The organism is Streptomyces sp. NPDC001156 (assembly GCF_053598275.1).
Genome location: NZ_JBSFJX010000069.1, coordinates 1 through 43,822 on the forward strand (window position 1 = coordinate 1; position 43,822 = coordinate 43,822).

Here is a 43,822-nt window from a genome sequence, read left to right on the forward strand (position 1 = left end):
CCTGGGGGCGAAACCCCGTTTCCTGCCCTGCTCCGCAGGGGTCCGATTCCTCCCCGGCCTGAAGGCCGGGGCGTCCTCGGAGGCATTTGGTGAACTACCCCTCCTCGACGAGGGCACCGCCGAAGCCCGGCTCCGCACCGCGCAGCGCGGCTGAAGCGCTGCCTGATCCACCGCCGAGGATCACGAGGTCGATCGTGGTCTCGGTCGTGGTGCGCGCTCGGCGCCTTCGAGTTTGCCGGCCCTCACAGCAGGATCCGGAGCGGGTGCTGGAGAACGTCCACGAACGCCTTCATCCACTCGGCCGCAGTGGCACCGTCCACCGACCGGTGGTCTACGGCGAGGGTCATTCGCAGAACGGACGCGATGTTGATCGCACCCTCGTCGACGACTGCCTCTTGCCGCACCGCACCGACGGCCAGGATCGCGGCTTGTGGCGGGTTGATGATCGCTGCGAAGTCCTCGGTGCCGTACATGCCGAGGTTGGTGATCGTGATCGTGCCTCCTTCCAGTTCGTCCTGCTGGAGCCGGCGTTCCTTCGCACGGGCGATCAGGTCCTTCGTCGCCTTGGCGACGCCGCTCATCGAGAGGGAGTCCACGCCGCGGACCACCGGGGTCACCAAACCGCCGTCGGTGGCGACGGCCACAGCGATGTCGACGTCCGAGAAGTGTCGGATCGAGGTGTCGTTCCACTGTGCGTTCATCGCGGGAACGCTCATGTGCGCGCACGCGATCGCCTTGACGAGCAGGTCGTTGATCGACACCTTCACGCCCTGGCCGGCGTTGATCTGTTTCCGCAGCTCAAGCAATGCGTCGACGCGTGTACTGGCGCGCAGATAGAAGTGCGGCGTGTTCTGCTTGCTCTCCGTCAGCCGGCGGGCGATTGCCGTCCTCATCCGCGTGTTGGGCACGTCCACGAATCGCGGCCCGACCGCCGAAGTCCCGTTTCTCGGGATGTCTGTCCTGGTGGCAACCGGCACCGTTTGCTCCGGCTCCACCGAGGTGACGACGGCTGCTTCGATGTCGGCGCGCCGGATTCGTCCGTGCGGGCCGCTCCCCACCACAGCGTTCAGATCGACTCCGAGTTCGCGCGCGAGACGTCGTGCCAGCGGGCTGGCGAAGATGCGCTCGCTGTTGTCCCGCGCCGCCACGGCGGGCGCCGGAGCGACCGTGCCTGCCGGTGTCGCGGGTTCTTCCGGCGCCGTTGGCGAGGTGGTGGACGCCGTCGTCGGCGCTTCTCCGGTACCCAGCGAAGCCACCAGGGCGTCCACCGCGGAGGTCGACTCGTCCTTTGCCCCCCAGACTGCGATTGGTGTACCCACCGCCACTGTCGTGCCCGCTTCCACCAGGAGGCGCAGGAGTACGCCGTCGCTCTCGGCTTCCACGTCGACCGCGGCCTTCTCGGTCTCCACCGTGACGATCGGGTCGCCGGCTGCATAAGGGGTGTTCAAGTCGACGTTCCAGGCTTGCAGGATCGCCTCTGGGGTGTTGGCGGCGACCTCGGGCATGCGCATGATCTCAGCCATTGTTCTGCCCCTGCGTGATCTCGCGGAGCTTGGCGACGACTTCCTCCGTGGAGGCGAACGCGGCACGCTCCAGTACCTTGCTGATGCTCGGCGACGCCTCGCCACCCGTCACGCGCTCGATCGGGGCGTCGAGCCAGTCGAACAGCCGGCGTTGGATCTCGTCCGACAGCCAGCCGCCGTAGGAGGTGCCGATGGCGCCCTGCTCGGCGATGAGCACGTTGTTGGTCTTCATCACCGATTGGGTGATCGTCTCCCAGTCCAGGCTGGCCCGGTCCAGCCAGCGCAGGTCGATGACCTCGGCGTCCACTCCCGTCTGTTCGACGGCGGCCAGAACGGCGGGCGTCATCGCCAGGTAGGTGAGGATGGTCAGGGCCGCTCCCTCGCGGCGTACGGCTGCCTTGCCGACGGGAAGGTAGTGGTCGTAGTTCTCCGGCAGTCCGGGCCCGGTGGAGTTGTACAGATCCACGTGCTCGAGGACCACGACCGGGTCATCACAGGCCAGGGCCGTGTTCATCAGGCCGACGTAGTCGAACGGCGTCGACGGGGCGACTATGCGCCAGCCCGGTGCCGTCGCGAAGATGCCGGCCGGGTCCATCGAGTGCTGCGATCCGTAGCCGGTACCGGTGGCGACCTTGCTGCGCAGGACGAACGGCACCTTGCCCTCACCGCCGAACATGTGGCGGGCCTTTCCGATCTGGTTGAACAGCTGGTCTGCCGCCACCCACATGAAGTCGGCGTACATGAACTCGACGATCGGGCGGAACCGGCCGTCCAGAGCCAGACCACCGCCGAGGCCGGCGAACGCGTTCTCCGAGATCGGGGTCCCGAGTACGCGGTCGGGGAATGCCTCGCTCAGGCCCCGGGTGGCACCGTTGGTGCCGCCGTTGAGCTTGTGTACGTCCTCTCCCATCACCACGACGCGGGGGTCGGTCTCCAGGCGGCGTCCCATCACTTCGGCGACGGCGCCGATGAACTTGACATCGGTCAAGCCGTCGGCAAAGTCCTCGGCGTCGGTGAACTCGATGCCGGCCAGCTCCGACAGGTCGCCCCGGATGCCCTCGTCGACGAACGCTGGGTCAGGCCATTCCGAGGGCCGGATGCGTCGCTCACCGGGCTTGCCGTCCGGCCGCGGTTCCAGCAGGACGTCGCCGAGTTCCGACATCAGAGCCTTGGCGTGCTTGATCGTCTCCGCAACCACCTTCTTGGTGAGGATTCTGCGTCGCACCAGGTGTCCCACCATGGTGTCGATCGGGTCCCGACCGCGCCACTGCGCTTCCTCTTCCTTGGTGCGATACCGGAACGCCGAGCCGGGGAAGGGGCCGTTCTGGTGGAAGTACCGGTACACATCGGCTTCGATCATCGTCGGACCGTTGCCGCTGCGCATGTGGGCGAGGGCCTGCTGCGTCGCGAGGTACACAGCCAGCGGATCCATGCCGTCGACCTTCCAGCTCCGGATGCCGAAGCCCGGGCCGCGGCCGGACAGCCGTGGCTCGGCGGTGACTTCGGACACGTGGGTGGAGACGGCGTACAGGTTGTTCTCGACGAAGAAGCACAGGGGCAGCGACCACGCCGCCGCAAGATTGAAGGTCTCCAGCGTGGATCCGATGTTGATCGCCCCGTCGCCGAAGAACGTGAAGGTCACCGCGTCGGTGCCGGCCTTCTTGTGGGCCCAGGCGGATCCGGCCGCGAGTGGTACCCCGCCGCCGACGATCGCATTGGTCCCGATGGCGCCGGCTTCGTGCCACTGGAGGTGCATGCTGCCGCCTCGACCGTGGCTGAAGCCTTGGTCCAGTCCGCAGATTTCGCGCAGGCTGCGCAGGAGTAGGGCTCGTACTTCCTCAGGGAAGGGTTTTGTCGGGTCTATACCCTTTGGGTATAGATGGGCGAGCGCCTTGGCGAGGAACTGGTGATGGCCACGATGCGACCCGTTCACGGTGTCCTCTGAGGTAAGGGCGAAGCACGCGCCGACCGCGCCGCCCTCCTGGCCGATGCTGGAGTGCGCGGGGCCGTGGATGAGCCCGTCCGCGGCAAGCTCCAGGACGTACTCCTCGAAGGTCCGGATCAGCACCAGTTGGCTGAACATGCCCGTCAAGAGTTCTGGAGCCGCGGCATCCCAGTCGTCCTGGGTGACGACGAACTCCGACCATGCGGCGTTCGCTTCGAGTGGGTGTTCCGCAGGCATCGGGAGCCTCCTTCAATCGGCCACAGTGCAGTCGACCCTGCCACATGGTTGGATCCAATCGCAAGGGATTGCTCGACTTCTACGGGCAAAGGCGCCATCATGAGAACGCGTTTGTATCCAAAGGAGGAAGATCATGGCTCTACCCGGCCTCGTGCGCCTGGATCACATCGGATTCACCGTGCCGGACCTGGACCAAGCGCACACGTGGCTCGTGGACGTCCTGGGGTGTGAGTACCTGTACTCGCTCGGCCCGTTCAGCGGGGCAGACGACTGGATGTCGGAGCATCTGAACGTGGACGCGCGCACAGTCATGCGCCAACTGCGCTTCTACCGGTGCGGCGAGCAGGCCGTGTTCGAGGTCTTCGAGTACCAAGCGGACGTGCAGCAGAAGGTCGTCCCGCGCAACAGTGACGTCGGCGGTCACCATGTCGCGCTGTACGTCGAAGACCTGGACGAAGCCGTGTCGTTCCTCAGAGCGAGGGACGTTCCCGTGCTGGGAGAACCGACCGTCAGCGCCGGACCGTCAGAGGGGCAGCGGTGGGTCTACTTCCTCTCACCATGGGGAATGCAGTTCGAGCTGGTGTCCTATCCTGGCGGCAAGGCCTTCGACCACGACCCGTCAAAGTTCAGAGGTGACCGCACTTGACTCCTGAGCACGCTCGCGATCCGCGCGGGTCGGACAGTGTCAGGAGTCAGCGCATCGCCGGCATCCTCCGCGAGGAGATCCTCGCCGGCGAGCTGACTCCCGGCACGTGGCTGCGCCAGGATGAACTCGCGGAGCGCCTCGGCGCGAGCCGGATCCCGGTCCGCGAAGCGCTGCGGATCCTGGAGTCCGAGGGGCTCACCGAGTCGTTCCCGAACCGGGGGTCGCGGGTTCCTGTGCTCAGCCTCGAGGACGTGAACACGTACTACCGGATGCGCGAGCGACTCGAGCCGTTGACTCTGGCCGAGAGTCTTCCCCATCTCACGGATCGCCACCTCGCCCACCTGGAGCACATCCAGGACGAGATCGAGAACCAGAGCGACGTCAATCGGTTCCTTCTTCTGGACCGCGACTTTCACATGGCGACCTACGCGGGTTGCCCCAGCGACCACCTGCTGGCCATGACAGAACGGCTCTGGAACTCCACCCAGCACTATCGCCGTGCGTTCATGGTGCTCACGGACCCTGACCGGGCCACGATCGTCAACGCCGAACACCGGCTGATCCTCGACGCCGTGCGGCGCCGTGATCCTGAAGACGGTGAGCGGTACCTCACGGGGCACATCCGCCGCACGAGGGTCGAACTCACGGCTCACCCCGAACTCTTCGTCGAAAAGCAGTGACGCGGGGCGGTCTCCTGCAGCAGTTGGCCGAGCGGGTGCTGGAGTCCGCTTTGGAAGGCCAGATCACCAACCGCTTCGGCCAAAGGAAGTGCGACCCGGCCGGCGTCGGCAGCGGGACTGCCGCAACGGCGTCCGCACCAAGACGATGCCGACCGACGGCGCCCTTCTCACACTCCCTCCTCATCTTTCGGGCTACCGACTGAGCGATCTCCGGGGCGGGGCTGAACGCTCATGTCGGGGGTGGGATGCCGGCGCGCGTGCCGGACTCAGCGCGTACGGACCGCCCCGTGGTGCGCGGCGTGCGGAGGAGCGTCCGCTTCGGCCGCCGTCCCTGAGAGCCACGGGTTGCAGAGCTGGTGATGCCCCGCAGCCGCGCGGCCGGACACGGCGGTGGCCGTCCCTGCCCTGCGCATTCGACGCACGCGGTCGGCCCTCTCAACGCATCGCGAACTGTTCTCAGGTGGGCACGCACGTCAGGAATGTATCCAACTAGATGCGAGTGGGTAGCACCTGTGCCGCATCCCCCCTGGCGCACTATTTCTGCGGACTCTACAATGGATCCAATCGAGCCTCATTGGATGCCCGAACCACGAGGAGAGCACCGTGCCCATCGCTACTGTCAACCCCGCTACCGGTGAGCTCATCGAAGAGTTCGCTTCACTCACGAAGGAACAGGTCAATCAGCGGCTGACGCAAGCAGAGGCCGCGGCCACGACGCTGCGGGCAACCGACTTCGACACTCGCGCCCAGTGGATGCGGGCAGCCGCAGACCTGGTCGAGGCCGAGGCAGCCCACACGGCGCGAAGGCTCACGATCGAGATGGGCAAGCCGATCGCCCAGGCACGCGCAGAGGTCCTCAAGTGCGCGCTGGCGATGCGGTTCTACGCCGACAACGCCGAAAGCCTGCTGGCCGACCAGCCACTCGCCGACCCGAGCACGGTCAAAGCTTCGGCTGCCTACACCTCCTACGAGCCTCTGGGCGTCGTTCTTGCCGTGATGCCGTGGAACTATCCGATGTGGCAGGTGATCCGCTTCGCCGCGCCTGCGCTGATGGCCGGCAACGTCGGCCTCCTCAAGCACGCCTCGAACGTGCCGCAGTCCGCGATGTACCTCGACACGCTCTTCGAACGAGCGGGCTTCCCCGCCGGGTCGTTCCAGACACTCCTCATCGGCTCAGCCGACGTCGAAGCAGTCGTCCGCGACCGGCGCGTCGCCGCCGTGACGCTGACCGGTTCCGAGCCGGCCGGGCGGTCGATCGCCGCTGTCGCGGGCTCAGAGGTGAAGAAGGCCGTCCTGGAGCTGGGTGGGTCCGACCCGTTCATCGTGCTGCCCTCCGCCGATGTCCGCGCGGCCGCCCGAACGGCCGTGACCGCTCGCACGATGAACAACGGCCAGTCCTGCATCGCGGCCAAGCGGTTCATCGTCCACACGGACGTGTACGAGGAGTTCGTCGAGGCCTTTGTCGCGGGCACAAAGGCACTGACGGTCGGCGACCCGCTCGACGAGGAAACCGAGATCGGGCCGATCGCCACGGAGTCCGGTCGGCGCGAACTCGTCGAACTGGTCGACGACGCCGTCGAGAAGGGGGCCGTCCTGCGGTGTGGAGGGTCGGCGGTCGGTACTGCGGGGTGGTTCTTCGAGCCGGCGGTGCTGGAAGAGGTCACCGCCGAGATGCGGGTGTACCAGGAGGAGGCTTTCGGCCCGCTGGCCGTGGTTCACCGGGTCGACGACATCGAGCAGGCCGCGGCGCTCGCCAACGACACGACCTTCGGCCTCAGCTCGTCCGTGTGGACCACTGAGCCGGACGAGGAGCGGTTCCTGATCACCCGCCTCGAGGCCGGTGCCGTCTTCGTCAACGGCATGAGCGTCTCCTACCCCGAGCTGCCTTTCGGCGGCGTGAAGGACTCCGGTATCGGCCGCGAACTCGCCGCGGAAGGCATCCGCGAGTTCTGCAACCTCAAGACGATCTGGAAGAGCTGACGGGAAACGTCGGTCTCCTCGGACCGAGCGCGAGGGGCTCGACCATCGCCCGTCGGCTCCTCGCGCACGGTCACGACGTCGTGGCCTGGACGCCGATGGCTGGCTCGGCGAGATCGAGGGCATCGACCTCACCCTGACCTTCCTGCGCGACAAGCGTGCCGAGGCGCACCGGGTTGAGCAGCGAGAGCCGAACCACCTCGGCCCACCAGCCGTCGGCTCCTGGAACGGATCACGACACCGACACCAGCGGGACCGTCACCGACGTCAACCCGGAGACGCGCCGCCCCGACCGGCCGGTACCGCCGATGGCCGGTACCGCCGCGATCGGGGCGGTTCTGTATCTGCTGGCCACCGCCATCGAGGGAGAAGGCCGGGACCTGTCCTCCTCGATGAGCGGCATCCTGGCCGACTCCGCCTACCGTCTGCTGCCGACCTGACGGCCCGGGCTCACTTCAGGTGCCGGGCGAAGAACCGGGCCCCGTCGTCCACCTCGAACCACGGGGTACTGGCGTGCCCGCCCAGATTGGCATGCAGCGTCTTCTCCCTGGTGCCGAAGGTGTCGAACAGGTCCAGGGCCAGCCGCCGGTCGTTCCCTTCGTCGTCCCACTGCAACAGGAACTGCAGCGGAATGGTGACCTGCCGGGCCTCCTCGCGCAGGGCCCTGGGCACGAATCCCCCGGCGAAGAAACCGGCGGCCGAGATGCGCGGCTCGACCACCGCCAGCCGAATGCCGATGGCGGTCATCCCCGAGTACCCGACCGAGCCGCCGATCTCGGGCAGCGAAAGGAGGGCATCCAGAGTGGTCCGCCATTCCGGGACCGCCTTTTCGACCAGCGGGACGATGAAGGACTCGAAGATCTCGTCGACCGGCTCGCCGGCCGCCATCGCCCGGCGGAGGTCGACGCGAGCTTGCTCATCGACGGCGGAACGGGGCCGGTCACCGTGCCCGGGGGCGTCGATGGCAGCCACCGCGAAGCCGTACTCCGCCGCTTTGTGCCGGGCCCGCGCCACCAGCCGGGATTCCCGCTTGTGCAGGCCGCCGTTGTGGCCCATCAGGATCAGCGGGGCCGGTGCGGATCTAGGCGTCCAAAGGACACCGGGGATCCCGCCGAGGGTGAATTCGCGTTCGAGGACGCCGTCGTCGAGGCGCTGTTCAGAAGTGAATTGCATGGTCGTGCCTTTCGGGAGTGCTCAGAACGGCGCTCCCGGACGACCTATCGTCCGACCGTGACCCCGGAGGGGAGCACCCATGCCGATACTGTGTTCACGGGTACCACCTCCTCGTTCTCTGGCACGGCTTCCGGGAAGCTAGCAGTGGTCGCCGTGGTCCGCCAACGGGTTTTGCGGAGGCTCCGTGGCCGGACGCCACGGAGCCACTCGCCTAAAGGCAGGCTTTAGGCTCCGGGGCCCGCCGCGAAGGCGGTCACGCTCAGCCAGCAAGATCCAACGGATTCACGTGGGCGCCGCCAACGCGGTTGGTCCAAGACCAGGTGGGTGAGGCCGTCGGCGGCCTGGCACTCCATCAGCAGATCAAATGCAGATTGGGGACTTGCCCTGCGAGAACGTCAGTGAAGTCTTCTCAGCAACGTGACGGTTGCGGAGCGCGATGTCGTGGCGGACGGCAGGACGGTGACCTGGCGTCAGGCAGAGGTGAAGCCCCTGATAGGAACGGGTCTGCCAAGATCACGTTCGGTACAGCCAGAGGCTTAACGTGTCGTCCGGTATCACCTACACCGCCGTGCTCGATGTCCGCAGGGCGACCGCCGAGCACCTCGCAAAGCTGCTGCGCGGACACCGCGAGCGACTCGGGACCCGCAAGGGCACCCGCGCATTGGGCGTCTTCAGGCAGGCGGTGCTGGTGTTGCGCTGGTTCGTCGACGGCACGCGTCTGGTCCAACTCGCCCGGGGCAACGGCATCTCGGCCCCGACCGCCTACCGCTACCTGCACGAGGGCCTGACCGTGCTGGCCGACCACGCACCCGATTTGTCCACCGCGCTGGAGCGCGCGACAGCGGCCGGGTACACCCACCTCAACCTGGACGGCACCGTGATCCGCACCGACCGCGTGGCCGCCGCCGGCCCCAACGGCGCGGACCTGTGGTGGTCCGGCAAACATAAGCACCACGGCGGGAACGTGCAGGTCAGCACCCGCAGGTTGAGCGGGAACCTCGCCTGGGGGGCAGGCGCACCAGCCCACGCTGCCAGGGCCTCATCTTCGTCCGTCCTCCGCCCGGCTGAGCAGGTCGCGTGCCTGGGACATTGCCTGTTGGGGATCGCGCAGGCCTGTGTAAACACAGACGGTGTACTGCACGTCCTCCAGTCGCCGCCGGGCATCTGGTTCCCTGCTGAGCAGCGGTGTGAGCGTATCGAACTCGTCGAGCAAGTCACGAAGTACGGAATAGTTGATGAGAGGCATCTCGGCTTCCTTTCCCGCAGCGCACGGGAGCGTGATCCCGTCTTCCTGTCGTTCGGCTTGGGCCGCTCCGGTGGTCGAGGCTCAGGTGGCCGAACCCACGACGAGGGGGGCTCAGCTCTCCGCGAGCAGGTGCAACAGCTCGGTTTCCTGGTCGTAGTGGAGGCGCTCAGTGTCGGGCGGCACCGCTGCGTGGGTCTGTTTCAGGAACGACTCCACGGCGTGCGCCGGGGCCTCGAGCAGGGCTCGTCCTTCGGGGGTGCTGAGGGCAATGCATAGCACTCCCCGTCCGCGGTGCCGTGTCGGCCAGACGTGGATGTCGCCGGTGCCGGCGGGGCAGTGTAGGCCCTCGGCCAGCAGGTCGCGGGCGAAAACCCACTCGACCGGCTGTTCGGTGCCGATGTGGAAGGTGGCGTGCACAGCGTAGGGGTCGGCCGTGTGGTACCGGAGGACCGTGGTCACCGGGCAAGACAGGTCACTCATGTACACGAGCCGCAGCTGCAGCTCACAACGAACCGTGGTGTTCATGGCGCTCAAAGCCTTTCGCTCAGCCCGCACTCACCTGGCGACGGTCTGTTCAGCTTGGGAGAAGGGGGGAACGGTTCGAACCGAACCGCAGAGGTGCTGTGCGGTGTGACGGCTATCGGTGTCCCAGCGCCGACGACAAGGCGGCCTCGGGCGCAGGACGTTCACGTCGCTAAGACATGCCTTCGCAGGGCAATGGGCCTGTCGCATCCGTGGAACAAGGCTGACTCCCTCCCCGAACAGCGAGGCCGGTACGGAATCCGTGAGAGTCCCGACCGGACCGTTGAACGCCCCGCACACCGCAAGGCGGCGCGGGGGCAGGGATAGCTGAGCAGCTCGTAGGCCAGGCGGCGGTGCGTGGGTCGGGTCTCGATCCAGCACCTCGCGGCGTGACGGCGCTCACACTAGTTCAGGTGAGGGCGGTGGAAAAGACTTTGGGACGCCACCTCCTCACGTATTGCACCTGATCTCACACGCTATGCTACGTCCCGAGGTCGGCGGCCCCGCACTCGGCTATAGGACGCCGGTCGCACTCAGGGCCCCGGCGTTCTCGCGAAATGTCCGGTCTGCGTCTCGCTGTCATGCGCGGGGAGCCTGCTGCCGACAGTACCGGGGTGGTCAGTGCCTTCGCGGAGGTAACGGTAGCCGGTGGCCTGGGAGACCCGGCGTTGCGGGCCAGGCAGTGCACACGTCTGCACATGTGGCGTAGGCCCTGGCGGAGGGTCCGTTCGAGATGTTCATCATCACCGGGTTCCTCCGAGGATGCCCCGGCCTCCAGGCCGGGGAGGAATCGGACTCTTGCGAAGCAGGGCAGGGATGGCCGGATCGCTGTCGGGGCGATCCGGTGTCGACCCCGCGCGGGGGTGATGTCGCCCACGATGATCGAGAACTCTCGACTGTCAGTGCTCCCGGGTAGGTTCGGATGCGTGACGACGGAAGCGACCATGAAGGAGACCGGGTATGCTCGGTACACCTTCCGTGTGCGCCTGTCGAACACGGCCAGGCGCGGGCTCGAAGCCGAGTGGGATCGCTGCCGCTGGGTCTGGAACGAATGCGTGGCCAAGTCCAAGCAGGTCCACGTGCAGGGCAAAGCGGGTGGCGAGAAGCTGACGTGCGGTCAAGCTCAGCTCGACAAGATGCAGACCGCGGCCCGCAGGGGGATGCCGTGGCTGGCTGAGGGCGCGAGCGTGCCTCAGCAGCAGGTGATACGCGACTTCGCCAAGGCCCGCGCCAAGGCCCTCAAAGACATCAAGGACCGGGTTGCGACGCACCGTCGGGCGGGGATGCCCCGGTGGAAGAAGAAGCGGCAGGCGCGGCCGAGCCTGAACTACACCCGGCGCGGCTTCCGGGTTGATGACGGTCGTCTGCACCTTGCGGGCGGGATCGTCCTGACGGTGGTGTGGTCGCGGGAGCTGCCGGCCGACCCGTCCAGTGTGCGCGTGTACCAGGACAGCCTCGGCCACTGGTACGCGTCCTTCGTCGTCCCGGCTCAGGTTGAGCCGCTCGCTGAGACCGGCCGCGTCCTGGGCGTGGACTGGGGTGTGAAGGAGACCGCTACCACCACGGACGACGCCTACGACCTTCCGCATGGCGAGTACGGCAAGCGGGCCGCGCAGCGGCTGGCGAGGTACCAGCGGATGATGGCCCGGCGGCGCCGTCCGAAGGGGCAGCCCGCATCCGCCGGCTACCGGCAGGCGCAAGCCCAGGCAGCGAAGCTGCACAAGAAGGTGGCGAGGCAGCGGGAGGACACCGCCCGGAAGTGGGCCAAGGGTGTGGTGCGCGGTCATGACGGGGTTGCGGTGGAGGACTTCCGGCCGAGGTTCCTGGCGAAGACCACCATGGCCCGCAAGGCGGCCGATGCCGCCATCGCCGCGACCAAGCGTGCCCTGGTCGAGATGGGCGCCAAGCACGCGCGAGAGGTCCGTCTGGTGCACCCGGCGCACACCACGATGGACTGTGCGCGGTGCGGAGCGAGAACCAAGCACGCACTCCCTCTCTCGATGAGAACGTATGCCTGCACCGTGTGCGCAGCCGTGTCCCCCAGGGACAAGAACTCCGCCCGCGTGATGCTGGTCCGGGCAGGTTGGAACCCGGACGGTGCTGAGGGCGTAAGACCGCCGGGGCCGCTGGCCCAGGCGGCAGCCTGAGCCGTAAATCCCCGCTCAGCCCTGGAGGGTGGACAATCCCCTCCCTCAGGGAGGGGAGCCTTCAATGAAAGCGGCGTTGGCCAGCGGGCCGCGCCGTAACAGTGACGGGACACTCCACAACGCATACAGGTCCGCGTGTATGAGGGCAGTTGGATGAGGAGTTCAGTGGTCGAAGAGCTCGATGAAACGTGGAAGCGACGCGTCGAACGCGTCGTCGTATGACATCGATGCGAACTCATAGAGGGAGCGACGGCCAGGGGCACCTGCGCTGGCCGCCCTCAGTGCTTTATCAAGCCATTCCTGGGCGACCGCAGTTGCTCGGCCGGCCTCCACCACGGTCTGTACGAGGCCGACCTCGCGGGCCCTCTGGGCGGTGAACGGCTCGCCGGAACCTATGTTCTCCATTGCCAGGCGCGGCCCGAGCCGGTGAATGATGGGCACTTGCGCGATCATCGGCCACATCCCGGCGCTGGCCTCCACCGTGCCGATGCGCGCATTGTCCACTGCGACGGCGAAGTCGCAGGCTGCGACGAACGAGGCGCCCCCGGCGAGCGCGTCGCCGTTGACGGCAGCAGCGACAGGCAGACCCAGACGGGGGAAAATCCGGAGGGTCTCTATCAATGCCTTGCCGAACAGAGCTGGGTCTGCACCCGCTTTGATGGGTGCGATATCGAGACCGCCGCAGAAGGTCTCACCTGCGCCGGTGAGTAGGACGGCGCGGATGTCCGGGTTGTCGTCACACTGCTGCAGTCGGGCGCGGATGTCGGTGAGGATGCCGGGGTTCAGCAGGTTCCGCTCGCCATTGTGAATGGTCAAGACGCTGACGGCACCGGTCACTTCTTGCTCTACGCCGCCGCTCCAGACGCCGTCCACGCTGTTCATCATCTGAGTCCTCTCACTTCGTTGGCTGTCTGTCGAAAACGGTGCGTCCGATTCCTGGCATGTCGGGCTTGTTGCGCCGTGATGCGTCACTACTGCGTCCTCGCCCAGGCATCCCTGCGTCTTCGCCCAGGCGTCAGAGGACTCGGAGGATGTCTTCGACGCGGTCTTTGGCGTCGCCGAAGAGCATGGAGGAGTTTTCGCGGTAGAAGAGCGGGTTTTGGACGCCGGCGTACCCGGAGGCCATGGAGCGCTTGAAGACGATGACGTTCTCGGCCTTCCAGACCTGGAGCACGGGCATGCCGGCGATGGGTGAGCTGGGGTCCTCGGCGGCGGCGGGATTGACGGTGTCGTTGGCGCCGATGACGAGGACGACGGTGGTGTCGTCGAAGTCGTCGTTGATCTCGTCCATTTCCAGCACGATGTCGTAGGGGACCTTGGCCTCGGCGAGCAGGACGTTCATGTGGCCCGGCAGCCGGCCCGCGACCGGGTGGATGCCGAAGCGCACGTTGACGTCTCGGTCCCTGAGTTTGCGGGTCAACTCGGCGACGCCGTACTGGGCCTGGGCCACGGCCATTCCGTAGCCGGGGGTGATGATGACCGAGTTGGCCGACCCGAGGAGGTCGGCGACCCCTTCGGCAGTGATCTCGCGGTGCTCGCCGTAGTCCTTGTCGTCGGCCGGGCCGGCCTCGATGCCGAACCCGCCGGCGATCACGGAGACGAAGGACCGGTTCATCGCCTTGCACATGACGGAGGACAGGTAGGCACCCGAGGAGCCGACCAGGGCGCCTGTGATGATCAGCAGGTCGTTCTCCAGCAGGAATCCCGACGCCGCGGCAGCCCAGCCGGAGTAGGAGTTCAGCATCGAGACCACGACTGGCATGTCACCGCCGCCGATCGAGGCGACCAGGTGCCACCCCAGGGCCAGCGCGACGATCGTGACGGCGATCAGCAGCCACAGCGTCGGGTCGATCACGAACCACGTCGTCAGCACCGCGAACGCGGCCAGGGCACCGAGGTTGAGGTAGTTCTTGCCGGGCAGCATCAGCGGGGCCGACTTGATCCGTGCCGAGAGCTTGAGGAACGCCACGATCGAGCCGGTGAAGGTGACCGCGCCGATGAAGACGCCGATGAACACCTCGGCGGAATGGATCCCGAGCAGCTGCTGAGCCTCCAGCCCCTTGGCCTCGGCACTGACCGTGCCGCCCAGGGTGGACTCGACGCGCAGGTAGCCGTTCCAGCCCACCAGCACCGCGGCCAGACCCACGAAGGAGTGCAGCAAGGCGATCAGCTCGGGCATCCCGGTCATCTCCACGACCCGGGCCCGCCACAGCCCTATCGCGGCACCGGCCGCCATGGCGCCGATCATCAACGCCAGGCCGACTCCGGAGATGTCACGGTGGACCGCCAGCGCAACCGTCGCGGCCAGGGCCACCGCCATGCCGCCGATGCCATAGGTCTTGCCGGCCTTGGCGGTCTCGTGATGGGACAGTCCGGCCAGCGCCAGGATGAAAAGCAGGGCCGCGACGATGTAGGCAGCCGCCGCGGCGGTCTCGACAGTCATCAGATCAGACATGGAGGGGGCCCTTCAGCTTCTCGAGAACATGGAGAGCATTCGGCGGGTCACCGCGAAGCCACCGAAGATGTTGATCGAGGCCAGCAGGATCGCGATGGTCGACAGCACCGTGACCGCCCCGCCGTTCGGGGTCTCACCGTGCCCGATCTGCAGGAGGGCGCCGACCACGATGATTCCCGAGATCGCGTTGGTGACGCTCATCAGAGGCGTGTGCAGGGCGTGATGCACGTGCCCGATCACGTAGTAGCCGATCACGATCGCCAGCGCGAACACCGTCAGGTGTCCCTGCAGCGCCGACGGGGACATGGCCGCGAGCAGGAACAACACCGCGGCGCCGACCCCAACCGCCGTGTAGCGCCGCCGAGTCGAAACCGGTGGCTTGGTCTGGGGGCCGGCCGCCTTCACCTCAACGGCTGCGGAGGCGGGAGCGGCTGCCGGAGCGGCGGACACCTGGACCGGCGGAGGCGGCCAGGTCGACTCGCCGTCGCGCACCACGGTCATCGACCGCTGCACCGCGTCGTCGAAGTCCAGCACCAGCCGGCCGTCCTTGTCCGGGGTCATCAGCTTGATCAGGTTGACCAGGTTGGTGCCGTACAGCTGGGACGCCTGCGCGGGCAACCGGCCGGGCAGGTCGGTGTAGCCGATGATCGTCACACCGTTGGCCGTGACCACCGCCTGGTCCTTGACCATGCCCTCGACGTTGCCGCCGCCGGCGGCGGCCATATCCACGATCACGCTGCCCGACTTCATCGACGCCACCATGTCCGCGGTGATCAGTGTCGGCGCGGGCCGGCCCGGGATCTGTGCCGTCGTGATCACGATGTCCATCTCGGTGATCCGGTCGCTGTACAGCTGGGCCGCGCGTGTGTTGTAGTCCTGCGACATCTCCTTGGCATAGCCCGTCGCCGACACCTCCAGCTCGCCGGCATCCTCGGGCTCGACCGAGAGGTATTCACCGCCCAGCGACCTGACCTGGTCGGCGACCTCCGGCCGCGGGTCGGTGGCGTAGACGATGGCACCCAGGCTTCCCGCCGCACCGATCGCGGCCAGACCCGCCACCCCCGCACCACAGACCAGTACCTTGGCCGGCGGCACCTTGCCCGCAGCCGTCACCTGACCGGTGAAGAACCGGCCGAAGACATGAGCGGCCTCCACCACTGCCCGGTAGCCCGCGATGTTCGCCATCGACGACAACACGTCCAACGACTGCGCCCGCGAGATACGCGGCACCGCATCCATCGCCAGCGCCGTGATCGGCCGTGTCGCCAGGTCCTCCACCAGCGCAGGGTTCAACGCCGGGCTCATGATGCCCATGACCGTCGCACCCGGCTTCAACCCGTCCAACTGCTCGGACGAGAGCGCGTTCACGCCGAGCACGACCTCCGCTGCCAGCGGGTCACCTATCCTCGCGCCGGCCTCGGTATATGCCTCGTCCGGGAAGCTGGACAACGCACCAGCACCCGGCTCCACCACGACGTCGTACCCCAGCTTCACCAGCTGGACCACCGTGGCAGGAGTCGCGGCAACGCGCGTCTCGCCGCGGCGGGCTTCGCTCACGATTCCGATCAGCATTCCCAAAACTCCAGGGTGTCGATGTTGCAGAGCACTCGGCGGATCCTCACGGTACGTAAATCAGGAGCGCCATCCAAGGCAAGTGCGGACCTTGGATGGCGCTTGCCCGGGGGCCTGAGATCAGGCGACGGGCTTCGACAGCCCGCCGTCGACGCGCAGCACCTGACCGGTCACGTAGGAGGCGTCGTCGGACGCCAGGAACGCCGCCGCGGCGCCGATTTCGGCGGGCTCGGCCCAGCGGTCGAGGCGAATGCCGAGCCCCTTGGCCATGCCGGCCCGAACCTCTTCGGCGCTCTTGCCCTGCTGCTTGCCCATGGCCTCGGTCTTGGTGAGCCAGCCCTCGGTCTTCGTCATTCCGGGGGAGATGGCGTTGACCCGGATGTTGCTGGCAGCCGCCTCGGTCGCCAGGTAGCTCGTGAGCGCGACCACACCCGCATTCACGATCGCCGTAGGACCGGTGTTGGGAATCACCGCGTGTGCAGTGGCGCCGACAACATTGACGATGTTGCCGCTGCCAGTCCGGCTCAAGAACGGGAGAGCGGCCTGCGAGACGCGAAGGAACCCGATCAGCTTCGTGTCGAAGGCCGACGCGATGACTTTCTCGTCGACCCCCTCCAGGGCGGACGGCGCAAGCTGCGGCCCTGCGTTGTTCACGAGGATGTCAAGGCTGCCCTGCCACGCGTGCACCTCTGCCAGCGCGCTGTTGACGGAATCCGCGTCGGTGACGTCCGCGACGACGGGGAGCACGTCCTCGGCGCCGGCTCCAGCGGTGAGACGACCGGCCGCAGCCTTGACGGCAGCCTCGTCCCTGGCTGCGATCGCCACCTTGGCGCCACGCTCGAGCAGCGCCTGTGCGATGGCGAAGCCCAGGCCTCGACTACCACCGGTCACGAAAGCCGTGCGGCCCTCCAAGTTCCAACCTGCAGCCATGTTCGGCTCCTCCAGTCAGCGGTTCGTTGCTTACTGCCGAGAGTGGATCCGAAGCGATGCGGCCACGGCAAGCGCGGTTAACGCAGGGTTCACACGCGGTCTGTCGGAGCATCTTGCACCTTCCGATCGGGTAACGGCGCGAGGCGCACACTGGCCTGCGCCCAGTCTGCTCTGCGGTCGAAGGAGGGAAGGGTGATGGAGGTCCTCAGCGTCGAGGTACCCCACGGGAAACGGCGCGCCGATGGTCGCCGCACCGGCGGAGCGCGCTCGGGCGCCAAAGTCGCGATCGGGACTTTCGACGGCGTTCACCTCGGTCACCGTCAGGTCCTGAACGGGTGCGACACAGTGCTCACGTTTGACCCTCACCCGCTGCAGGTGCTCGAGCCAGGCCAGGTACCGAGCCTGCTGAGCGATCGCCGACAGAAGCTCCACAAGCTTTGCAGCTTGGGGATCCGGCGCGTGGCGATCGTCCCGTTCGACCAAGCCTGGTCGCGAGTCTCTGCCGAAGACTTCGTCGAAGGTGTCGTTGTCGACCAGCTCGGTGCGGAGTTTGTCAGTGTCGGCCAGGGCTTTCGATTCGGCGCCCGGGGAGCCGGGACGACAACCACTTTCGAGCAGCACCCCGAGCTGAGTACCCGGGTTGTCCCGCTCGTCACGTGGGGTCCTGCCCGTGAGCCGATCTCATCGACGCGCATCCGCCGGCTGGTCTTCCACGGCGACGTCGAATCGGCCGCCGAGCTGCTGGGAGTCTCCCTCGCCCTTCCGGCAGTCGTCGGCGATGAGGGACAGTTACTGATCTCGTACGAGTTCGCGCTCCCCGCACCCGGGTTCTATCTCGGGTACGTCGACAGTCACCCTTGCGCGCTTCGCGTGTGTCAGGACCGCACGGTCGAGGCCATGAGCACAGCGCGGACCGGCACCCATGTCGAGGTGACGTTCGTGAAGCGAGGCTCATAGGCCAAGCCGACGTTTCACTGCTCCCCGAGGTGTTCGGATCCCACTCCACCTTCAGGCACCTCACGCCCTGCTGGCTCGTTTAGTATTACTGCACACCAGTCCCGGGCAACGTCCGACGCCGATCAATGACTGCCCGTAGACCGCATGCCGGAACCGAGGAGGGAACGGACCCGTGGAACCCGAAGCACGCGCTCGCTTGCGCACCGCTCGCACTGCGGCCAAGCTCAGCGTTCGTGAGTTGAGTCGCCGCGTCGGCATCTCACCGAGCATGTTGTCCCAGATCGAGAATGGGCACTCCGAACCCTCGGTGGCCACCCTCTACTCCCTGGTGTCGGAACTCTCGATCTCGTTCGACCAGCTCCTCGCCGGACCGGGGGTGGAGCACAGTCCCGGCCCATCGACGACCCTCACATCGTCGCCTCTTGTGGCACCCGACGAACGAGCTGTGCTCGTGATGGACAGCGGCGTCACCTGGGAGCGGCTTACGCCCGGCCCTGACCCGCTTGTCAGTGCACTGCTCGTGACCTACCCACCTGGCAGCAGCTCCTCCATGAACGGAGGGTTGATGCGTCACGATGGACGGGAGTACGGCTTTCTGATGTCGGGGCGCCTGACCGTCCGCCTCGGGTTCGAGACCTACAGCCTCGAACCCGGCTCGTCCATCAGCTTCGACTCTGCAGTTCCCCACTTGTACGTGAACGAGAGCGACGAGCCGGCGAGCGGCCTGTGGCATGTGGTCGCCGGGCGCGGTGCGTCGGGAACCGAGGGCCCGATCCCCACCTGTCACCCCACGGACACGCGGCAGGGAGGCCGCTCGTAACGAGCCAGCTGGTCAGCGGGAGTTGACGGCGCTTGCTCTCCAGGTGTTAAGTCATACTGAACATGCGTGCATCAAGCCGCATGCAGGCGGTGCGCGTGCGTTTCCACTACCCGCGACTGTGCGCTTGGCAAAGGACTTGTGATGGCGATTCCGACGTTTGGACCGAACACGGTCGACTGGGAAACCCGCGTCGACATGAACAGGCTCCGCGACGAGCGGCTGGCCCGTCTCCGTGAGTCGTTGGAGCGATCCGACCTCGGTGCGGTCCTGGCCTTCGACTTCTCCAACATCCGCTACATGACCTCAACCCACATCGGCACCTGGGCAATCGACAAGATGATCCGGTTCTCCCTGCTGGTCAGGGGAGGTGAGCCGATCGTCTGGGACTTCGGTTCAGCCGCCAAGCACCACCAGCTGTACAACCCGTGGTTGGACTACTCCAAGGCCCACGCGGACGGTGATCCGCACGGAGCCCATCACGGGGCCGATGCCCGCAACCCGAGCGGCGCTCGCGCCGGCATCTCGACGTTGCGCGGCGCCATCAACCCTCTGGTCGGGATGGGCGACTCCGTGGCCCAGAAGATCAAGCGTGAGCTCGAGCTCTATGGGCTCCTGGACGAGCCGCTCGGCGTCGACGTCATCGAGCTCCCGGTCCTGATGGCCCTGCAGAACGCGGGCATCACGGTGGTCGACGGCCAGCAGGTGTTCCTGGAGGCCCGACGCATCAAGACACGTGACGAGATCCATCTGCTCACCCATGCTTGCTCGATGGTCGACGCCGCCTACGACAACCTCTATGAGTTTCTCCGGCCGGGTGTGCGCGAGAACGAGTGCGTGGGTGTGGTGGCCAAGACGCTCTACGACCTCGGCTCGGAGTTCGTCGAAGGCGTCAATGCGATCTCTGGGGAGCGGTGTGCACCACACCCCCACGTCTTCTCGGACCGCATCGTGCGGCCCGGGGATCCGGCGTTCTTCGACATTCTGCACAGCTACAACGGCTATCGCACGTGCTACTACCGCACGTTTGCTGTCGGCAGTGCCTCTTCCGCCCAACGCGACGCCTACACGCGCTGCCGTGAGTACATGGACGAGGCGATCAGCCTCGTCCGGCCCGGGGCCACGACGGCCGACATCGTGTCGGTGTGGCCGACGGCGCAGGAGTTCGGGTTCCCTGACGAGGAAGCGGCCTTCGCGCTTCAGTACGGCCATGGTGTCGGGCTGTCGATCTGGGAGAAGCCGGTGTTCTCCCGCCTGGTGTCCCTCGAGCACCCCGAGGTGCTCGAAGAGGGCATGGTGTTCGCGCTGGAGACCTACTGGCCGTCAAAGGACGGCTGGGGCGCGGCCCGGATCGAGGAGGAGCTCGTGGTGACCGCGGACGGGTGCGAGGTGATCACCAAGTTCCCCGCAGAGGAGCTTCTCGTCGCCGGCCAGCGTTACTTCGCTGTCTCGGGCCCGTTGTCGACCGAGCGCGACTCCCAGTCGCATCTCAACACGGTTGCCGGGAGCCGGTCCAGCCACCGAAACGACACTGCTGACCTCTGACCGACAGGCTGTCCCAAGCCCGTTGGTCCACGTGGCCGCGGTCCGCGTGGGCGCGGGCCGCCGATTGCTCCCATGAGTCAGATCCGGACGACCCCCTCACGGAACTCCGCCTCGAACTTCCGCTTCTTGTCAGCCGTGACCCTCGACTGGCCCGCTGGTCGCGGCCTTTGCGTTACGAGGGGATCCTCACACAGTCGGCCGGCGCATTCCTCCCCGTACTGCGCGGTGGAAAGTGCCGGCCGACGGAGCTCGGTCTTGAGTCCCATCAAGATTATTTCTTGGTGGGGCTCGCCGCTCTCCGGACAGCGAGGCGGCCTCTGCTTGATCGTGTGATTCCACCAGGAGACACGTTGATCAACCAAAGGCCGTAATGGAGTTCGCCGGACCATTCCCGGCCGGCCCTACGTCGCCGCGGCCGTGAGCGGAGGCCTTCCTCGTGGACCGGCTCGGCCGGCCGCCATGAGCGCTTCGGCGCTGTCACCGTCCGCTGCCGGGTGGGGGCCTGCCTCCCAAGCCGGAAGGTCGCCAAGGCGGATGACGAGCACGGCAGCGTACTGACCGTCCTCGATGGCACATCGGTCCACCTTGCCGTCGAGCGTCACCACGCCGAGCCGGGTCCGTCGTGGCTGTCCTCGCATCCGCAGGGCGGTGGGTACTCCAGCCAGTACGCCGAAGGCCACCCACCCTGGGCCCCGCCGCCCCAAGGGCCGCACACCTCCATACCCGCATCTCGCCACCCAGTGGGCCAGAAACGCACCAAAAAGGGCACGCTCAAGCGTGACGGAGCACAGCAGCAGCCTTTTAGGGATCAAGCCAATCGAAGCAGGACCGGAGACGACCGCTGAGCCCGGACACCGGCGTTTGATCATCCCGAACGTCAGAGATGGGCACCGAGGGATCTGCGTTGAGGTCCACGGCCGGATTGCTGCGGAGACCCGGGAATTGCCCCGCCGGTACGGGGCAAGGGGTGGAGCGACAGGCAGGGCCGCTGGTGTGTCGCTCAGCCGGTGTGTGGTCAGTCGGTGGTCTCAGGGGCGATGTTCTTGTTGAAGCGGAGCAGGTTGTGAGGGTCCCAGGCAGCCTTGATCGAACGCAGCCGCTGGTGCTTGGCCTCGCTGCCATGTACTCCGCGCCGCCACTCTTCGCCCAGGTCGTCGGTGAGGTTGGCGTAACCGTTCGTCAGTGCGTGCGGCCGCATCGCCTCGGTGAGGGTCGTGGCCCACTCGTCGTATTGCGCGTCGTACTCGGGTGTGTCCCACTTGCAGATGGCTTCCCACAGCCAGGCGGCTCCCTCACGGGAGAAGGCCGTGGCGTCCTCGTCGACGTCCTCGGAGATCGCGCCGCCCATGAACGAGATGTTGATCGAATAGATGACGCCGGGGTTCGACGGCAGGGCGACAACGTTCTCCAGCAGCACGTCGACGGCGTCGGCGGACAGTGCCGGCAGGTACCCACCACGCAGGTTCATGCGCATTCCGTAGGGGGCGACAGCGTCGAGCATGCTGTTCGCCTGGACCCACGTGGTCTTCGTGACCAGGTTGGCAAGCGGTTGGCCGAGCGCGGCGAGCGGCTCGACGACCTCGTTGGACGTGGCGGGCTCTGCGGTGTACACCACGACGAGAATCAGCGCCGGCTTCCCGTGCACCTCCTCGGGCAGCATCGGCAGAGGGGGAGCATCGGCGATCGCGACCAGCAGGCCCAGCTCCCGTGGGGCTGTGGCCAGGTGCGCCGAAAGCTTGCCGAGGACGGCCGCGGCCTGGTCGAACGGGAAGATCAGCTGTCCTGCGACGACGTCGGGGCCAACCGGGTGCGCGCGATACTCGAACGAGGTGACGACCCCGAAGTTGCCGCCCCCGCCGCGCAGCGCCCAGAACAGCTCGGGGTTCTCGGTCTCGTCGGCGCGGACCTTGCGGCCGTCCACGGTGATCATGTCGCAGGCCAGCAGATTGTCGACGGTGGCGCCGTAGCGCCGCATCAGGAAGCCGATGCCACCGCCCAGAGTCAGCCCGGCGACGCCGGTGCTGCTGACCGTCCCGGCGGGTACGGCCAGGCTGTGCTGCTGTGCGGCGGCGTCCATCTCGCCGAGCTTGACGCCCGGTTGGGCCCGTACCACCCGGGTCTCCGGGTCGACCGTGATCGCCCGCATCTCGGAGAGGTCGATGACCAGTGCTCCACCGGGCATCGCATAGCCGTCCGAGCCATGCCCCCCGCCGCGCACGGCCACCGGTACGGCGTGTGCGGAGGCGTAGCGCAGGACGGTCGCGACGTCACTTTCGTCGGCACACTGCGCGATCAGAGCGGGGCCCTCGTCGGCGGCACGGCCCTGGTACAGGGCACGCGCCGCGTCGTACTGGTCGTCGCCGGGCCGCAGTACCGCGCCGCGAAAGTCGGTGGGGAAGTCGGAGTAGGTGTCGCGTTCTGTTGACACGCTCATGGGCGGCCTCCTGTGTCAGGGACGCGCAAGGCTGACCGGAAATTCAGCTTCCGATTGCGTCGGCGAGAACCTAACACCCGTGGTGAAAAAGGCCCGTTAATGCTCGCGGACGATCGTCACGCTGCGTTGCCGATGCCCGCGGGAGCGTTCCGTCTGATCAGCCCGCTGAGTGGCGGGTGGGCTGCCGTCCGCTCACACCGGGGATTCACGCTGTGCTCCCCGGCCAGCGGCTTCGCGACCAGCAGCCTCGCGAACCCGGGAGCCGAGCCCTTGCGTACGCTGCTTCACCTGGAGGGGACCAGTCGAGGTGCAGCGAGGCCTTCTCAACGTTGATCACTCCAGATCCCGTGGAGGTGGCGGTAGCCGATGGCCTGGGAGGCCTCGGCGTCGCGAGCCAGGCAGTGCACACATCCGTGTGTGCGAACCAGCTCAGCACCAGCACGGCCTGTCGAACGGCCCCATGACATCCATCTGGACACGGTCGAAGTCGGTGCCGGCAGTACCGCCCGGCCGGTCAGACGCAGTGCAGGCGCAGCTCCGGACGGCGGGCTCGAGCCGCCGGTGCCGCGTCAGCCGAGGTTCGCCCCGTCGCGACGCCCGGCACGCTCTTCCGCTGCCTTGAGGGCGTGGGAGGCGCTCCCACTCGCCGCTCCTGGATGGGCGGATCTTGGCTGACGCGGCACTGGGTCGCCGCCGGCCAGGGCGTCATCTGGATCCATTCTGCCTCGCCGATGCCAAGGTTTCCCGAGCGAATGATTGAAAATGGATCCATTTTCTGCCACGGTGGACGAGCGACACCATCAACGGCTCGCAGCGAGGACACCGTCAGTTCCTCGCCCGGGCGTTGAGGTATCTCCGCCCGATGGCCTGGATGCGACCGTGGCGTCTCGGACGAGGTTCGCGCGCCTTGCTGCGCACCCTCGGTGAGATCTGCGGCCTCGACCGAGGCAAGGTCAATGCGCCGTGGCACGCACGATGCGTTTCACCCTGTCCGTTGACCATCGACCTGTCGACTGTGCGGTGGCGGCTCAGTGGATGCAGGAGTTCATCGGCCTCCTTGAGAACCCGTGCGGTCGTGACGTGACGTCCAGAGCGTTGAAGGACACCAATGAGCCTGTCCGAGCACAACCTTCAAGCGAAGACTCCCCCTGTCGCCTGGAGCGTGGCGCTGCGCGGTGCCGTACGAGGCAGGTCCATGGCGCAGACGACCACGGCCGCGTTGCTGGTCGGGTCAACTCTGTTCATGGTCAACCTGTACTCGCAGGTCCGGGACGGCCCGTTCACCTGGGTACTCACGATTCGCATCGTCCTGACCTTCCTCGTGCCGTGGTTCAACGCGACGCTGGGGATCGCGATCGGCTCGCGGAAACCTGGGGCTTCACCGCGTTGCCAGAACGATCCAGCGGATATGGCCAGGCCCCAGGAGTCTGCTCCACCGTCACCCCGATCCAGCCGCTTCCCGGCAGGACCCGTCGAAAGGTAATTCTCATGTCGCTGGTGCCGCTCCTCACATCCGATCAGTTCTCGTCGGTCGACCAACCCGCTCTCGCCCAAGGGGTGAATACCTACGGCGACGTGCTGAACACCTGGGCGGCCATCGGTAACAGCCCCGGTCTGCTCGCCAAATACCTGCCGTTCCTCGGGCAACTCAACGGCCCGGGCGCGTTGGAGCCGCGTTTGAAGGATCTGGTCGCCGTACGCGTCGCCGTGCTCAACCACTGTCGCTATACAGCGAGTCACCGATGCACGTCCGCGCTGTCCAAAGGGGTGGGGGTCGACGAGCTCGCGGCCGTTGCGAACGGCAAGCTCGAAGGCTTCACCGAGCAGGAGCGGCTGGCTCTCCAGCTGGCTGAGGAGATGACGGTCGCCATTCCGACGGTCTCCGTAGAAAGTGACCCCACCGGCGTCTCGGCGAGTGTCCGCGACGACGTGCAGCGGGTGTTCGACGCAGCGGCGTTGGTAGAGCTCGTCATGTGCATCAGCATGTGGAATGCGTTGTCACGCTTCCACCGTGTCATGGACTTCGAGCTGGACATGCCGGAGGCGCCGGCACCTGTGGCAGCCCAGCTCTGAAACCGCGTAGGGGCGTGAGGCCGGCCAGGCAGGAGCCTGGCCGGCCTCACGCCGTAGCCGGATGAGCTACGCGCGCGGCGAGCAGCTTGCGAACGTCCTGCCGCTCAAGGCGGCCATCCCGCTTGCAGGCGAGGCGAGGCGAGGCGAGGCGAGGCGAGGCGAGGCGCGGCGGGGAGGCATCGCGAGCCGGCGTGCTCGCCGTGAGCCGGTGCTCCGTAGACCCTGGAATCCGTAGTGCACAGACAACATGTTGTGGTCAGGAAACTACACAATGAGACATGAACGGGAGCCGTCGGAACTCTGCTCCGCCGCGCCGATGCCGGCCCCGCCGCGCAAAGAGCGCGCGGATGCGGCGCGCAACCGCGCGGCGATACTCCAGGCTGCCGCGAGACTGTTCGACGAGCGTGGCGCGGACGGCGCCTCCATGGACCAGGTGGCGGCTGCCGCAGGTGTTGGCAAGGGCACCTTGTTCCGTCGCTTCGGCGACAAATCCGGACTGGCCACCGCGCTGCTGGCCGACCGTGAGCAGGCACTACAGGAAGCCATCCTGAACGGCCCGCCCCCACTGGGTCCCGGGGCCCCGGCGTGCGAGCGCCTCGTGGCATTCATCGATGCCTACGTCGACCACCTGATCCAGCACCTGGATCTGGTCCGCACCTCGGAGACCTCGACCACGGGCGCGCGCTACCGGGCCCAGGCCTACCATTTCTGGCACCGCCATGTGACGACCTTGCTCAACGCTGTACCCGACCCGCAGGCCGCCGCTCACACGCTCCTCGCCACGTTGTCCGCCGAACACGTCACCGCGCTCCTCCCCGAACTCGGCGAACACAGACTCCGCGCCTGTCTGATCCACCAGGCCCGCATCACACTGCATGAGCCCGGGAAGCGCACTTCGCCGGGGGTCTCCGATCAGCGGCCTGGGTAACCTCCCAGGAACCTGATCGAGTACGGCAACCAACTCCGTTTCAGCGCTGCTTGCCTCGGCGGTCTTCCCGGCCCTGCACCCACGGTGCGCGTCGGGAGCGCCACCTCGACGGCGGCGCATCGGCGGACATGCCCGTGCTCCAGGCCGTAGCGCTCGGCGGGACCAGCATCTACGTGCTGCTTGCCGCGGTAATGATTCAGGCCGGCCTTCAGACGCGCGCGGCCCTGCTCGCCGCCTACCGGGCAGTGGATCAGATCCTGGGTGACGATGGGCGGCGGACTTGGCGACGGTCCGCGAGTCGGTTCTTCGGCTGCCCGCAGTCGCCACTCTCGCGGGTGGCCTCAGCGATTTCCGCGACACCCCGCGGCCGGTCCAGGCCGGCTACCGGCTCACCAAGGACCCGCTCCGCCGGCAGCCCGTGGCCACCGTGGCGAGAATCCTGGTGTCCGGGCTTGCCTCCTTGCGCGCCGTTTGCTTTCGCGCCATTGTCTATATTTCGACGATGGAGCCGTGTGGGTCGGCGCACCTGTTCGCTGGTCGAACGCGCAATTCTCCGCGGGCACCATATCGCTGTGCGATGTGCATGCGAACATCCGTGTGAGCACGGGTTGCCGGCACTCTCGCTCCCCGTGAGTGCCGGCCAGGCCCCCCGTACAAACCCTGGTGCTGCGCAGCAGGGTTGTCGCTCCGTTCGCTGCGCTTTCGGAGCGGCGCAGCATCGTTAACAGCGTCTAGGCGCGATTAACGCCCCACTAACACCTCCTGGTTAGCCTCAAGGGAATCAACGGCCGAGCGAGTGTCCACTTCACGGTGAGATGTTATTTCGCCGATTCGAACTGCACAGTTCGAAGCGTCAGCCGATTGAGGCGCTGATTTCTCATCTTCTAACGCGTCGAGGGGTAGATTCATAAACGGGTTCGCGGCAATTCCCAGTGACGTTCTGGCGAGTGGAATTTGAATGGCGACCCGACAAGAAAAGTCCATGCACGATGGTACTTGGTGAAGTGGAGAAGGTGGCATTTGATGCGAACTGGCGACCAGTACTTGGAGTCTCTCAGGGACGGGCGGGTTGTCTGGGTCGGAGGTGATCGGATCGATGACGTCACGACGCACCCGAAGACTAGGGCAGCGGCCAAGACGTTCGCGAAGTTCTACGACCTGCATCACGAGCCCGAGCTGCAGGACATCATGACCTTCGTCGACGACGACGGAGTGCGTCGTTCGATGATGTGGTTCAAGCACGGGGACGCCGAGGGGCTGCGGCGCAAGCGTGTGTATCTGGAGACCGTGGTCCGGGAGCTCGATGGCGGATCGATCGGGCGGACCCCGTGCGCGAACAACTACGGTCTGGTCACCTACGAAGAGGACCCGCAGCCGTGGAGCGACCAGTCCGTGGGCACTGGCGGGCGTGACCTGACCGTGGGCATCCGGAAGTTCCTGGATCTGGTGAAGGAGGGCGACCTCAACTGCGCCTTCGCCTTCATCGACCCTCAGGTCGACCGGTCCAAGCAGCAAGCGGCCCAGACCGCGCTGCGTGTCGTGGAGACTCGCGACGACGGCATCGTGGTCAACGGTGTCAAGGCCGTGGCCACCGGTGTGCCGTTCGCCGACTACATTCACATTGGCGTCTTCTACCGCCCGGCAATCGAGAGCGAACAGGTCATCTACGGCGCGTGTCCGGCGAACGCGCCGGGCGTCACGATAGTCTCCCGCGAGGCTACGGTGCGTGACGACTCCGATAACCACCCGATTTCTTCGGCCGGCGACGAGCTCGAGTGCACCGTCATCTTCGACAACGTGTTCATTCCGTGGGAGTTTGTATTCCACATCGGAAGCCCCGAGCACGCTTCGCTGTACCCGCAGCGCATCTTCGACTGGACGCACTACGAGTCGCTCATCCGGCAGATGGTCCGGGCCGAACTCATGGTCGGACTCGCGATGCTGATGACCGAGCACCTCGGCACCTTCCAGATTCCGCCGGTCCAGGCGCGCGTGGCGCGTCTCGTCGAGTTCTACCAGACGATGCGAGCCCACGTGATCGCGTCCGAGACGGAAGGGTTCATCTCGCCGTCGGGGCTCTACAAGCCGAACGTCCTGCTCTTCGACTTCGGCCGGTCGTACTACCTGGAGAGGTACGCGGAAATGCGGAATGAGGTGGTCGACCTTGCCGGCCGTGCCTCGCTCCTGTTCCCCACCGAGGAGCAGTGGAACAACCCCGAGCTTCACAGCTGGCTGGAACCGCTGCAGGCAGGTGCGGTCGGCGAGCCCTACGACCGCGTGCGCATCTCGCGCGTCATCCGTGACCTGTTCCTCACCGACTTCGGCGACAGGGTGAGCACCTTCGAGCAGTTCAACGGGACCCCGATGCTCCCCACTCGGATGCACACGATGAAGCGCTCGGAGCTCTCACCCTCCGGGCCGCTCACCCAGCTTGCTCGGAAGGTCTGTGGCCTTCAGGAGCCCGACGCCCCCGAGGTGACGGCTTACACCGAGCAGGCCGAATATGCCCGACGCCTTGACGGCGCCAGGCTTGAGGGCTCACGGGCCCGCTGAGCCGACGACGGTGCGGGAGGGCGGTTCGTGGCCGCCGGCGGCCACGAAGCGCCCGCCCTCACCGTTGCCCTGGGCACAGGCCCGATGAGGATCAGCAGTAACTGGGCGGGGGATGCCAGCCCTGGCGTCCCTCGCGTGTGGACGGAGAGAATGACATGGCTTATTACATTGCACGTGCGGCGGACCGGAAGTTCTTCGATGTCGAGGGCGTGCCGGGTCTTCGGCAGGCGCTCCTGGTCGGACACGAGCAGGGTGCTGCTCACCTGGAAGTGAGCTTGTACGAGCTGGCTCCCGGGGCGACAACGGGCTGGGCTCGCTGCCCGTTTGAGGAGTCGTGGTTCATCACCGGCGGATCGGGCGAAGCTGCCTTTGCCGGGCTGCGCTACGAACTTGGTTCCGGCGACTACGGTGTGGCGCCTGTCGGCATCGCCCACTCGCTGTCCGCCGGTGATGAGGGGCTGACCTGGCTCGGGGTACGCGCACCGAAGCCGCCGACGTTCGACGGAGCCCGTAGCAGCATTGCCGCCAAGCCCTCTCCGGGTGAGAATCTCGGGCGCCCGTCCGAGACGGACCCCCGGCATCGCTTCGTCGGGCACTTCGAGGACTCGGACATGGCCCCGTACGCGCAGCTGTCGATGCCTGGCTACCACGGTCCCAACGTCAAGAACATCAGCCTCAGGATGATGGTGGACCAGCTCCTGGGAGCGCAGCATCACACTGTCTTCGTGTGCGAGATCGCGCCGAAGTCCGGCCCGGGCAAGGCGGCCAAGGTCCACTACCACCCGTTCGAGGAGATCTACTACTTCACCTCCGGCGGGATGCGAGGGACCCTCGACGGCAACGACGAGGTCATCCAGACGGGTGATCTGGTGTGGGCAGGCACCAACGGCACACATGGTTTCGTCAACGAACGGAATGAGCCGGCCCGCTGGATCGAAGTGCAGTCGCCGATTCCTCCGACTTCGGACGGGTTCTTCTTCCCGGACGACTGGCGTAAAGTCCCGGATGATCACTGAGGATCGCCGAGGATCTCGGACGAGCACTGAGGATCACTGACGAGCACTGAGGAGCACGGAGGCCGGACGATCGATGGGTGACTCCGATTCCGATCGACCAAGTGGCTCAAAGGCGCCGGGTCGCCAGCATCGCGCGATCATCAGACGGAAACTGGCAATGCCGGAGCCGGCGAAAGGCGTCGTCGTCCGCGACAGGCTCAGTCAACGGTTGAGAGGGCTTCTCGACCGCCACACTGTGGTGAATGTGTTCGCGACAGCAGGGGCCGGCAAGACCACGGCAGTGGCCCTGGCTGTCGGTGACCTCGACAGGCCCGTCGCCTGGCTGTCACTCGACGGTACGGAGCAGGCGGCGGGCCGCCTGCTCGTCTACCTCGAGGCGGCTGTCGAGGGCGTTGTCCCCGGCGCAGCCGATGTGGCGACTGATGCCCTGAGCAGCAGTCTTCACATCGGTGAGGCAGCCGGTCTGCTGGCTGAAAGCCTCCAGGGGAGTCGGCTCATCCTGGTGTGCGACAACGTGGAACGAATCGCCCCCGACGAGTCCTGCATCGCCGTGCTGTCGTCCTTCGCCCGCTACCTGCCATCTGGCGTGAACCTCGTACTGATTTCGCGCGTCGATGTCCGCCTCGACCCGGGCTCGACGAGCGAGCGTGACCGGGTGGGTGAGCTGGTCGAGAGCGATCTCGCCTTCGACGTTCAGGAAGCGGGCGCAGCACTTCGAACTGTCGGCCATGTCGACGTGAATCCGGTTCAGGCGGTGGCAGCGACAGGAGGCTGGGTCACTGGCGTCCTGTTCGAGGGCTGGCGTCATGCACGCTCTCGCGAACTGGATCCCGACTCGCTGCGGTCCTATGTCGCAGCGCACGTCTTCAACTCGCTTTCCGTGGTTCAGAGGACGTTCCTCCTTCATACGAGTCTGTTGGGGGAGGTATCGGTCGAGGGTGCCCGTGCCCTGGGACAGGAGAACGCAGCGCAGGTCATGGCAGATCTCCGCGCCCGGCATCTTCCTGTGACGTGGTCCTCGGACGGTTCGCGCATGACGCCGCACCCGGTGTTTCGCGACTTTCTGCACGAGGCACTGGGACGCGAGGATGCCAAGGCGCTCGGTGTGGTTCGCCGCAGGCACGCCGAGGTCCTGATCGCCCGCGGCGAGCACGAGGAAGCCGTCGATGAGCTGCTTCGGCTCGGTGACCTTGAGGCGGCTGGGCGGCTGGCTGCCGTGGCCCTCCCCAGCCTCGTCGCGCGGATGGACTTCGCGCCCGCGGCACGGTGGCTCGATGCCCTGGGAGCGTCGGTCCGGACTCTGACCCCGGAGATCGGATCGGTCATCCTGCGCGTTGCGTTCGCACTCGAGCAAGCTCATCGTGGAGTGGAACTCGTCGACCGCCATGGATACGACTGGCTTCTGGAGCTGGGAGATCCCGACTTTCAAGAGGCCCACGTCCTGGCCTGTTGGTGCCTTTGGCACTCCGGGCGGATCGAGGAGGCGCAGTCCCTTGCCGATCGGCTGCCACCAGGGCGGAACTGGCTCATCGCGCAGACGCTGATCGCGCTGGCCACCGGCGAGGAGCATCCACCCTTTCCCGAGTACTCGACCATGCCGTCCGGCCCACTCGACGGTTTGCTGATGCGGCTTGCTTTCATGCGCGGTCGCCTTGAAGGCCTCGACGACCCGAGTTCGTTCGATCCGTGGCGCACTGTCCTCGGGGGTCCCTGGGTCGTCGCCGCGCTGCGCGCCACCGGGCGACTCGATGCCGCGATGTCGATGTTCGAGCCTCGCAGTGGTTCAGCGCAGCCCGTCTGGCTGCATGCCGTCGACGCCGTCGATCTCATGCTCGACCTTGGCCGGGGAGAGGAAGCCTGCGCGTCCATCAAGCGAGGAAGAGAGCTCATCGCGTCAACCGGCTCGAAGGTGTACAAGAACATGAGCCTGCTCGTCGAAGCCAAGCTGTGGCTGCGCCTCGAGGGTGACACACAGCGTGCCGACCGCGTGCTCGCGGAGGCAGCAGCCAACGGAGCCTTGGAGTATGCCCTCACACGGGAGACGTGGCAGATGTGGTCGGGTCTGTCGATGCTTCTGCAGAACAGAGATGCCGAGGGGCACGAGCACCTCTCGGAATGCCTCCGGAGCATGCAGCAGGGAGACCGTCATCTCGATCTCCCGACGGCTGCCGTGTACCTGGCCGAAGCGCAATGGCGTCTCGGCCTCGAAGATGAGTCCGACGCCACGGCCGACCTTGCGATGGACTCCGCCTCGACGCACAGAACACATCACCTGCTGCTGACGGCGCTGGCGGACGTGCCGTCGGTTGCGGCCAGAGCAGCGGACACCAAGTCCAGTCGCATGTCGCCTTGGCACGAGATCCTCGCTGTCCTCTCGGGCCAACACCCCGTACGCGTGAACGCGAGTACGCCCCGACTGGTGCTCGAGGAGTTCGGCGAGCCGACTCTCACGATCGACGGAAACGTGGCTCAGCTTCGGCTGACGAAGAGCGTCGAGCTTCTCAGCTACCTGCTCTGGACACCCGAGCGCAGGGCTACACGCGAAGAGGTTCTCGGGGCGCTCTTCGGTGGCCGCAATGATGCTGCCGGCCGAAGCTATCTACGGCAGGCGCTCTACCGGCTTCGCGAAGTACTGCCTGACGGCTTGGGCCCGGCGCAGGACGGCGACGTTGTCCGACTGGTCGGCCCCACGTTGGCCATGGGTACGACACAACGGGCAGTCGACCTCATCGCCCAGGCCGGGAGGCAGGACGGAGAGATTCGCCTCCAGACGCTGTCGCAAGCCCTCAGCATTGCTGAGAGAGGGCCCTACCTTGCGACGGTTTCAGGGGATTGGGTTGCCGAGCGCCGCGTAGCCCTGGCGGACACCTTCATGTCGGCTCGAGTCGCCGCAGCCAAGCTCGCGTATCAGATGAACCGTTATCGCGAAGCAAAGGGACTGGTCGACCACGTGCTTCGCGAAGACCCGTACCGCGAGCAGGCCTGGCAGCTCGCCATCAGACTGGCGCATGCCAGCGGCAGCGACGACGCCGTGCTGGCGCTCTACCAACGCTACGTCGCCCGGATGCGGGAGCTCGGCGTGCCACCGTCCGACGAGGTTCGCCGGCTCGTCGTGCAGCTGCGCCGATAAGCCTGGCCGATTTCGCGTCGATAAACATGTCGCCGGCCACACTCAAATCCCCTGGTGACAGGAAACGCTCAAGCCATCTCGTTACAGGCAACGGAGGCATCATGGGTGCATCGACCGCGCAGGAGATGCGTGCTACATATCGCGGAGCAATGGCACGCTTCACGACCGGCGTCACGATCGTGACCACCATGACTCCGAACGGACCAGCAGGGATGACGGCCAGTGCTGTTGCGTCTGTTTCGCTGGATCCGCTCTTGCTGTTGGTGTGCGTCGGAAACACCCTTGCGACGAGGGACGCGATTTCCGGCTCCGGAGTCTTCGCTGTCAGCGTCCTTTCACGGGGCCAGGAACGGCACGCGCTTCAGTTCGCGAGCCGGTGTGACGACAAGTTCGCTGGCGTCGGGCTGCGAACCGACCACGACCTCCCCGTCGTCGACGGCTCAGTCGCTCACTTCGCCTGCAACGTGAACGAAGAGATCGCCGGGGGAGACCACACGATCTTCATCGGCGAGGTGGTCAGCTGCGGTTACTCCGTCGACCCGGACCCCCTCGTGTACTTCGGTGGACGATTCGGCAGCCTCTGCGATCCCCGTACCCATGCGCAGCTGGCGTACGACTGGCAGCTCGCTTCATCGCTCTAGCAGAACCCCGCCCAGGCGCCCAGGCCAGTACCACGCATCACCGTGAGGTATCGGGCCTGGCCGATACCAACAACCCTTTGCGCACGTCGCGCACCTTATCCCCAGGAGATGAACGTGAACGTATCCGTGCTGGGTCTCGGCCAGATGGGATCCGCCATCGCCGAACGACTCATCAACGCAGGCCACGAGGTCAGTGTCTGGAATCGGTCGAAAGGCAAGGCTGACGGCCTGGTCGCCAAAGGCGCGTTCGAGCTGGACGCTCCCCACGAGGCATGGGCCCGATCAGAGGTCTGCATCACGATGGTCGCAGACTCCCGTGCCCTGGCGGATATCGCGCTCGCGCCCGACGGGGGGCTCGCCCACGCCGCGTCCGGCAAGGGACGGACTCTCATCGACATGAGCACTGTCTCTCCGGAGGTCTCCCGTGACGTGGCCGCCGCGGCCGCGGCCGGCGGTGTCCAGTACCTACGCGCTCCAGTGAGCGGCAACCCGGGCGTCGTGCGGGCCGGGAACCTCACGATCATCGCCTCGGGTGAGGACGCCGTCTTTACGTCCGTCGAAAGCCTGCTCCGCGACATCGGCCCCCAGGTGTTCTACGCCGGCGAAGGAGATGCTGCACGCATCATCAAGCTGGCTCTCAACCTCATGGTCGCCGGGACGGCCGAACTTCTCGCCGAGTGCATCGCATTGGCGGAGGCACACGACGTACAGCGGGACAAGCTTCTGGAGATCGTCGGCGCCTCGGCGGTCGGGTCGCCGTTCGTGAAGTACAAGATCGGGCCCCTCCTGGCGGACGACTACACGTCGACGTTCAGCTCGCGGCTCATGCGCAAGGACGTAGACCTGGCCCTCGAGTCGGCGGCAGCCGGTGGAGTTCCGCTGCCGGTCACCGGCGTCGTGCAGCAACTGCTTCAGGCGTGCATCTCGACCGGCCTGGGTGACCTGGATTTCATGGCCCTCCTCATCCGGCTCCAGCGTGAGGCCGGCCAGACATCTGCCTGACCGACTTCGGCACCGGGGGCAGGAACAGAGAAGATCACCGCGAAGTCTCTACCGACGCTGCTGATGTGGGGTGATGAGGCTGTCTCTGTCCCTGACCTACGTGGGTGAGTACCTCGGTGGTGTCGCGAACCCACGGGTGCAGTGGCGGTGGGGGAAGGGTGCGGTATCACCACGGGACGTAAGGTTCGATGCGGTTACGTGCCGGGCCGTCCCTTGGGTCAGGGACACCGACGAGCCGGGCACCGCCCTGGTTGAACTCCCGGCCCGGGCCTGAGGGTGCCCGGGCCGTGGACGTGGATGAGTGCGCGGTGGTGGTAGACCGCACCGTCGACGGCTCCGCCGAGCAGGCCGCGCGGCACCAGGCGTTGTCTCGTGCAGTCCTCAGGGAGCTCGCATGCCTGAACCACGCCTGGTGGAGCAGGTCGCAGCGCGACGACCATGACATTCCTCCCCTGCTGCGGAGCTACTCTGATGTGCAGTGGGTGTCGGCCGCGTTCCCCCGTCGCGGTCGGCACCCGCTTTCGTGTCCTCTCAGACACCGCTGGTGCGGGCGGCCGGCAGGTCCTCGGACTCCAGCACTGCGGCGATGGCGTGCTCGGCGCGCGCCTCCATGAGATGTCGTAGGCGCGGGTGACCTCGGTGACCCGCCGACGGCAAAGCGTCGGCTCGCCGGTGGTGCTCCAACAGGTGGCGCGGATGCCAGCGGACCGGCCGGCACTCGTCTGGCTCGGGTGCTGGCGGAGGCCGCGAGCCGGTCAACGCTCCTGCGGTTGATACGCGCTGCCCGAGCCGGCGCCGCACGCGCCGGGGCCGTGGCGCTGGAGGATGCGGTGGACAGTGGTCAGGATCCGCGCCTCGCGGTCGAGGTGCCCCCGGAGTGGCGGAGGTAGAACGGCTTCACGGAGAAGTGCAGCACCAACTGGCGCGGCACGTCCGCCCCGTCGATGTGGGGGCGGCGCGTCTGTGAGGTCCAACCGCCGGCCGGCCGCTCCGAGGGGGTGATCCATTCCCCGTCGCGCAGGTGCCCGGTCACCCAGGCGTATGTCGTGGTCCAGTCCGGTGAGGGCTCGGTGTCGTCGGTCACCTGGGCGCTCTGCCGGGCGGGGTGATCATGTGGTGGCGGGTTCCCGGTGCCCGGCGAGGAGCATGGCGATCATGGAGCGGGCGGTGGCCCGGAGTCGTTCGGGGTCTTGGTAGACGCGTTCCATGACGACGGTGCCGCGGGTCATGGTGATCAGGACCCGGGCCGCTTCGGCGGGTGGGACGGTGAGCCGGCCGGCTGCGTCCAGCCGGGAGAGCCGTTCGGTCATGGTGTCCTCGAGGCGGTCGAGCATGCGGCGGATCGCGGCGCGGATGGGCTCCGCGTCGGCTTGGGTGTCGGTGGCCGTCTTGGTGGACAGGCAGCCGCGGGGCGGGGTGCCGCGGGTCATGGAGTTGATGGTGAAGTCGAAGAAGTCCTCCAGCGCCCGTCGGACGTCCGGCTGGTCCAGGGCGGTCCTGGCGTCGGCGATGAAGGCGTCCGCGTAGTCCTCGAAGACACGCAGGAACAGCGATTCCTTGTCCTGATACGCGTTGTAGAGCGAGCCGCGCTGCACGCCCGTGGCGGTCGCCAGGTCCTGCATGGAGGTCGCTCCGTAGCCCTGGTGCCAGAAGACGTCCAGGATCCGGCCCAGGGTGTGCTGCTCATCGAACTGCCGCCGTCCAGCCATGAGCCCACGTTAATTCATTTTTGACGCCATCGTCAAAGTTTGCAATGCTGTCAAACATGACGGGGCTGTCAAAGATGGCCCAGGCAGACGGGCCGGGCCATGCCCCGGTCCGCCGTGCCCGGGCGGAAAGAGGACACACGCACATGAACGACACACCTCCCGCACCCGCTCCCTGGCGCGCCATCGCGGCGGGCGCGAGCGCGAGCTTCGTCGGCATCGGCCTGGCCCGTTTCGCCTACACGCCACTGCTGCCGGAGCTCATCAACGCCCACTGGTTCTCGGCCTCGGCTGTCGCCTACCTGAGCGCGGCGAACCTCGCCGGCTACCTTCTGGGCGCGCTCGCCGCCCGCCGCGTCGCGCGGCGGCTCGGCGACCGACGGGCACTGCGCTGGATGATGGTGCTCGCCACGGTGGGCCTCCTGGCGTGCAGTGTCCCCGTCTCGGTGGCCTGGTTCTTCGGCTGGCGCCTGGTCTCGGGAGTGGCAGGCGGTGTGATCATGGTGCGGGTCGCCGGGGCCGTGCTGCCCTACCTGCGCGGTGAGCGCCGGGGACTGGCCGGTGGCGCGATCTTCGCGGGCCTGGGCCTGGGCATCGCCGCCTCGGGGACGCTGGTGCCACTTCTGCTGACCGCCGGCCTGAGCAGTACGTGGTTCGGCCTGGCGGCGCTGTGTGCGCTGCTCACGGCCCTGAGCTGGAGCGGATGGCCCACGCCCCGGGCGTCCCCGACGGCCGCGGCCTCCGGGGCCCCGTCCCGGGCAGGCGAGTCGGCCCGGTCGCCGCGACTGACGCTACTCCTCGTTCAGTACGCCTTGATCTCGATGGGCCTCGTCCCCACCATGTCCTTCCTCGCCGACTTCGTCAGCCGCGGCCTGGGCCGGGGTTCCGGCAGCGGCTCCATGGTGTGGATCGTCTACGGACTCGGTGCACTCGTCGGGCCCACCCTCTATGGGCTTCTCGGCGACCGCCTGGGATTTGCCAGGGCGCTTCTGCTGATCACCCTGGTGCAGACCGGAGCGCTCACGGCGCTCGCCTTCGCGCACGGCCTGTCCGAGGTCGCGGTGCTGAGTGCCGTCATCGGGTCCTTCCCGCCCGGCGTCGTGCCCGTCGTCCTGGGGCGCGTCCACGAACTGGTGCCCGCACGCGCCGAGGAACAGTCGGCGGCCTGGGGGAGGGCCACCGTCGCCGGTGCCCTCTCGCTGGCGGTGTCCGCCTACCTGTACTCGTACGTCTTCGACCTGACGGGCCAGAACCACCGCGTGCTGTTCCTGATCGGCGGCGGGGCCCTCGTCCTGGCGCTCCTGACCGGCCTCGCCGCGCGGTTTATGCGCTCAGGCGGGGAGCGTGCGGTCCATGTGGCCGCACCCGAGCCCGTCACGACCGCGGGCTGAGAGGGCCAGGGCCGGCACGTCATCGGCCGACACGGCCTGGGGCGGGAGCGCGCCGTCGCGGTCCCGCCCCGGTGAGCCGGCGACACTTCAGGCCGAAGACACTGGTGAAGCGGGCGCCGCGCGGAACGTCCAGCCGCCCCCGCCACGCGTCGTCGCCGTGCCGCTGCCAGGTGGCCCCGTCGTCGAAGCTGACCTCCAGGGTGACCGCGCGGCTCGGGGCCGCACCGCGGGCGCGCGGCAGGTGCGAGGCGCCGGCGATGATCTCGCCCTGGCGCTGCGCCCGTCCGACGAGGTCGATGCAGACCCTATGGTCCAGCCGGAGTGGCTTCAGGGTGGTGTTGTACGCGTAACCCGAGACGAAGCCCCCCGCTCGGTGTGCGTACGGGTCGCGAACTGGCGGCCGGTCCGACAGGCCGCGGCTGTTGCAGACGACGAGTAGGTAGGGGAGCGGGCCCGGGGAGGGCAGCTCGGCGCAGGCGTGGTCCACGCCCTGTGGGAGGAGTTCGTCACGCCGGAGGAGGGAGGTCTTCGCCGTGGCGAGGCCGTCGTGGATGACGCCCGCGTGCCCGCCGGAGTCGCGTCAGGAAGGCGTCCCGAACACGGCGACGGGCAGGCGGCGGTGAACCGGACCATGAGGTCGTGGTGTTCGGCCTAGAGGTCGCCGGGTCGGGTGAGCAGCATCCGGGCGAGTCTGCGCGGGGAGATGTGGGGGCGGTCGGCCTCCGCGCGGCCTGCGCCGGTGTCGTCCGCCTGCGGACCGGGCGTGCCGGGCGGGTGTCAGCCGGGTGCGGTGACCGCGCCCTCGATGAGGTGGTGAGCGGCCGCGTCGGTTCGGGTCACGTCATGGGTCACCAAGCGGTCCTGGCACAGTCCGCGCAGGCCGGAGATGAGCATCGTGGCCCTCACTCGCGCCTGCTCCGGCGGGTGACCCAGCCGGTCGTAGGCGGCGGCGATGGGGCCGAGCATGACCTCGACGGTGTCGGCCGCGAGGTCACCGTACTGCTCCGGATCGGTGGCGGCCAGGCTGAGCAGCTGCAGCAGCATGCGGACCGGCCCGGCCTGCTCCCCGACGGTCATCGCTTCCCACAGGGCATGGGCGCCCTCGCGCAGGCCGGCGGTCTCGTGGACGTCGTCGAACATCGCGTGGACGTCGGGACGGCTGGCGGCCAGCGCCTGGGCCAGCAGGTTCTCGCGGCTGCCGAAGTAGTACAGAAGCATGCGTTTGGTCGTGCCGATGGCCTCCGCGAGCGGGCTCAGCGACATCTGTGCGAGGCCGTGGTGCTGGAGGTACTGCACAACCTGCCTCAGCAGCTCGGCACGCTTTTCGGCATTGAAGGGGCGAGGCACACCTTTGACTGTACCGATCGGTACGCGTAAGGTCCATCGGGCGTAGGTGTGCCGATCGGTACGTCAACGAATTACTGCAATGGCGACGGCCGGGTGCGAGGAACGGAGATGAGCGTCATGGAGCTGGCTGCACCGCGAATGACGATCGCGGAACGTAGCGTCGGAGGACTTGGTCCCACCGTCGCCCTGCGGAGGCCCAGCAGCGACTCCGAGATCCCCCCGTGGACCGTGGAGGCAAGGAGAGTCGGCGTCGTGATGGCGCTGACCGCCCGCACAACGCGGCCGGTGCAAGGGCGCGGCTTGGGTACAGACGAACTGGTCCACCGGCACTGGCGCGGCGGCCGTGACATCGCCGTACATCCGGTCGGCAGTGTGCACGACGAGTACTACGGCGCGGCTCACGGCGGCGTCCAAGGGGCGGCTCTGTGAAACACCGGATCGAGCGCCCGCAGGGCATACCCCTGGCCAGGACTCTGGCCGAGACTCTGATGTTCCCGGCGGTACTCTTCCTCGGCCTTCTGTTCTGCTTCTCCACGGCCTTTCACGCGCCTCAGCCGCACCACGCGAAGATCGTGGTCGCTGAGCCGGCACTGGAGCGCAAGGTCGATACCGCTCTGCAGCGGCAGCATCCCGGTGGGTTCGATGTCACCGCCGTGGCGGACGCGCAGGAAGCCCGCCGGGCGGTGCTGAACCGGGACGCCGTGGCGGGCTACGCCGTCGAGGGAAGACACAGCAGTGTTCTGTACGTGGCCAAGGCCAACGGGACGTCCCTCGAGTTGGCGCTGGCCAAGGGTTTCACTCAGCTTGCGGCGCACAACCACCAGAAGCTCACGGTCACGGACGTGGCACCCACCGTGAGCAAGGACCAGAATGCCACGACCTTGGTCTATTTCGGGGTCGCCTGGAGTGTCCCCGGCTACATACTCGCGACGACCCTGCTGCGGGCGGTGACCTTCAACCGTCGCAGGAAACTGATGACCATCGTGGGCGTCTCTGCCCTCTTCAGCGTCGTGGGCTTCTACGTCGGCGTAGGCCTGGACTACTTCCCCAACGACTCCTCCGTGCTGGCGATCGCCTTCTTGCTCACCACGGCGGTGGCCACGTTCGCCTCCGGTGTGGCGCCTTTCACCAAGCAGTTCTTCCCTCTGGTGGGTATGGGTCTGTACATCGTGCTGAGCGTTCCCTCCAGCGGTGTGTCTCCCGTCCCGCTGCTGCCGACGTTCTTCCAGGACCTGCACGCCATCATGCCGCTGGGCAACGCGGTGGACGCCCTGAAGGGAGTCCTGTACTTCGACGATGCGGGGGTGCTCAGGCCGGTGCTCGTGCTCTGTGCGTGGATTACGGCGGGTCTGGCCCTGCTGGGCCTCGACGCGTGGCGGCGCCACCGGATGGCCGCACGACGGGGCGAGGAGGTCGAGCAGGAGGACATTGAGGAGGTTGAGGAGCCGCCGGTGGAGGATCCGTCCGTGGAGGCACCCACGCCCACCGCGCTCCCGGTCCACCACCACCAGTTCGGCGAGCCGTTGCCGATGCTGGAGGGCACCGTCCGCGACGAAGAGCAGCAGCCCGTCCGCCATGCCGCTGTGACCGTCATGGACACCCGTGGCCGGCAGTTGGTGCGGACCACGACGAACGCGCAGGGCGAGTACGCCGTGACCGGTCTACCCGAGGAATTCATAAGCGTCGTGGTCTCGTACCCCGGCCGAAATCCGGTGGTCCACCAGAAGTTGCTGCAGTCCGGTGTGGCCGTCCGGGCCGACTTCACCATGCATGACCGGCGCAACGGGGCGTCACCTCGCATGCCGTCCAATGGAGTGGTCCGAAAATGAAGCATGAGTCCTGGTCATCGGAGTCGTGACTGGGGTGTGCTGCATCACCTCCACAGTCATCGCTGCCGGGTAGGTCGTGCTGCGGATGCGTAGCACGACCTACCCGGCGGCAACCCCTAGGTGGCCTGCCGTGTCTGGGGTGTGGGCACTGTCGGTTCAGAGGGGGACCGGGACGCGACCGTCGTCTCCGCTTGTTCTGCCCTTTCCGCCTCTTCCGCCGTCTTCTCCCGTCTCGCCGTCTTCGCCTTCCTGGGGCCTGCCTGGGCTGGGACGCGCAGTGGCGCTGTCGGAGGGGAGGCGGCAGGAGCGGCGGGTCGGGCTCGAGTTGGGTTGGCGGAAGGGTGCGCGCCGGGCGGATGTGAACGCGGTGGACTGCCGCGGCCATCGCGCTCAGCCGGTGCCGGACTTGTGTGGCGGTCTGCGGGCGGTCGGCCGGATTCCTGGCCGGTAGCTCCAGGATCACCTTGTCCGGGTCCTGCGGTAGCCCGGCGCGCATCAGGCGTGGCGGCGTGGGAGGCTCGGTGATGTGTTTGGGCGGCACCACGTGCCGGGCGTCGTCTTCGAACGGCAGTCGTCCGGTGAGCAGTTCGTAGAGGAGGGAGCCAGGGAGTACAGGTCGCCCTGCCCGTCGAGAGCTCATTCTCCTTGGGCCTGTTCCGGCGACATGTAGGCGGGTGTGCCCATTATCGACCCGGTGGTGGTCATGGCGGTCGCGCCCGGATCCGCAGCGAGAAGGGCATCCGCTGGGGCGGACGCGCGCGAATGGCAGCCTGATCACCCGCTGACGTTCAAGGTCGCACAGTCCGCGACCCCCAGATCGGACAGCACCGCCCGCAGCCGCTCCAGGGCCGCAGTCGTGTCCGAGCCCTCCACGATTTCAAGGTCAAGATGGCAACGACCCGTGCCACTGCCTGCGCCGGTGACCTCGCCGTCGAGCTCGAACACCGCTTCCAAAGCCTCCGCGACCTCATCGCGGTCGATCGGCAGCCCCACGAAGACGATCTCGACGAACACCCCGGCCCTCCCTCTCAACCCGGCGAACAATAGCGGTCAGAGCACTAGCCACCCACCCATTGTGTCGGTGACCTATACAGATCGAAGGTCTTTCCACGGCTTGGGGATTTTCTCTGAACTGGGGTGCTTTACCGAACATGGCCTGAAGTTTACTCAGGTCACCGTTGGCTTTCGTGATGTGCTTGAGTGCCGTGGACTCGCCCCGATCCATCTCGACGAACCCCGGACCGTCCACCGGGAAGATCCGACCGTGAGGCTCAACAGCATATCGTCTGCCATTGACCCCACAACGAGCACTGTCAGGATCGAACTGCGCGCTCCCTGCGGCAATCTCCGCAATATCATTGGCCAGGATGTTGCGTACAAAATGTATTTTCCTCTTTGCGTTTGAACTGGCAAACTTCACAGCGTAGTTGCAAATTGGAGACCCATGGCAGGTTATACTGTCACGGTTTCCCGCCCTGACGGGTTGCGCGCATTAGAGTGACGACTGTTGCAACCCAGGCGAGAGGAGATTTAGCATACCAGAGGCATTTGGCCCGCCGATTTGCATGGCAGGACAAATTACAGCTTTGAAGTTTTTGGGTATGCCCTCAATTCGTAGGCTCGTGAGTCCTTGACCGGATGATTGATTCGCCCCTTTCGGCCTCCGGGTTTGAAGGCGGGGTCGTCGCGTATCGCTGCGGCTGCGCCCGGTTTCCACCACTGGCCGTTACCCAGCTCCATACTGACGAAGCGTGCCGGCGGCCCGGCGCCCGCGATGGACGAGGAGAGATGACGATGAACCGACCCTTCCGGCCCTTTCGCGCGGCTGTAGTCACCGCGTCCGTCGCGACAGTCACCACTCTCGGCGTCACCGTGGCCCAGGCGGCCAATACCCAGACGCCGCTCTACGACCTCGCCACGGCCCCCGTCGTGACACCTTCCCCGGTGCGCTCCGCGCCTGACCGTCCGGAGCCACGCCCAGCGTCGCACGGGCGGCGGGAGACCGGCCGGGAGACACTGACGCCTCCGCTGTCCTCACGCATGGCTACGCCATCGACGAGGCCGGCGAAGCGCCACTCCGTCACAACGCCCCCGGCAGACATTCGGATCGGCTCCTACCGCAACTGCAGTGCGCACCCGCAGCCCTGCATCGACGCCGGAGCGCTGACGATGTACGCCGGGAATATCCTCGCGGGGCACGACTACATGGGCTATCAGTGGCTGTCCCGAGTCCCGGTCGGCCGTACGGTCGGCGTCATCTCCGGCCCGCTCGAGGGGGCGTACAAGGTCTATGACCATCTGACGATCAGCCGCCAGGGTGGATCCGTCCCGACGTTCCCCGGCTCGCCCTCGCTCGTTCTGCAAACGTGCGAGGGGAGTATGACGGCGTTCTCGCTACTACACCGGGTCTAGCATCAATACCGATAACTTAGGGTGTTGATGTCTGCTTGACCCGTTTGGGTTCGGTGGCACCGACGATGGTGATGGCCGGGACGCGTGGGCAGTCTGCAACGCGGTGGATGACGCCCTTGAGGCGCCAGCTGGCGACTGTGCTTTTGATGACGCGGGGGTTGGCCCGGCGGCGTCGCGGTGGCAGGAGGCGTTCGAGGAGTTCAGCGTGGGCTGCTTTGACCACGGGCGAGTCTGCCGGCGGGAAACGCCGCCTGGTCGGTGACCTGCGGCGCACGACGCGCAGCGAGCGGGTGGGACTGCGCAATCGTCCACGGGACCGCACGCCCATGCGCCGCTTGGCGCACGCGAGGGGAGAAAATCTGTGCTGGAGAGCGCTTCACCGGGTTCCTCCGAGGATGCCCCGGCCTTTCAGGCCGGGGAGGAATCGGGCTCCTGCGGCGCAGGGCAGGGATAGCCGGATCGCCGTCAGGGCGATCCGGTTTCCACCCCGTGCGGCGGTGATGTCGCCCACGATGATCGAGAACTCTCAACTGTCAGTCCTCCCAGGTGGGTTCGGATGCATGACGACAGTAGCGGCCACGGCCGTATCAGCAACGCCCTGAAGAACGACGGCACCGTCGAACTCGACATCCGCGCCACCACCTCCCACGGCGACATCACCGCCCGCAGCCTCTGAAAAGAGCAGGACCGGGACCGCCCGGCCGGGCCCACCGCGATCATGGCCCGGCCGGGTCGCCGCCCACGACCCAGCCGCCCGTCCCGCACGGCCCGCGTCCCGCACGGTGTGCGTCCCGCACGGCCTGTGCTTCACGCGCAAAGCCCTGAAGGAGTCATCCACGACGCTTGCACCCGATCTGGGAGAACACATGACGAAGAACAGCATGTCCGCGACCGGTTCGACGTGGGCCGGCATGGTGCCGGTCGACGATACGGCCCTGGCCGTCACCGACACCGGCGGCCCCGGCATCCCCGTGGTCTACCTCAATGG

General features: G+C 67.0%; 33 protein-coding genes and 3 pseudogenes. 22 read left to right on the plus strand and 14 right to left on the minus strand.

Annotation, left to right across the window (positions count from 1 at the left end; genetic code table 11):
* Positions 1-242 precede the first annotated feature (242 nt).
* Together ACWDA7_RS27625 and ACWDA7_RS27630 are read right to left on the minus strand one after the other, a co-directional pair.
* Positions 243-1,523, minus strand: coding sequence for a dihydrolipoamide acetyltransferase family protein (locus ACWDA7_RS27625; RefSeq protein WP_450607261.1), 1,281 nt, complete (start codon positions 1,521-1,523; stop codon positions 243-245).
* Positions 1,516-3,705, minus strand: coding sequence for an alpha-ketoacid dehydrogenase subunit alpha/beta (locus ACWDA7_RS27630; protein WP_450607263.1), 2,190 nt, complete (start codon positions 3,703-3,705; stop codon positions 1,516-1,518). Before ACWDA7_RS27630 ends, ACWDA7_RS27625 begins: the two co-directional genes overlap by 8 nt.
* Positions 3,706-3,838: 133 nt before the next feature.
* On the opposite strand from ACWDA7_RS27630, the gene ACWDA7_RS27635 reads away from it, so the two are divergent.
* The 5 genes and pseudogenes from ACWDA7_RS27635 to ACWDA7_RS27655 all read left to right on the plus strand — a co-directional run bounded on the left by ACWDA7_RS27635 (position 3,839) and on the right by ACWDA7_RS27655 (position 7,448).
* On the plus strand, positions 3,839-4,351 hold the full coding sequence (locus ACWDA7_RS27635; RefSeq protein WP_450607265.1) for a VOC family protein: 513 nt from the start codon (positions 3,839-3,841) through the stop codon (positions 4,349-4,351).
* Complete coding sequence (locus ACWDA7_RS27640; RefSeq protein WP_450607267.1) at positions 4,348-5,031, plus strand: GntR family transcriptional regulator; 684 nt, start codon at positions 4,348-4,350, stop codon at positions 5,029-5,031. The genes ACWDA7_RS27635 and ACWDA7_RS27640 overlap by 4 nt, the downstream gene beginning before the upstream one ends.
* A 5-nt stretch (positions 5,032-5,036) precedes the next feature.
* Positions 5,037-5,188 (plus strand): annotated as a pseudogene (locus tag ACWDA7_RS27645) (IS256 family transposase); the annotation flags it as partial.
* Positions 5,189-5,634: 446 nt separating this feature from the next.
* A complete protein-coding gene (locus ACWDA7_RS27650; RefSeq protein WP_450607269.1) occupies positions 5,635-7,011 on the plus strand; it encodes an NADP-dependent succinic semialdehyde dehydrogenase in 1,377 nt (458 codons plus the stop codon).
* 173 nt (positions 7,012-7,184) lie between these two features.
* Positions 7,185-7,448 carry a hypothetical protein gene (locus ACWDA7_RS27655; protein ID WP_450607271.1) on the plus strand — a complete coding sequence of 88 codons (264 nt, stop codon included), beginning with the start codon at positions 7,185-7,187 and terminating at the stop codon, positions 7,446-7,448.
* 10 nt (positions 7,449-7,458) lie between these two features.
* Here the strand turns inward: ACWDA7_RS27655 and ACWDA7_RS27660 are convergent, their stop codons facing one another.
* Complete coding sequence (locus ACWDA7_RS27660; RefSeq protein WP_450607273.1) at positions 7,459-8,181, minus strand: alpha/beta hydrolase; 723 nt, start codon at positions 8,179-8,181, stop codon at positions 7,459-7,461.
* A gap of 541 nt (positions 8,182-8,722) precedes the next feature.
* Here ACWDA7_RS27660 and ACWDA7_RS27665 point away from each other — a divergent pair.
* Positions 8,723-9,154, plus strand: a pseudogene (locus ACWDA7_RS27665) (IS5/IS1182 family transposase); the annotation flags it as partial.
* Between the two features lie 384 nt (positions 9,155-9,538).
* Here ACWDA7_RS27665 and ACWDA7_RS27670 read toward each other — a convergent pair.
* Positions 9,539-9,952 carry an SsgA family sporulation/cell division regulator gene (locus tag ACWDA7_RS27670; protein ID WP_450607275.1) on the minus strand — a complete coding sequence of 138 codons (414 nt, stop codon included), beginning with the start codon at positions 9,950-9,952 and terminating at the stop codon, positions 9,539-9,541.
* A gap of 941 nt (positions 9,953-10,893) precedes the next feature.
* On the opposite strand from ACWDA7_RS27670, the gene ACWDA7_RS27675 reads away from it, so the two are divergent.
* A complete protein-coding gene (locus ACWDA7_RS27675; RefSeq protein ID WP_450607318.1) occupies positions 10,894-12,096 on the plus strand; it encodes an RNA-guided endonuclease InsQ/TnpB family protein in 1,203 nt (400 codons plus the stop codon).
* 162 nt (positions 12,097-12,258) lie between these two features.
* Here ACWDA7_RS27675 and ACWDA7_RS27680 read toward each other — a convergent pair whose 3' ends face one another.
* From ACWDA7_RS27680 to ACWDA7_RS27695, 4 genes are all read right to left on the minus strand, one after another.
* Positions 12,259-12,981, minus strand: a complete 723-nt coding sequence (locus tag ACWDA7_RS27680; protein WP_450607277.1) for an enoyl-CoA hydratase/isomerase family protein — start codon at positions 12,979-12,981, stop codon at positions 12,259-12,261.
* 130 nt (positions 12,982-13,111) lie between these two features.
* Positions 13,112-14,539, minus strand: coding sequence for a Re/Si-specific NAD(P)(+) transhydrogenase subunit beta (gene pntB, locus ACWDA7_RS27685; protein ID WP_450607320.1), 1,428 nt, complete (start codon positions 14,537-14,539; stop codon positions 13,112-13,114).
* 24 nt (positions 14,540-14,563) lie between these two features.
* Positions 14,564-16,123, minus strand: coding sequence for a Re/Si-specific NAD(P)(+) transhydrogenase subunit alpha (locus ACWDA7_RS27690; RefSeq protein WP_450607279.1), 1,560 nt, complete (start codon positions 16,121-16,123; stop codon positions 14,564-14,566).
* Positions 16,124-16,243: 120 nt separating this feature from the next.
* Positions 16,244-17,035, minus strand: a complete 792-nt coding sequence (locus ACWDA7_RS27695) for an SDR family NAD(P)-dependent oxidoreductase (RefSeq protein ID WP_361829419.1) — start codon at positions 17,033-17,035, stop codon at positions 16,244-16,246.
* A gap of 213 nt (positions 17,036-17,248) precedes the next feature.
* Between ACWDA7_RS27695 and ACWDA7_RS27700 the strand changes: the two genes are divergently transcribed.
* The 3 genes from ACWDA7_RS27700 (at position 17,249) to ACWDA7_RS27710 (ending at position 20,372) form a co-directional block, all read left to right on the plus strand.
* Positions 17,249-18,010, plus strand: coding sequence for an FAD synthetase family protein (locus tag ACWDA7_RS27700; protein WP_450607321.1), 762 nt, complete (start codon positions 17,249-17,251; stop codon positions 18,008-18,010).
* Between the two features lie 172 nt (positions 18,011-18,182).
* The gene (locus ACWDA7_RS27705; protein WP_450607281.1) at positions 18,183-18,830 is read left to right on the plus strand and encodes a helix-turn-helix domain-containing protein; all 648 of its coding nucleotides are present in this window, start codon (positions 18,183-18,185) and stop codon (positions 18,828-18,830) included.
* 141 nt (positions 18,831-18,971) lie between these two features.
* Positions 18,972-20,372 (plus strand): M24 family metallopeptidase, encoded by a 1,401-nt coding sequence (locus ACWDA7_RS27710; RefSeq protein ID WP_450607283.1) that lies wholly within the window; start codon positions 18,972-18,974, stop codon positions 20,370-20,372.
* 1,015 nt (positions 20,373-21,387) lie between these two features.
* Here ACWDA7_RS27710 and ACWDA7_RS27715 read toward each other — a convergent pair.
* Positions 21,388-22,806 carry an FAD-binding oxidoreductase gene (locus ACWDA7_RS27715; protein WP_450607284.1) on the minus strand — a complete coding sequence of 473 codons (1,419 nt, stop codon included), beginning with the start codon at positions 22,804-22,806 and terminating at the stop codon, positions 21,388-21,390.
* Between the two features lie 930 nt (positions 22,807-23,736).
* On the opposite strand from ACWDA7_RS27715, the pseudogene ACWDA7_RS27720 reads away from it, so the two are divergent.
* From ACWDA7_RS27720 to ACWDA7_RS27755, 8 genes and pseudogenes are all read left to right on the plus strand, one after another.
* A pseudogene (locus ACWDA7_RS27720) lies at positions 23,737-23,862 on the plus strand (2-oxo acid dehydrogenase subunit E2); the annotation flags it as partial.
* Between the two features lie 432 nt (positions 23,863-24,294).
* Positions 24,295-24,879, plus strand: coding sequence for a carboxymuconolactone decarboxylase family protein (locus tag ACWDA7_RS27725; protein WP_450607286.1), 585 nt, complete (start codon positions 24,295-24,297; stop codon positions 24,877-24,879).
* Between the two features lie 271 nt (positions 24,880-25,150).
* Positions 25,151-25,807: a TetR/AcrR family transcriptional regulator gene (locus ACWDA7_RS27730; protein ID WP_450607288.1), complete on the plus strand. Its 657-nt coding sequence runs from the start codon at positions 25,151-25,153 to the stop codon at positions 25,805-25,807.
* A gap of 1,023 nt (positions 25,808-26,830) precedes the next feature.
* A complete protein-coding gene (locus tag ACWDA7_RS27735) occupies positions 26,831-28,360 on the plus strand; it encodes a 4-hydroxyphenylacetate 3-hydroxylase N-terminal domain-containing protein (protein ID WP_450607290.1) in 1,530 nt (509 codons plus the stop codon).
* A gap of 137 nt (positions 28,361-28,497) precedes the next feature.
* Positions 28,498-29,376: a cupin domain-containing protein gene (locus tag ACWDA7_RS27740; protein ID WP_450607292.1), complete on the plus strand. Its 879-nt coding sequence runs from the start codon at positions 28,498-28,500 to the stop codon at positions 29,374-29,376.
* Between the two features lie 73 nt (positions 29,377-29,449).
* Positions 29,450-32,506 carry a BTAD domain-containing putative transcriptional regulator gene (locus ACWDA7_RS27745; RefSeq protein WP_450607294.1) on the plus strand — a complete coding sequence of 1,019 codons (3,057 nt, stop codon included), beginning with the start codon at positions 29,450-29,452 and terminating at the stop codon, positions 32,504-32,506.
* Between the two features lie 101 nt (positions 32,507-32,607).
* Positions 32,608-33,147 carry a flavin reductase family protein gene (locus ACWDA7_RS27750; RefSeq protein WP_450607296.1) on the plus strand — a complete coding sequence of 180 codons (540 nt, stop codon included), beginning with the start codon at positions 32,608-32,610 and terminating at the stop codon, positions 33,145-33,147.
* A gap of 114 nt (positions 33,148-33,261) precedes the next feature.
* The gene (locus ACWDA7_RS27755; RefSeq protein WP_450607298.1) at positions 33,262-34,149 is read left to right on the plus strand and encodes an NAD(P)-dependent oxidoreductase; all 888 of its coding nucleotides are present in this window, start codon (positions 33,262-33,264) and stop codon (positions 34,147-34,149) included.
* An 841-nt stretch (positions 34,150-34,990) separates the two neighbouring features.
* Here the strand turns inward: ACWDA7_RS27755 and ACWDA7_RS27760 are convergent.
* Both ACWDA7_RS27760 and ACWDA7_RS27765 read right to left on the minus strand, forming a co-directional pair.
* Positions 34,991-35,233 carry a hypothetical protein gene (locus tag ACWDA7_RS27760; protein WP_450607300.1) on the minus strand — a complete coding sequence of 81 codons (243 nt, stop codon included), beginning with the start codon at positions 35,231-35,233 and terminating at the stop codon, positions 34,991-34,993.
* 25 nt (positions 35,234-35,258) lie between these two features.
* Complete coding sequence (locus ACWDA7_RS27765; protein WP_450607302.1) at positions 35,259-35,858, minus strand: TetR/AcrR family transcriptional regulator; 600 nt, start codon at positions 35,856-35,858, stop codon at positions 35,259-35,261.
* Between the two features lie 143 nt (positions 35,859-36,001).
* Between ACWDA7_RS27765 and ACWDA7_RS27770 the strand changes: the two genes are divergently transcribed.
* The gene (locus tag ACWDA7_RS27770) at positions 36,002-37,246 is read left to right on the plus strand and encodes a YbfB/YjiJ family MFS transporter (RefSeq protein WP_450607304.1); all 1,245 of its coding nucleotides are present in this window, start codon (positions 36,002-36,004) and stop codon (positions 37,244-37,246) included.
* A gap of 19 nt (positions 37,247-37,265) precedes the next feature.
* On the opposite strand, the gene ACWDA7_RS27775 is transcribed toward ACWDA7_RS27770, so the two are convergent.
* Together ACWDA7_RS27775 and ACWDA7_RS27780 are read right to left on the minus strand one after the other, a co-directional pair.
* Positions 37,266-37,733, minus strand: a complete 468-nt coding sequence (locus ACWDA7_RS27775; RefSeq protein WP_450607306.1) for a hypothetical protein — start codon at positions 37,731-37,733, stop codon at positions 37,266-37,268.
* A gap of 290 nt (positions 37,734-38,023) precedes the next feature.
* Positions 38,024-38,593: a TetR/AcrR family transcriptional regulator gene (locus ACWDA7_RS27780; RefSeq protein WP_450607308.1), complete on the minus strand. Its 570-nt coding sequence runs from the start codon at positions 38,591-38,593 to the stop codon at positions 38,024-38,026.
* Between the two features lie 108 nt (positions 38,594-38,701).
* Between ACWDA7_RS27780 and ACWDA7_RS27785 the strand changes: the two genes are divergently transcribed.
* Entirely contained in the window at positions 38,702-39,022 is a 321-nt protein-coding gene (locus ACWDA7_RS27785) for a hypothetical protein (RefSeq protein WP_450607310.1), read from the plus strand.
* The gene (locus ACWDA7_RS27790; protein ID WP_450607312.1) at positions 39,019-40,422 is read left to right on the plus strand and encodes a carboxypeptidase regulatory-like domain-containing protein; all 1,404 of its coding nucleotides are present in this window, start codon (positions 39,019-39,021) and stop codon (positions 40,420-40,422) included. The genes ACWDA7_RS27785 and ACWDA7_RS27790 overlap by 4 nt, the downstream gene beginning before the upstream one ends.
* A gap of 774 nt (positions 40,423-41,196) precedes the next feature.
* On the opposite strand, the gene ACWDA7_RS27795 is transcribed toward ACWDA7_RS27790, so the two are convergent.
* Positions 41,197-41,436 (minus strand): hypothetical protein, encoded by a 240-nt coding sequence (locus tag ACWDA7_RS27795; RefSeq protein WP_450607314.1) that lies wholly within the window; start codon positions 41,434-41,436, stop codon positions 41,197-41,199.
* A gap of 1,155 nt (positions 41,437-42,591) precedes the next feature.
* Between ACWDA7_RS27795 and ACWDA7_RS27800 the strand changes: the two genes are divergently transcribed.
* Positions 42,592-42,834: a hypothetical protein gene (locus ACWDA7_RS27800; RefSeq protein ID WP_450607316.1), complete on the plus strand. Its 243-nt coding sequence runs from the start codon at positions 42,592-42,594 to the stop codon at positions 42,832-42,834.
* The last annotated feature ends 988 nt before the right edge of the window (positions 42,835-43,822 follow it).

Bases quoted from the DNA above. Each gene is read 5' to 3' on its own strand.
- ACWDA7_RS27625 (WP_450607261.1), bottom strand. From the start codon at position 1,523: ATGGCTGAGATCATGCGCATGCCCGAGGTCGCCGCCAACACCCCAGAG.
- ACWDA7_RS27630 (WP_450607263.1), bottom strand. From the start codon at position 3,705: ATGCCTGCGGAACACCCACTCGAAGCGAACGCCGCATGGTCGGAGTTC.
- ACWDA7_RS27635 (WP_450607265.1), top strand. From the start codon at position 3,839: ATGGCTCTACCCGGCCTCGTGCGCCTGGATCACATCGGATTCACCGTG.
- ACWDA7_RS27660 (WP_450607273.1), bottom strand. From the start codon at position 8,181: ATGCAATTCACTTCTGAACAGCGCCTCGACGACGGCGTCCTCGAACGC.
- ACWDA7_RS27670 (WP_450607275.1), bottom strand. From the start codon at position 9,952: ATGAACACCACGGTTCGTTGTGAGCTGCAGCTGCGGCTCGTGTACATG.
- ACWDA7_RS27675 (WP_450607318.1), top strand. From the start codon at position 10,894: ATGAAGGAGACCGGGTATGCTCGGTACACCTTCCGTGTGCGCCTGTCG.
- ACWDA7_RS27680 (WP_450607277.1), bottom strand. From the start codon at position 12,981: ATGATGAACAGCGTGGACGGCGTCTGGAGCGGCGGCGTAGAGCAAGAA.
- pntB (WP_450607320.1), bottom strand. From the start codon at position 14,539: ATGACTGTCGAGACCGCCGCGGCGGCTGCCTACATCGTCGCGGCCCTG.
- ACWDA7_RS27690 (WP_450607279.1), bottom strand. From the start codon at position 16,123: ATGCTGATCGGAATCGTGAGCGAAGCCCGCCGCGGCGAGACGCGCGTT.
- ACWDA7_RS27700 (WP_450607321.1), top strand. From the start codon at position 17,249: ATGGAGGTCCTCAGCGTCGAGGTACCCCACGGGAAACGGCGCGCCGAT.
- ACWDA7_RS27710 (WP_450607283.1), top strand. From the start codon at position 18,972: ATGGCGATTCCGACGTTTGGACCGAACACGGTCGACTGGGAAACCCGC.
- ACWDA7_RS27715 (WP_450607284.1), bottom strand. From the start codon at position 22,806: ATGAGCGTGTCAACAGAACGCGACACCTACTCCGACTTCCCCACCGAC.
- ACWDA7_RS27725 (WP_450607286.1), top strand. From the start codon at position 24,295: ATGTCGCTGGTGCCGCTCCTCACATCCGATCAGTTCTCGTCGGTCGAC.
- ACWDA7_RS27730 (WP_450607288.1), top strand. From the start codon at position 25,151: ATGAGACATGAACGGGAGCCGTCGGAACTCTGCTCCGCCGCGCCGATG.
- ACWDA7_RS27735 (WP_450607290.1), top strand. From the start codon at position 26,831: ATGCGAACTGGCGACCAGTACTTGGAGTCTCTCAGGGACGGGCGGGTT.
- ACWDA7_RS27745 (WP_450607294.1), top strand. From the start codon at position 29,450: ATGGGTGACTCCGATTCCGATCGACCAAGTGGCTCAAAGGCGCCGGGT.
- ACWDA7_RS27750 (WP_450607296.1), top strand. From the start codon at position 32,608: ATGGGTGCATCGACCGCGCAGGAGATGCGTGCTACATATCGCGGAGCA.
- ACWDA7_RS27765 (WP_450607302.1), bottom strand. From the start codon at position 35,858: ATGGCTGGACGGCGGCAGTTCGATGAGCAGCACACCCTGGGCCGGATC.
- ACWDA7_RS27770 (WP_450607304.1), top strand. From the start codon at position 36,002: ATGAACGACACACCTCCCGCACCCGCTCCCTGGCGCGCCATCGCGGCG.
- ACWDA7_RS27785 (WP_450607310.1), top strand. From the start codon at position 38,702: ATGAGCGTCATGGAGCTGGCTGCACCGCGAATGACGATCGCGGAACGT.
- ACWDA7_RS27800 (WP_450607316.1), top strand. From the start codon at position 42,592: ATGTACGCCGGGAATATCCTCGCGGGGCACGACTACATGGGCTATCAG.